Here is a 57,671-nt window from a genome sequence, read left to right on the forward strand (position 1 = left end):
AATAGTGGAGGGTGAACGAACCGAGACCCGGCGTCTTTATGCTGTACGTCCGGCTCTCCCCCTTGTGTCCGATGTTGGTGACCTGCACGGCAACCAGCAGGAACATCCGCCCCGGTTCTGCGGTGGCGATATCGTGGTCGCCTCCGAGAAGCTGATATGATCCGGTCCTCCGTGCCGACTCGATGATCAGAGAGACCATATTCGCACCGGTCCGGTCATCGAAGGTGTATCGCTGCCGGAGCGGCAGTGCGTTCCGGAACAGGGAGGCCGACGGTAAACGGGGGGCGAGTTCACCTATACCGGAGACCTCCTGCGGGATCTCAGGTGCCCGGTCGGAGATCCCGTCGATTGCTTCCCGGAGGTGATCCGTACCCACAGTAATATTTTCAAAGGCAGTATCCACCTCGGTCTTGTTCAGGAGCGACGCCTCCCGAAGAAGATTCCCGGCCGACGCATACGACTCGAGAGCAGCAACGAATGCGGATCGGGTACCTTCCCGTTCGGGCGAGATCTCGAGTGGCTTCACTCTCTCAAGAACGCCCGTGGCCATATCCGCAAGGCCACTACCGGCATCACTCACGCCCGCCTCATCCCAGTAGTACAGCGCATACACATTCTGCACCGAGAGCATCGTCAGGGGAATACTGGTGTTGGCGATGAGATCTACCAGAATATCATCGTCATATTCGGGCATCTCCACGGTGGCATTGCCCGTATCGACAGAGGTCGTATTCGCAGCTCCGCTCTCCACGGGTTCAGCGGGCGGCGGCACCGCCGGCAGGGGCTCTCCGGAGAGCGCACTTCCTTCAGCAAGCCGGACATACGTGTCGGAGAAAAGGGGAGCAGAATCGGCCTGGAAGACCCATCCCTCTGCTGCCGGGTGCGGCACCGACGCGTTGAGCAGCCCGTCCGGCTCCGAAGCGGCAAGGGAGAAGACCAGGATACCTGCAAAGATGATCAGGGCGACGACCATTGCGACAGAATCCCCACGCTCCATGAATGGGTACAGTGTTCCGTTCTGCCACATAAAACCTTGCAGATCCGGATTGCCGGTGTGGTGCCGGCAACCGGAAGAGAAAGGGCTCTGAAAAGAGAATCAGGCCTGAGCCTCTCTGAGGCTCCAGACCGCGATACCAGGTGATCCGAAATCTACCTGCAGGCGTGCCTCGGAGACGTTCAGCGTGGCAGGCACGTCGAAGAGAAGGAAGCTCTTCTTTGATTCGTACCGCTCCAGGCGGGCACCGGCATACGATTCGCCGAGAGAGGTCGTAGGCGGAAGCGCAACCGGCGAGTATACGTCGGTGCGATGGTGAAGCGTTACGGCGGCAAGGTCTGGAGTATCCGCTTCATACAGATCTCCATCTCCCTTATGCCCGACGTTCGTGGCTTTCACGACGACGAGGAGGAACTGGCGCCCGAGCCCTGCGGTGACGGCCACTTTCTCCTCGTCGCGGGTGTAGGTATACGAGCGAACTTTTCCGGTGGATTCGGCCATGAACGAGAGCATGTTCTCACCCTCCGGATCATCGTAGCTGAACCGCTCGAGAAGAGGGAGGGCGTCCCGTGACGCTGTAGAAACGTCCTGATACGGCATGCTGCCGGCCTGCAGGCGCGAACCGGAAGCTGCCGCCACGATCATCGCCTCCTGCCCGGGCCCCTGCAGCGCTGTCCGCAGGTAGCTGCAGCCTTCCGTGATCTGCACGAATGCCGCATCAGTCGCAGAGGCGTTCCCGATACCGGTCTCCTTCAGGACAGAACCTGCCTCGATAAAGTCTTCAAGTGCACGCATGAAATCTGCCCGGACAGGTTCCATACCGGTGGATACGGTGAGCAATGCTGCTTTATCGCGAGCATCGACGGCGAGGCTATACATTTCAGCACCCCCTTTGTTCAGGGAGACAGTATCGTTGCCGTGCTCCGCGTACATGCACTGCACGGCAGAGATCATCAGGGGCACCCCGGACTCGGCGATGAGACTGAGCAGCATCTCATCGGCGTATGCATCGTCGTACGAGGTCTCGCCCACGGACGGTGGAGTGGCGGCATCGAGATCCTGGTTCATCACCGACACGTTATTGTCTGAGGCGACCTCTGCAGAGTTATCCTCCACCGCACCGCCGCCAATCCCGCCCTCGACAGAGGCGTTTGCCGTCTGATTCGGTGTGAGGTATGACGATAGCGGACTCGAGGCGGGGAATGAACCCTGACCCGGAATCGTGACAGAACCGAACGCCCCCGGATGCCCGGTCGGGACGGCAGTTGCATAGACAGGTGTGTCCAGAGCCGATGCAGGAAGCAGGAACCCGGACAGTCCGATGATTCCGATGACAAACAGCGCAGATGAAAGATGAACGCGCATGCCTGAGTATTTTATGCGGCAACATATAATAATATCGCAATATAAAATAGCCCAATATAATTAATATGTCAATAAATAGGAAAAGTATGCGCATTTATTCCGGGAACCGGCCGCAGAAACAAATCCTATGACGTGGAAGACGGTGAAGCCGGGTGCATATGGTCGCAAGGCGTGAAATTTCGCACCCGTATCCGGCACCGGGATTCTCCTTCCGGCGACTGTAAACCGCAGGACAAACCTCCGGCCGGGCTCTCCTGCATGAAAGAGCGAAGAGAGTTCTGCTTTCCGGTTTATTCCTGGCCCGGAGGAGAAACGTCCGTAAAGCAGGTATAACGCGCAATAGAGAAACATTTAAATACGGTTTCGAGTAATCGACAGTGTGAGGAATGTAAATGGAAATTGTTAAAATTCCACGGATGGACAAAGCAGAATACGACAACCTCATCGAAGAGGGCTATGTCTCCAGGATCGCATTCCAGGGGAACAAGTATCCCTACATCGCTCCGTTTCTCTACGTCTTCGACGGGAGATTCCTCTACTTCCTGGCAACCAAATACGGCCGAAAGAACGACCTCTTCCGGCAGCACCCCTATGTCTCGGTGGAGGTCGAGCGCTACACCAAAGACCTCTCCTCATACACCTTCGTGACCATGCAGGGGTACCTCGTCCAGCTTGAGGATGCCATCGAGAAGAAGATCATCAGGCAGAAGTTCATCGAGATGATCAAGAAGAGGAACCTCTCCCAGAATATCCTCGCAGCACTCGGCCATAAACCGGAGGAGCCGCTCGAGGCGATAGCGTCCGAAGAGCGCTCGAACATCTGGAAACTGACGGGCGTCACGGATATCGTCGCCCTGAAAAACCTGTAATACCTTTCTTTTTGAGGTGCTGATCGGGCAGGCAGGGCACGTCCCGATATACCTATATACTATCCTGCCGGCGTTGCTCTGCTATGTCGGCACGGAGCACTATCTTCTGCATCATCATCGTATGCTGCGTCCTCCTCTCTATCGCCTCGGCGCATGTTCCCGTCATGGTCGAGGGCGAGCATAACCGGCCCGCTACCGCAGTCGTCATCGACGACCCGACCAAGTCGTGGGTGATCTATGCGGGGCTGCCCACGAACGATACCGTCGACTACTACCGGCTCCGCATGGAGGCGGGAGAGCAGATCCGGCTATCCGTCCAGACGCCCGAGGAAGGAGCGTTTGCTCCGGGGCTGGTGGTGATGGGGCCGGGGATCGAGTCCGCCGGAACACCGCCACCGTTCATCCGGCTGCCCGGCACCGGCGGTGCGGCGGTCATCCCCGGAGAAAGACCGGATAGCCCGTTCTTCGAGCCGTTCACCCCTTCAAAAACCTACGAAACCGCCGAGATCACCATCCCGGCACCGGAGACGGGTGACTATTACGTTGCGGTCTATGCCGATGAATACGCAGGACCGTATGCCCTCGCCGTCGGCACCCGGGAGAGTTACACGCTCACCGAGTGGCTGACGATACCCGTAGACGTCATCGGCATCCATCTCTGGGAAGGTCAGTCGCTCGCCGTCATTCTGGCACCCCTGATCGTTGTGGTCGCCGCCGGACTCCTTCTGATCGGCGGTCGGCAGAGAAGAACCCTATCCGCATTCGCGTGGGCAGCAGTGCTCGCCGGCCTGCTCTCTATCGGCAGCGGCGCCATGACGATCGTCCAGCTGATCATCGCTGCCATGGGTTCCCCCCTGACGGCTGCGATACTGGTGACGCTGATCGTCGCCCTCATCCCGATCGTGCTCGGCACCGCAATGTTGCTGATCGGACTCCGGCGGAGGAGCGGCATCACCGATCGTGCCGCCATGGTAGTGCTCGGCATCATCGGGCTATTCACCTGGGCAGGCATGATCGCAGGACCGGTAATCGCCATTCTCTCCGCAGTGCTGCCCGGGGACGGGAAGCGCTGAACGCCCCGGCCTACCTGAACTCCTCGAGTATCGTTCGTGCGGCATTCAGGAGCGAGTCGACCCCTTTGGGAGTTGTCGTTCCCTTCTCAGCCCACCGGATGGTGCCCTCCCCGTCCAAGAGGTAGAGGTAGGCGAGTGAGATGTCGCCAAAGCCGAGCTGCCGGGCGTAGTCGTCAAAATTGCCGGCGTAGGTGAGAACCCGATCGTGCTTTTCAGGGGGCAGGGCGCCCCGCAGGGTCTCATCGACCCGCGATGTGAGTGCCTCTCCCAGCCGTCCGGCGACAACCGTGACCAGATAGGCCTTCACGCGCGGATTTCCGGAAAAAGCGTACTCAAAAGGCCCAGTCCAGGTCTCCTGTACCTGCTGCACCCACCGGGGAAAGGCGATGACAATGAGCGAGAGATCCCCTGAAAGATCTTCCGGAAGCGCCATCGTCTTTCCGTCGAGTGTCGTTGCCGTCAGCGACGGGAACCTCCGCCCTTCAACCGCGAAGATCGGTTCGGTAGTGCCTGATCCTATGTCCATGCCCGTGCAGTGGAATGGAGATACTATAAAATCTCTGTCCAGGGATCGGATCGTGCATGGGAATGTGGGAAAGGAGAGCAGAGCTGCTAATACCCCTCAGGGAGAGAGACCATTCAAGCATCCCTGATCCATGAGAAGCGTGTGCCGGATGGAGGAGAAGAGCAGATGAGCGAGCACCAGATCCAGCGGGAAGATACCTGGGATGCGATCGCCGATGCACTCAGGGCGGGGGAAGAGCTGCAGTCGGTCTACGTCCTCGGGGGAACCGATAGCGGAAAGAGCACGCTCTGTCGGTACCTCATTGACGAGACGAAAGATCAGCGAATATGCGCATACCTCGACTGCGATACGGGACAGTCGGTCGTCGGCGTCCCGACGACCCTGGGCCTCCGGATGTACCACCCCCACACGGCAGAGAGCGGCACCAGACTTCGCTTCGTCGGTTCTACGTCGCCGCGCGGCCACCTGCTACAGACGGTGACCGGAGCGAAACGGCTGTTTGAGGCCGCAATTGCCGCGGATGCATCCGCCATCGTCATCGATTCTCCGGGGTATATCCACGGTGACGCGGCGTTTGAGTTCCAGTTCCAGATGATCGACCTCCTGCAGCCGTCCGGCATTGCCGTCCTCGGATACGGCCGGGAGTTCGACCGCCTCTGCGCACACTTCAGGCATCATCCGGGGATGACGATCCATCGTCTCCGCATCTCACCTGCCGTCGTGAGGCGATCGGCTGCGGAACGGCGAAAATACCGTGAACAGAAGTTCAGAAAGTACTTCCAGGATGCAGAACCGCGCGAGATCGCCTATTCCGGACTCGGCCTGCAGGGAAGAGTCCCCGATCTCTACGACGCACGCCAGGTACGGCACCGCCTGATTGCCGTATGCGATGCCGGAAACTTCGTTCTCACACTGGGCATCCTGAAAACCATCGACACAGAGAGAAAGGAGGCACGGTTCATATCTCCTCCCACCGATCTTATCCGGGCGGCATCTATCCGGTTCGGTTCGATCTTCCTCGATCCCCGGGCGGCCGCAGGCGAAATGGAATCCCATACGCCGTTCCCGCTACCAGGGAATGACCGCAAGGAACACCCAGTATAGTATCGCCTGCAGCACCGTCAGCGGCACACCGACCTCTGCAAACTCCCGGAACGTCAGTGTTGCCCCCTGTTTTTCTGCGTTCTGAATAATGATGACGTTGCTTGCCGCTCCCATGATCAGCATGTTGCCCGCAATCGTGCTTCCGGCTGCAAGCGCCATCATCTGTGCAGTGGAAGAACCGGCGTGAGTGAGAAGCGGGAGGTAGAGCGCGACAAACGGGACGTTCGAGACGAGCTGTGAGACGAGCACACCGCTTGCAAGGATGACCGGAATGCTGGTGAAATCGACCGGCGCCTCCGTGACAAGAGGCTCAAAGATTCCCGACTGCCAGACGCTTCCCATCAGGATGAAGAGAGCGGCGAAGAATACCAGCGTTGTCCAGTCGATCGACTTCACCACTTCAAGCCGCCTCTTGCTCCCGACAAGCACCGGAAGCGCCCCTATGAGCGCGATATACGTCAGCGGGAGGTCAGGTCCGGTGCCGAGCAGCACGGAGAGTACCTTGATACCTATCATCGCGCCGAGCAGGAGGAGTGAGATACGCGAGAGGAGGGCAAGCCGCGTATCCGAGATCTCTTCACGGACGAAGACGAGCGGCATATCCCGGAGCTCGCCACCGTAACGGACGATGAGAAGAAGATAGGCCATCATCAGGCAGAGCAGCGTCGGGACAGCAAGAGAGACGAAAAAGGTGATGAACGGGTTTGCAACATCACCGCCAAGCGCGATAAGGAGATTCTGCGGGTTCCCGGTAGGGCTTGCAACGCTCCCCGTCGTGATTCCGAACGCCAGTGCAAGCAGCAGCACCTTTTCGGAGATACCGAACCGCGTGCTATAGTAGAGCATGAGCGGCGTTGCAATGATCGCCAGGGTGTCGTTCATCAGCAGCGCGGAGAGAGCGCCGGAAGCAACGATCACCAGGAGAATCAGGCGCCGGGGGCTCCGTGCCCGCCGGAAGATACCATGGGCGAGGTGGAAGAGGTACCCGCTCCGCAGGAGCGCTTCCCCGATGACGAACATGCCGAAGAGAAAGAGCATGATCTCAATGTTGATGGAAGCCAGGGCAGCCGCCGGGGAGATCTGACCGAGAATAAGTACGGCAAGAGCTCCGGCGACCATAATCTGCCAGATCCGGAGATGAATGCCGCCAACCTTCCGGACGGCGATCAGGAGAAGTACGCAGACGAGGATGATGATAGGAATGAGTGAACCCATACGCTGCATCACCGGCAGGCGGGGAGGCGACTGCCGCAGACCTTCGCTATCAGGTTGACCGTGCGGCGTAAAAAGAGAGAGGGGCGATGCCGAAGATCAGAGTTCCTTTCCGATAAGGTGATTGATGATGTTCTCACAGATGTCGCCGGAGTACTCGCCGATCCTTCTGACACTATCCGCGACCGAACCGAGCGGGATCGCCGTGACTGCGTCGTACTGCAGCGACCGTCCGCTGATCTGCCGTGACTGCTCCTCAAGGTCGGGGACCATCTTCAGGATCTCGTTTGCTTTGACGATGTCGCTGCAGTAGAATGCCTCCATGCTCTTCTGGAAGATCTCGAGCGCGAGCGTGCTCGCAGTCCCGATCATGGCAAGAATCTCGCCGTCGACCTCCCGATCTTTCAGGATGAGGGCATTCCTTGCGACCCGGGTCGCGTGATCTCCCATCCGTTCGATGATCCTGCTGATCAGGAAGTAGTACATCGCCGTACCGGTAGGGATGCTCATCTTCCGCGACAGAGTCATATCGAGGAGGATGAGATGGTTCTGGCGCGCTATCAGCCAGTGCAGCCGGTCGACCTCGGTATCCCGCGCAACCACGTCCTCTGCCAGGACTGCATCCCGGGTCGCGAGCGCTGTGACCGCGTCCTCCTGCATGGATTTGACGATGACCGACATCCGCCGGAGGGTATTGCAGAAAGGCATCTCCGCAGGGTTCAAGAGGTCTTTGAGCGTTATCGAATCGTCAGTCTCGTTAATTACCTCCTGACCGACCGCCATCTGCGTAAAGTCCCTCACGAGTTTCCGAACAAACGCCGGGAGACGCCCCTTCGACCGGATCCTGATCGTCGTATATCCGGCAATATAGGCGCCGACGAGGTAACGGAGCAGATATGTCCGATCCGTGCTCCCACTCACTTCAAACTCTTTCACACGCTGCACTGCTTCGCCGCTGATCTTGGGAGTGATCAGCAGAGAGCCGTCAGGCTGGACGATCAGACCAACCGGATCGTTCTTCTGGATATTTGTAGATTTTATCCACTCTTTCGGCAGAGAGACGATGTACGACGACCCTCCGGTTATCTGCACTTTCCTGATCTCCATGAATGCAGTACCGTGGGGATTACAAAGATATATACATTCCGTACTGATATATATAGCAATAGCGTATATGGAGCTTACATATACACATATATTTTCTTTCGAGAACTAATTTACCTCCCCCCACCCCAGCGTTAAGAGGTGAAAAACCTCCCATGCACTCTGCCGCAGGACTGATCCGCGATCGAACCGGAAAACCCGTGCCGTCATTCAAAACCGGCGGGTTCCTGGCTCTGGAAGAGCCTGCCGATGAGCATGAGCAGGAGAGACATGATCGATCCTACGCATAAAAATCAGGCGGCAGCGCCAAGTGGAGACGGAGAGGCACGCACCGGAGGCTATCCGCCCGAACCTTCGCCTATAACCGAGAAGGTATCCTCCTCGCTGCATATATTTTTTACCGGCAATGCTGCACGGAAGTACCGGGAAAGCGGCATCCGAAGTCTCTGGTTTATCACAGCCATATTTGCGGTTCTTGCCATATTCTTCATCCTATTCTTCCTCGTCGCCGATGCCTATCCTATCTTTGAGACGAACGGTGTCGCAGACTTTCTTGCCGGGGAGACCTGGAACCCAAGCGGAGCGGTTCCCACCTACGGCATTTACCCGCTCATTGTCGGGACACTGCTCGTGACAATCGGTGCAATGGCTATCGCCATCCCGCTCGGGATCGGCAGCGCGATCTTCATCGCCGAGCTGGCTTCACCCCGGGTCAGGGCAGTTGCAAAGCCCGCGGTCGAACTGCTGGCCGGAATCCCCTCGGTTGTATACGGTTTCTTCGGCCTCGTGGTTTTGACAAACTGGCTACGGCTTTCCTTTAATGTTCCCTCCGGCGAGAGCTGGCTTGCAGGCTCTATCCTTCTCGGCATTATGGCTCTTCCTACGATCGTCAGCGTCTCGGAAGACGCCATCACCGCCGTCCCGCGCACGTTCAAAGAAGGCTCGCTTGCCATGGGGGCAACGCACTGGCAGACGATACAGCGTGTCATCCTTCCGGCAGCGCTCTCAGGAATTACTGCCGCGATCATCCTCGGGGTGGGGAGAGCCATCGGCGAGACGATGGCCGTCATCATGGTGACCGGAAACGCTGCCATCATTCCCGATCCGGCCTGGAATGTCCTCTCGCCGGTCAGGACACTCACCGGAACCCTGGGGATAGAGATGGGAGAGGTCGCCATAGGAAGCACACACTATCACGCCCTCTTCGGCGTCGCCGTCGTGCTCCTCGCGATAGCACTCATCGTTAACCTCGGTGCACGGGTCATCTTAAAGAAAGTCAGGGAAAGGCACACGGCAACCGGGAAACGGCGCCAGTGGCTCCCACCTGAGACGGCAGAGACCGTAAAGCCGTACTTCTTCGCGGGGCTCGGGATCGTGCTCGCAATCCTGCTGCTCTTTGCCGTAGGCCTCATCACCACCGGAGCCATCATCGCCACCGTCCTTGCTCTGGCCTTTATTAAGAACAGGATCTCCCCAAAGACCGGACAGAAAGTGGCATTCGGACTGGTGTATACTTCAATCGCGATGGTTCTTGTCTTCCTCGCCGTCATTCTCTTCGATATCATCATCAACGGCCTCCCGGCGCTGAGCTGGGAGTTCCTGACCGAACCTCCCCGCAACCTCGGGCGGGAGGGCGGTATCGGCCCGGCCATCGTCGGCACCCTCTACCTCGTCGCCGGAGCGATCCTGTTCGCACTCCCGATCGGCGTCGGCGCTGCGATCTATCTCAACGAGTATACCAGAGAGGGACGTGTAACCGAGATCATCCGCTCAGGCGCCGACCTTCTGAACGGTACGCCTTCCATCGTCTTCGGCCTCTTCGGGTTTGCGTTCCTCGTCCTCTACCTCAACTTCGGCGTCTCTCTCCTCGCCGGCATGATAACCCTCGGCCTGATGGTTCTGCCGACGATCATCCGGACGACAGAGGAGACACTCAAGAGCATCCCGGACTCCATTCGTGAAGGGAGTCTTGCCCTCGGAGCGACCAAATGGCAGACGATCTGGAGAGTCGTGCTTCCGCCGGCAGTGCCGGGAATCCTGACCGGGACTATTCTCAGTGTAGGGCGGGCAGCAGGAGAGACGGCGCCGATCCTCTTCACGGCGGTCATCTTCTCGAAGCGCTTCCTCCCGACCTCCCTCTCCGAACCGGTGATGGCACTCCCCTACCACCTCTTCATCCTCGCAACCAACGTCCCCGGTGCCGGTCGGAACCAGTACGGTACGGCGCTCGTGCTCCTGATGCTGGTGATGAGCATCTACCTCGTTGCGATCGTCCTTCGAAACCACTACCAGAAGACCATCAAGTGGTGAACCTATGCAGAATAACGGCAGCATTCTCACGGCAAACGGATTAAACCTCCACTACGGCGAGAGCCACGCGCTGATCGATATTACGATCAGTATCCCAAGGAACCGGGTTACCGCCCTGATAGGACCTTCCGGATGCGGCAAATCAACGCTTCTCCGGTGTTTCAACCGCATGAACGACCTCGTGGATATCGTCACAATCACGGGAGAGATCATCTTCGACGGGAGGTCGATCCTCGGATCGGGTACCGACGTCGTCGAACTCCGGAAGAAGATCGGCATGGTCTTCCAGAAGCCAAACCCCTTCCCTTCCTCGATCTACGACAACGTCGCCTACGGCCCGAGAGTACACGGGACGAAAGATCGCAGGAAACTCGATGAGATCGTGGAAAAGAGCCTTCGTAAAGCCGCACTCTGGGAGGAGGTGAAAGACCGTCTCCACGACTCCGCCATGGGGCTCTCGGGCGGGCAGCAGCAGCGCCTCTGTATCGCAAGGACACTCGCCGTCGAGCCTGAGATTATCCTCATGGACGAACCCTGCTCCGCACTCGACCCGATTGCAACCGCAAAGATCGAGGATCTCATCGACGAGCTGAAGCAGAACTACACCGTGATTATCGTGACACATAATATGCAGCAGGCCGCCCGCGTCAGCGACTATACCGGCTTTATGTACCTCGGAAAGCTCATCGAGTTTGACGAAACGACACAGATCTTCGAATCTCCCGCAGAAGAACTGACGAATAATTACATCACGGGACGCTTTGGATAGGTGAAAAGATGGCCGGCAAATTTCGTGATGAACTCACAGTCTTAAAGGTCTCCGTCCTCGATATGGGAACCTTCTCGACCGATATGCTCCACAACTCGATACTAGCCTTAAAGACTCAGGATCCCGACCTTGCGGAGCGGGTGCACGCAAAGAAGACCGAACTTGCGGAGAGGAACCACCAGATCGAGGAGCAGGCACTCCGGCTTATCGCTCTCTACCAGCCGATGGCACAGGACCTCCGCGCAATTACGTGCGCTCTCAGCATGAACTACTCCCTCTTTCGGATCGGCAGATACGGAAAAGACATCGCCAACCTGGTGGAAGGGTTCACCGCTGCACCGCACATCGCCAATATGATGAACCTTCCTCACATGGCAGATCTGGTCTTCGGGATGATCGACGACACCCTCAAAGCCTACCGGTATGGGGATATCGCACCGCTGAAGAACTTCACGGCACGCGACGATACGATCGATGCCATGCGCTACTCCATCTTCCGCGAGAGCGTCACCTACATGATGGAAGACCCCCGGAGCATCACGCGGTGTATCGACTACGTTATGATCGCACGATATCTGGAGCGCTGCGGCGATCACGGGTGCGATATGGCAGAGAAGATCTACTATATGATCACCGGGGAGCGCCTGGCAGTCAAATAGACGCACCTGCCCCGGATTCCCCCATCCATTGCATAGAACCTTTTTTACAGAAGTTCTCCGTTCGGTCCGAGCAGCAGGGATATGGCCACGAGAAGACCGAGGAGAAGAGCGAAGATCACCGCCGACCGGACAACGTACTTCTCGGCGGCGATCTGCTCGCGGGAATCCCGCGGCCCGATACGCAGCACCAGAACGGCAAGGAGACCCCCGGCCATGAGCCCGATGATCTGATCGAGCACAAGGACGCCGGATGAGATGGCGCTGATCGGCTGGAGCACGATGACGATACCGGTCACCACGACCGGCGGGAGCAGGGCGGCGGCTATTGCCACACCCGCAATAGTTTCCGGTGTTTCCCGGGTGAACGCGAGTACCGCGGCAAACCCGAGCAGCAGCGCCATGACGATATAGATGGGATTCGTGATGATACGCGCGACGATCTCATCCGTGATCGGGAGCGGGATGAAGAAGTTAATGATAAATGTCGCAATCGCCGAGAGCAGGAGTACGGCGCCGAGGAGCGCTAAAAGGACCCCCACGCTGCGGAGGGCATCCTCGAGCCTTCCGAGAGCGATGTTGATGGCAAAACTGTATACCGGCCCGATGATCGGCGAGAGGAGCATGGCGCCGATGATGATGACCGAGTTGTTCAGAAAGAGCCCGGAAAGAGCAACCAGTCCGGCGATAGATGTCAGAGCGACTTTGGTCAGGTCAAGTTCGGCGTACGGTTTCGCGGATCGCAGGAGCTTCTCGACGGGAGTGTTCTCCTCTTTCTCCTCGGCTTTCTTCTCGGCACGCTGCAGGTAGGTCGAGACCACGAACTCCGGCGACGTGACCTCGATCATATTCTCATGATACCGCAGGTCAATAGCCCCGCGAATCTTCTCGATGAGATCGTTAACCTCTTCGTCCGGGGTAAAGACGATGATCTCGTAGATATCGCCCACGTGATCGGTGACGTAATAGAGCCCTCCAAGAGCCGCCTTTACGCCCTCATAATCCTCATTTCTTACGTGAACCAGAATCTTCTTCATGCTGCCGTAGAGCCCATCATAAACTGAAATGCTATAATTTTTGCCGGAGATGCCCTCCAGACCAAACCCTTCAAAAAAGGGAGTCGGCAGGCCGCTCGAGATTCTTTCCGGGACTATCCATAGCCGGTGATCTCGTAATCGATGGCGGTGGAACTCCGGACGCACGCCTCACCATGCTCGAGGAGATCTTCGATCCGCCTTTCCAGCATCGCAGGATAAACCGCTCCCACCAGTTCCTCGATAGGGCGTCCCATGCAGAAGAACTTGAACGTCGGCGTCCCCCGAACACCGTACCGCTCGGCGGTCCACATACTCGATGCGATATTTAACCGGCCGAAGAGAATAACCTCGCCGTACTGCTCGGCTAAGCTCCTGAAGGAGGGCTCCATAGTCCGGCAGTGGACGCATCCAGGACTGTAGAACATGATAACAGCTGGTTTTTCTCCTTTTTCGACAGCCTTCTCCCAGGTCTGATCTGAAATCTCAACGATCTCCGCACTCACGCAGGCCACCCTCCGGTGCGGTATACTCAAGAGAAGTAATTGATACTTTCCCCGACCGCCGGGAGAGGGGCTTACCGCATCTCTGCTTCTTCGCTCACAAGATCATTGATCACGTTCTCGGAGATATCCTTGGAGTACTCACCGAGCCTGCGTATGCTCTCGGCTATATATCCGACAGAGACGGCAATGGCGGTCTTCTGCCGGAGCGCGGTATGGCTGATCTCCTCGCACTGCACAGCGAGCGTTTGAACGGCCAGGATACTCCCGTTTGCTTCCACAATATCCTTTTTAAAGAGCGACCGGATGCTTGCATCATAAATGGCAAGGGCAACCCTGCTCGCACTCTCGATGTCGACGATCAGGGACGCATCCGGTTCTTCGCAAAACAGCGGGATTGAGTTCTTCGCAATATTGACGGCATGATCCCCGATCCGCTCGATGATCCTGCTGATCATCAGGTAGTTCGTCGCCGTCCCGGTGGAGACACCCATCCGCTTTGCGAGGCTGCCGTCACTCATAATAAGGCGATATTGACGGGCGATAAGCCATTGCAACCTATCGACGTCGTTGTCCCGGGCAATGACATCTTCGGCGAGCACCCGGTTCCCGGCCTTGAGCCCGATTATCGCATCCTCGTGCATCCCCCTGACGATGATATACATCCGCTGCAAGGTGCTGTCAAAAGGCATCTCAACCGGATTGAGGAGATCTTTGATAGTGATGGAGGCGTCACTCTCCTCGCCGACCTCCTGCCCGATAGCAATCCGGGTGAAGTCCCGCACGGCAATACGCACGGCAGGCGGGATACGACCGGTCGACGCCACGGTGATGGTGGTGTACCCCGTAATATATGCAGCAATCAGGCAGCGGAAGAAGAGTTCGGGGTTGGTCGATCTACCGACACGGAACAGCTTCGTGCGATGAGCGGTCTCACCGGATAGCTTCGTCGTAATGAGCAGCGTCCCGTCATTCTGTGCAACGAGCCCCAGAGGATCGTTCTTCTTGATTCTCATCGATGTTGCCCACTCTTTCGGGAGCGAGACGACATACGAGGAACCGCCGGTGATCTGAACTTTCCGAATCTCCATACCTACCACATGACCCGACGAGGCGACATAGACAAAGGAGAGGTTTTCATGCCACGCTATATAAGTGTCTTCATTCTATAGAGAGTATCGGAGCGTGAATAGTGCACGCCCAAAAGCCCCGACACCCGGGAAAGCCGGGAACACCCGCCGAAGAAGTTCGTCTACGGCGTCTCGAGATCGCGGAAGAGGAACATAATCCGCCAGTCCTGCTGCTCCCGAAGCGTAATCTCATTGGCTTCTTTGAGGAGGTCGATCAGTTCATCCATATCTTCCGCCCGCTTAATCTGGCTGCTAAGGGTAGAAAGATGCCGCATCATGTGCGCGTAACGCTCCGAGTTCCTCAGATACTCGCGCTGAACCCGGATGCCTGCAAGGGCCGCACCGATCGCGGGAAGGATGATTGTTATCGCCGCAAGCGCACCCGGATAGTGCAGCAATGAGAGAAACTCGGAGTTATCAAACTCGGAAGCATGGATTGCGGCGGCAACGAGCGTAACGGCAAAAAGGATCTCTCCAATCTGCGAAATCAGGGTATACCGCTGCCGATTCCACTCACTGCTCTTCGTATACGAGGCGAGCCGATCGTCGATCCATGCAGCTGCCAGAAATGCCTTCAGCGGTTCAAAGGGGATAGCAAGATTGCAGTACTCGAGCGGGCGCCGGTCGAGGATCCCCTCGAATGCAAGCAGCATCCAGTCGTTCGACCGATGAGAGAGGCTCATATGGCCTGGCGCAGTCGGTTTTTCGCACCGCACGCAGATGATGCTCATGAAGAAACCTGCCCTGATCCGTTCGGTCAGAAATCGGTAATCGATCCATTTCCGATGCCATCCTCCCGTCCGTGATGCCATCAGCAGAAGCAGGATGATACCGATCTCGGCGACCTCAAGCCAGAGCAACTGGGGATATTCAGGGAAGAAGAGAGTCTGGATGGTGACCGTTGCGACGGCGAGGGCAGCGAGGGCATAGACCGCGCTCCCCGCGCGCATATACCGTCGCCGGTACCGGGCGGTCAGCAGGTGTGCGCGTGCGTAGTCCCGGAGCATGGTGCGGGAGAGCGGTTTGAGCAGATCCGCGGGAAGCCCCGAGGCCTGCATCTTCCGGGCGAGCCAGTCGCGCAGTTCCGCACAGGTTCTGCCGATCTCTTCAGCTCCGGCCTCTTCGCCGTTGTAGGCATTAAGATCCTCAAGCGACTCGAGAATGCCGTCCTCGTGCCGCTCCTCAACCACTCTGCCGGTCACGGAGTGAACCCAGAAGAGCGTTCTGCCGGCCACTCTGGCATACCGGACCAGCTGGGTGGTGCTGCCGGGGTCAGGGTCGCCGAGACCATCCCAGATAACGAGGAGGAGATCGCAGGTGTTCACGATATTCTGGCCGGTGATCTCGTGGGCAGTACCCCCGGCAGCTCCAGACTCACCGATCACCCTGACCGACGAAGCACGTCCGACGAGACGTCTGAAGGCATCCCGCTCCCGATCGGTCTCGAGGTTCAGAACGCACTCGGCAGGGGAGGAGAGAAGGACGGCTTCGTATTGTGAGGTCCCCCTCTCCGCCCCGCCGGATGTCGCCAGAATCTCCTCAATAACCGGCTCAAAAGCTTCATCGATGCATGACGAGACCACCGTGAACGAATGAGGGGTTTTTCGCAGGATCTCGTCCAGGCGGCGCAGCACTGTCCGTATCCCGTCGCGCACATGCTCTTCGCCAAAGACGGCAACGTGCCCGATAACACCGATGCGAAGGGAGAACGGTATTGCAAAGTCGCTCCGGGGGTCGTCCATCGTTTCACCCGCCACCAGTACTACGGAGAGAGCGTATGCTCATTGCGTTCCATATAGGTTTGGATACCCGGGCATGTGGGGGTCGCCAACACAATTACCGCGCCCGAACCGGATCTTCCGACCTTCCGAAGCACGGAGCAGGGGACGTCCCGGGAAAACCGACGGAAAAGAGCAAAGAACAATCGAAAGCAGCAATATAGAGAGAATAGGACTCACAAGAAGACGACGTCAAGGGGGGAAGTGTCTTGCATGGATCCGATATTCTCTCTATGCCGTACGTTGTACACATACCATATATATAAATTCCGGTTTTGGGAAAAATGAGAAATAAATGTTTTGTTTGCTTGCCGGGCTCAGAGTACCTTAGCTTGTCTGAGCAGCCGCAACCCGCTGTTTTCGCGGCTCCTTGCCTTCTACGGTCTCATTCTCCGGATGCGCGACCCATTCAGTATAGGATCCTTCGTAGAGCCTGACCTTCGGATACTCGAAGTACCATTTGAAGAGGATAAACTCATTCGTAGCCTCCCTGCCGGTGCCGCAGGAGCAGATGACCGTTTTGTTCCGGTCGATACCATGCTGCTCCAGGATAGCAACCACCTCGCTGTTCGGCTTGAGGAGCATGGGATTGTCGTCATCCATCAGGCTTCGCCACGGCAGACTTATCGCGCCGGGTATATGCCCGGGTTTCCGCCAGGGTCCCTGACCCTCATAGACCTTCGCGGGGCGTGCATCGAGAACCACGACATCGTCGCGATCTTTCATCTGTTTGAAGTCTTCATACCCGATCGGGTACTCGCCACGCACCTCTGCAGTAAACCCGGACGGCTCGACCGACGGGTAATCCAGGGAGAGGCTCCGCCCCTCGTTCTTCCATTTATCAAGGCCGCCGTCGAGAACATAGACAGTGTTGTGGCCGAATTTTGCAAGCGAGTATGCCATCATGGTCTGTGCAAGGCCGTCACCCCACCCCGAGAACACTCCCTTTCCCGTGTAGACGACGACCGGCGAGTCCGCCTCAAGCCCGACACGCCGGAACGACTCCTGCAGGCAGGCAATCGGCCCATATGATGTCGGGAACCCGTGGGCGGGTACGCGAAGAATCCCTTCGTTTAAGTAGATCGCTCCGGGGATGTGTTCCTTGATATAGTCGTGGACGTTCGGCTGGACATCGAGTATCCGGAGGTTGCTATCCTGCAGGTGATCCTCGACCCAGTCCGTCGTGACCAGTTTTACTTTGCCTTCCCCGGGAGGATACGGGGGGCTCTGCCTCGCGGACGTGGCTGAAAGCCGTTCCTCACCGCCGGGGGCTGTAAATTCTTTTCTCATACGCATAACCTCACAGTCGACGATCTCGACGGCGCTACTCATCGGTCACTGCATATATACATTATGCAGCACCGGAGATCGGTGTGGTACCGGGAGTGCGGATGGACTGGATTCCCGGATCCCTGCAGATCAGTTCGCGAATTACAAAGACCGGCGATTGGCGACGGAACTCATACCGGGTCAGCCCCCGGAGTGTCGTGCCGGCATCCCCGCGGGAACGTGCATTGCGCAACGCTACAACGTGAAAAATAGGACTGGACAGATAACCCGTCATAAGGTGAGGTTCATTCAGGCGCAGTGCGAATACCGGAGAGGGGTTCGGGAGCGGGACGACGCTTCCGGAAAAACGTCACCCCTTTCCCGGTAACTGTTGCAGAACCCGTTGCAGCATCGCCATTGTGTAGGGTTTCGGAAGCACACCCCGAAAGCCGTATGACTGGTACTCCGACATCACCGGATCGTGCGAATATCCGCTGGACACAATTGCCCTGACTCCGTTATCAAGAGAGAGGAGCTGTTGAACCGTTTCCTTCCCGCCAAGGCCGCCGGGGATGGTGAGATCCAGAATGACAGCATAAAACGGGCATCCCTCCTGCATGGCCTTCCGGTACTGCTCGATCGCGTCGGTACCGCTTTTCACCGGCACCGCCTCATAGCCCAGACGGCCGAGCATGATGGCGGTTACCTCGAGCAGCGCCTCTTCATCATCCATGAGAAGGACTCTGCCGGAACCGGACTCCGGATTGGCGTGGATCTGGTCGGCGCCTTCAGGCACCCTCACTCCTGCCGGCAGGTAGAGCGAGACCCTCGTCCCCCGACCCACCTTTGAGTCTATGTCGATATAGCCGTCGTGCTTCCGGACTATCGAATGAGTTGAAGTGAGACCGAGGCCGGTTCCCTGCTCTTTCGTGCTGAAGAAGGGATCGAAGACTTTCGGCAGGTACTCTGCCGGTATGCCGTCACCCGAATCCTCGATTGCAATACAGACGTACCGTCCAGGCTTCACTAACGGCAGATCGCCGTCCTCCACAACCCTGTTATCTGCACTGATCGTGATTGTTCCGCCATCCGTCATAGCCTCACACGCATTGACAAGGAGGTCTGCAAGTGCCTGGCTTATCTGACCTTCGTCGATCTCCACGTCCCAGAGACCCTCCATAATGTGGTACGAATACCGGATATCGGATTTCCGAAGAGTGCACTGGGCGGTATTCCGGATGATATCGGCGATCGGAAGAGTCTGTTTGACGGGCAGACCGCCCTGTGAAAACGTCAGGAGCCTTTGCGTTAGACGCTGTGCCCTGAAAAGACCCTTCTCCGCTTCACCGAGGCGATCGGAGGCGGTGCCCGGAGCAGCATCCATTCGAGCGAGGGTGAAATTCCCAAGAACCGACGTGAGAATATTGTTAAACTCGTGAGCGATACCGCCGGCAAGGGTGCCGATCGACTCGAGTTTCTGCGACGTGAGAACCTCCTCCTCATGCCTGCGCCTCTCGGTGATATCCTGCAGCGCCAGAAGAAGACCGAGCGGTTCGCTCTCACCTTTGCAGACTGTAGATACCGTAAGCGCGATTATTCTGCGGGAGCCCTCACTTGCGATGAGGACGAGACCTTCAGTTACGGTCTCCCGATCGGCGAGATCACTATAATCTGCAAACGTCATCGGCCCGTGCGCTCCCGTTACCGTCAGCACACGCTCAATCGATCTGCCGATGGCTCTGTCCAGACGGCATCCGGTCAGGGTTTCGGCACCGGGATTCATAAGGGTGATCCTGCCGTCAGGATCGATCACGATAATGCCGTCATTGATGGAACGGAGGATTACACTGAGGAAATCCTTCTCCGCGCAGAGGGCTGATTCGGCTCTTTTTCGATCGGCTATCTCACAGTGCAACTGCCTGTTGGCTGCGATAAGCTCGACGGTCCGTGTATGGATAACCTCCTCAAGACCGTTCCGGTACTCGTCCAGTTCACGCTCGATGCGCCTTCTTTCGGTGACATCCTGAAAAACAAAGACAGCGCCCTGTATGCTGCCCCGCCCGTCCCGCAGGGGCGCGCCGTTCACCGAGATATCCCGTTTTGTCCCGTCTCGTGAGATCAGCACGGTCCGGTTCGGGAATACGGTAGGTCCGCGGCTCTGCGCCACCGGAGAAAAGAGGTCGAAATCCCGCTCGCCGGTCTCTTCATCGGTAACCCGGAAGATCTGGTGGAGGGGCTTAGAAAGTGCCTCATCCTGCTGCCAGCCGGTCACCTCCTCGGCAGTGGGATTAATGACTATCACAAGTCCATCCCGGTCGGTAGCGATGACGCCGTCCCCGATGCTCCGGAGTGTCGTTGAATACCACTCTCTGCTCTCCCGGATGGTATTCTCGAGCCGGTGCCGGTACAGGGCCAGTTCGATGGTAAGGAGCAGATCCCGCTCTCCGAACGGTTTTATGAGGTAGCCAAACGGTTCGGTCTTTTTTGCCCGCTCAACCGTCTTCATGTCGGCAAAAGCGGTCAGGTACACGACAGGTATGTTATGCCGGTCTCTGATCTCCTGTGCCGTATCGATACCGTCCATGGCGCCCCGCAGCCGTATGTCCATCAGCACGAGATCTGGACGCGTGGCAGCGGCCACACCGAGAGCATCCTCGCCGGACAGGACGACGGCGGGGACGGTATACCCCGCCCGCGTCAGTTTCTTCTCAATTGACCTGGCCACAATGGCTTCATCCTCTACTACCAGAACCGACGATGTTGTCATTCCATACTCCTTCCTACTCGTTGATATTGTTCAGGAAACGTGATCTCAAACGATGTGCCAGCGTTCCGCTCGCACGTGAGCGTCCCCCCGAGTTGCCGTGAGAGGATGTTCACCAGTTCCAGCCCGAGCGATTCTGACCGGGGGACAAACGGGTCTAGTCCTTCCGGAAGCCCAATGCCGTCGTCACGGACGCAAAGAGATATCCGTGCATCTGCAGCACGGTGCATTTCAACCCCGAGCGTTCCCTTCTCCCTGCCACTGAATGCATATTTGAGAGCGTTCGAAACAAGTTCGTTGATAATGAGTCCGCATGGAATTGCGGCCTCCAGTTCAAGCGGCATGTCGTCGATCTCAACGTGAAGATCGATCTCCGCATTCACCGCATACGACGCGACCAGTTCGCCGACCAGCGTCTGAACATAGTCGGCGGCACGAATATGGGCAAAATCATCCGATTGATACAGGGTCTCATGAACAAGAGCCATCGACTTCACCCGCATCTCGCTCTCCCTGAAGATGCCGGCCATCTCCCCGTCGCCGATGGCGTATGCCTGCAGGCTCATCAGACTTGATATCACCTGCATGTTGTTCTTCACGCGGTGGTGAACCTCCTTCAGGAGAACGTCCTTCTCATGGAGAGAGCGCTCAAGCTGCTCACTATACTGTTTCAACTCGGTGACATCCCTGGCGATACCTTCCATGGCAACGAGTTTCCCGACATCATCGTAGATCGGCACGTTCCGCTGCTCCGTCCAGACAACCGATCCGTCTTTTTTCACCCAGCGAAGCACCAACGGCTCATCACATGACAATCTACCCTCCGCAAGTGCCGCAAACAGGTGACGATCATCGGGATGTACCAGTTTCAGCCCAAGATCCGGATCAGCGTAATGTTCTTCCGGCGAATAGCCGGTGAGAGCGGTTGCCGCAGGGCTCACATAGGTAAACCGGCGCTCCGGTACAAACTCGATCCGGTAAATGAGGTCGCGGGCGTTCTCCGCAAGGAGACGGAACCGCTCTTCGCTCTTATGCAGTTCCTCCTCGGCAAGTATACGGTGCAGTGCGTTTCCCATCTGCGCAACCAGTGTTTCAAGGTCGTCGCGCACGGACTGCGGGACCTCCTCAAGGGTGTGCGAAGCGATGAAGCAGCCTCCCACAATGTGGTTCCGGCTGAATATCGGAAGCAATGCAAACGAACAAATCCCTTCGCGCCGAGTTACATCCAGCATCGACCGGCTGACATCCTGTGAAGTGCCATAGATAGGTTTTCGGGTCTCAAATCTCTGCGCACACTCGCATCCCGGGGGGAGGGGGGAGACCATCCGAAGGTACTCATCAGAGAGGTTCACGTTCGCAACGAGCAGATAACTGCCGGTTTCCTCGTCCCTTCGGTATATCATACCGGAATCAACACCCAGCACCTGTATTGCCATTTTGAGGCAGAGCGTCATCGCCTCGCCCCAGGAGGAGACCGATGCCAGCTGCAGCCCGAAATCGCGCTGAATCCGTATCTTCTCCTCTACTGCTTTTCGTACTGTGATATCCCTGGCCACAGAGAGTACCGCAGGATTTGCGCGATACTGGATGATGCAACTGCTCAGCTCCATCGGGACGACGGAACCATCGCACCGGATATGGGCCGTTTCAAAGAAAGCATGCCCTTGCATCAGCAGATCATCTATCCGCTCACAGACAAGCGATGCAAACTCCGGCGCATCGATATCCGCAAGCGACATCCGGAGCAGCTCCTCGCGGGAGTAGCCCAGATGCTCAACAGCGGCGCCGTTCACCTCAAGGAACCGCCCCTCAAGGTCGTGAATAAAGATGGCGTCCGCCGCATGATCAAAGAGCGTCCGGTACCGCTCCTCACTCTCACGGAGAGCCGCCTCCGCCTGTTTCAGTCCGGTGATATCCGTTGCAATCTCCATCCGGACGAACCTTCCGTCCGTCCAGCGAATCGCCGAATCACGACACTGGTACCATCGCCCGGTGACGGTGTTCTGAAACTCCCAGAGGTGAACCCCGGCAGGATTCCCCTTACTATCGAGGAGCTGGCTGTTCGTGCAGAAGGGACAGGGGCCGGTCTGTTCGGCCCGGATCGTCTTCCAGCAGATCTGACCAACGACATCGCCCCAGAGCTCCATGCCATACCGGTTCAGGAAAAGAACCTCCCGGGTCTCCAGATCCGCCACATAGACCAGAGCGTCGAGACTATCCATGACTGCCCTGAACCGTTCAAAGGAGCGGTTCAACTCATCCTCGGCGTTCTTCTGCTTGGTGATGTTCTCCACCATGGCAACGGCGGCCAGGGGCACTCCGTCTTCGGCACGAACCAGGGAGATGGTCTGGCGCCCCCAGAGAAAAGAGCCGTCTTTACGGATATAGCGCTTGTCGACCTGGTAGCGGTCGCGCCTGCCTGTGACAAGCTCGGAGAAGAGCGCCAGGTCCGACCCGACATCGTCAGGGTGGACATACCAGGTAAAGCTCATTCCGGTGAGCTCGTCGGCGCTGTACCCGAGTATCTCGGAGACCATCCGATTGACCTCGACGATCCGTCCATTGAGATCGAGCCGTGCCATCCCAATCCCGGCATTGGAAAAGAGAGCCCGAAACTTTGCCTCACTCTCCCGGATCGCCTGCTGAGCTCGTATCCGCCCGGTGATGACGGTGAGATAAACGGTGAGACCATCCGGCCTAGGGTATATCCGAACCTCAAAGTGCTCACCGAGCGGCCTGTAGTATAACTCGAAAGAGAGAGACCTTTGATCCCGGAGTGCTTCCTTAAATCTATCCCACAGGATCGATTCACGCGCCCCGGGGAGCACCTCAAAGAGGCTTCGCCCGAGGATCTCTTCACGTTTCGTTCCGGTTACGCGCTCGGCCGCACGATTCCAGGAGGTCACGGTGAACCCCCTGTTCATGCTGAAGAAAACATCACTCAGGCTTTCGAGGATCTCGGTATTCCGCGTGTTCGAATGCCGCAGTTCTTCTTCCACCCGCTTCCGGTCGGTGATATCGACGGCAGTACAGACGGCAGTATCGCCATGCAGAACGGAGGCCGATAAGAGAACGGTATATTCAGAGCCATCGCTGCCGATGAGTACCGTTTCGAGATCAGATACGGCAGCATCGCTCGCCAGCCGATCGAGGAAGTTCTCAAGAGAGGGGGCATCACGCCAGATCTGCCGGAGCGTCAGGCCTTCGAGCACCCTGGGGGGGTAGCCGAGCATGAGTGAAAAGCGCCGGTTCACATCGATGAAGGCAAGCGACCCCGTCCGTATGAGGAAGGTGCCTGCCTCGGAGATCTCGAATATGTTCTGGTAGCGCTCCTGCTCTTTCTTGAGCGTCAGAGAGAGGAGGGTTACCGTTGCGCCGATGACAATGAAGAGCACCACTCGCAGACCGGCAGTAGCGAGTGCGCCCGGGTCGGGGATGAACACGGCGTGGAGTATCAGATACAGAACTCCCACCCCGGCGGCAAACGGGACGCCCCACCGGGGATACCGGTAGGCAGCAAGGATAATCGGGATATAAAAGAGGTGCGAATAGACGGTGGAAACGCCGGAGTACAGGAACACGGCGTTGACGGTGACGGTGGCAGCCAGGGCAAACGCGATCAGGTATACCCAGAAAAAGTGAGAGAGCGTTGTAACTCCCTCCCGCTGCTGGATTGGACGTCTCGATTCATTCATAATATGCCGTCACACTGCCGAAACCCACCCTGCAGGGCAAGCTGCAGTTACAGTTTCATCTGATCAACCAGTTGTTCCTCCAGAATCTTCTGAATATCTATCCATATGACAAGGTTGCTCTGGGACTTCTTATCCGCGTTCTGGTTCTCGCCACCGAGCTTGATGATGCCCTTGACATATGCCTCATCGGAGACGGCTTTGTCCATGCACTCGATATCGGTCTCCGGAACCTGGATGACGCTGCTCACATCGTCGACAATGATACCGACATTCGATCCGTTCGCGGCATCCGGGACAAGTACGATGATCTTCTGGGTCTCGGAACTTCCGTTGGATTTGAGCCCGAGAACATTGCCGAGATTGATGATATTGGTGATCTCTCCCCGAAGGTTGATGATCCCTGCAATGTAGGACGGGGTTCTCGGAACCGAGGTGATCGGCATCATCTCGACAATCTCGCGTGCGAGCTGAATGTCGAGTGCATACAGGGCACCCCCGATCTCGAACTCCACCACATCAATGGTCTTGGCCATGATCCACCCCGGTCAGACCTTGAATGCTTTCATGGTCTGCTTGAGCCGGCCGGCCATCGAGCTGAGTTCATGAGCGGCGCTCCCGATCTCCTCGGTCGAGGCACTTGCCTCCTCGGCAAGGGCGGCAAGGTTCTCCACCTGTCCCTGGTTCTCCTTCAGCAGGCGGGTGCCGGCACCCATGCCGTTGACAACGTTGTTAGTGACGTTCGCCTGGTCCTCGGTGGCCTTCGCAATCTCACCGATCCCCTGGGCGACGACCTCCGTCTCATCGATAATCTTGTTCAAAGCTTCAATCGCCTTGTTGACGCTGTTAACACCGGATCCGATCTCGCTGTGCGCTGATTTGATTGCAGCGGCAGTCTTCTCGCTGCTCGCCTGGATACCGTCGATCACCTTCTCAATATGCTGCGTCGCACCCTTCGCCTCACCGGCGAGGTTGCGCACTTCTCCGGCGACGACCGCGAATCCGCGACCGTGCTCCCCGGCCCGTGCAGCCTCGATAGCGGCGTTCAGCGCCAGCAGATTGACCTGATTTGCTATATCGGTGATCATCCGGACGATGTTGGTGATCTCCCGCATGTGGACGTTGAGGCCTTCTATCTCCTGAACGCTCTGCTGTGCAATCCTCTCGACGGCGACCATCTTCGTATTAGCCTCGTTCCCCAGCGTCTGGGCATTTTTGCCCTGCTGCGCCGCACTGAGCGACCGTTCGAGGACTTCCTGCGAAGTGCTCGCTATCTCCTCGTTCGACGCGGAGAGATCGGCTATCTGGCGGTCGATATCCTCGATCTGGTCGAGCACCTTCTTGGAGAGATCGGCGCACCGCTGGCTGGTCAGCGCCACCTCTTCGGCGGCTTTGGCGATCTCCTCAGAACCCTTGCTCGCGTCGTTGGTGCCGACCTCGACCTGTTCGATAGCCGCATTGATCTCAAGCACGGTCTCAGAGATCTGAATGCCGATGTTGTTTAGGGCCTGCTTAAACGCCGCGAAGTCACCGGCGACCTTCAGGTCCTCGCTCACCCTCGCGGTGAAGTTACCTTTTGCGTAGGCCTCCGATATCCGCATAGCCTCGTTGATTGGGCCGACAACCGCGTCCAGCGTGGCGTTGATGCCTCCGACAACCTGGATCCATGCGCCCTCGAACTTCTTGGTATCTCCACGAGTCTCGAGTTTGCCATTTACCGCTGCCTGAGTGAGCATGCCAATCTCGCCCAGCAGCCCATACAGGACTCCGTGGCATTTGTTGACGCTGTCCTTAATCCGCGCGTAATCACCGCGGTACTCACCAGTGATCTTCTCCAGGTTGCTCCCTGCTGCAACATCCCCAATGAAATCTGCAGCAACATTCAGCGGCCCGATGACCGCATCAAGTGTGGCGTTGACGCCCTCCACGATCTTCTTGAAGTCGCCCTGGTGGAGGGTGGCATCAGCCCGCGTGTTCAGGCGTCCTTCGACACCTGCTTTGGCGAGCATGTTCGCGTCGGCAACGAGCAGGTTGACGGCATCGATGCACTGGTTAAGGTTGTTCTTGATGACGTTGAAATCGCCGTGGTAGGTATCGGTGATCTTCTTCGGAATATCGCCCTTGCTGATCCGCTCAACGTAATCGGCGGCCACATTCAGAGGATCGATCACCGCATCGAGAATGGCGTTGATGCCCTTTGCCATAGCGAGGTAGTCACCCTCGTGGATGGCAAGCTCCGTCCGTGCAGCGAGGTTTCCCTTCCCGGCTTCGTCCGCCACGCGGAGAATGTCCTTGACGGCGCGCTTCTGACCGGTCACGTCAGGGAAGTACTCGATGGAGCCTATGATGGTGCCGTTCTTATCTTTCAGCGGGGCACCGGTGCAATCGATGATGAGATCGCCGCAGGTGTTGTCGCAACGGTTCACCCGGTCTTGGTTCATCGCGACACGGCAGGGGCATGCAGCGGTATTGCAGTTCCCGGTCTTGTAGAGGTCGGCGCATCGCTTTCCGATGGCGTCCTGCTTCGACATCCCGAGCAGATCTGCTGCTGCCTTGTTGATGTACGTGATGATGTAGTTTGTATCGATCAGGTGCATCGGAAGATCAACCGCATCAAGCCCCTGCAGAAGCAGATGGTATCTGTCGAGTTCCTCGCGAATTTCTTTACCTTCTTTCCAGCCCTCGGGCAGATTGCTCTCCGCCTCGAAGGTCCGCTCAAACGTGCTAGACATTGTTCACCAATCCTCACTGTTCTCTTGAAGTTGCTCTGAGGGCTTCCTGCTCGATTAGTGCCGGGATCTTCGGCTTATCGAAAAAAATCGTCATCTCCTCAAGGAGCCCTCGCGTCACCCTGGTGAGATTGAATACGTTCAGATCTTCTGCACACACCGGTTTTCCGGAGCCGTTCAGGTTTTGCCCGATCTGCACTTTCTGCATGGAAGAACACCACCAACAGCAAAGCACATTTGCAATGCAATGCTGATAACAGGTGATATGCAGACCGGGCAGTTAAAGCTTTTCTAATTGCATTGCAGAGCTGCAATGCATTCCGGGAAAAAATAAGTACTCAGCGAGCAAAAATGTATATTTACGATACATATGGACTCCAATGCGACCCGCCGGGAACTTGAGCGGATCAAGACGATCCTCCGGTCAAACCCCCGCGGCATGAGCATAAGCGAACTTGCAGGAGAACTCGGCCTGAACCGGAACTCGGTCGCCAAGTATCTCAATATGCTCCTCGTAGCAGGCCATGTCGAGATGCGATCCTATGCAGCGGCGAAGGTCTACTTCCTCTCCCAGCGAGTTCCCATCTCGGCCATGCTCGATTTTTCGTCGGATCTCATACTCGTTCTCGACCGCGACCAGCGGATCACACGGGTGAACGACCGGTTCATCGAGTTTGCAGATGTCGACAGGACAGAGATTATAGGCGAAACCCTCCCGACATCGGATCTCCCCATTGTAACCGATCCTACGCTCCTCCCCCTGATCACCGAAGCGATGCAGGGGCATGAACAAACCCATGTGCTGACCTGGCGGAAAGGGGAAGGAGAACACATATTTTATGCCCGACTGGTACCGACGGTCTTTGACGAGGGAGACCCGGGACTGACCATCCTTCTTGAGGATATCACCGAAGCAGTGGCCGCACGAAAAGCCCTGGAACGAGGCGAAGCGAGATACCGCGCCATCGTCGAGGATCAGACAGAATTTATCACCCGTTTTGCACCGGATATGACCCTGACGTTTGCCAATGAAGCCTACTGCAGATTCATGGGCAGAACCCTGAGCGACCTGCGAGGCCGAGAGTTCAACCCGCCCACGTTCGCCCCCGGAGGCGAAGAAGTCAATCTTCTGGAGCAGATCAGAAGGATAGCCCAGGATAAACCACTAGCAACCTGGGAGAGCCATGCCATCACACCGTCGGGAGAGGAGTGCTGGCATCAGTGGATCGCAAGAGGAATCTTCGATGCCGGCGGCAACCACATCGAAAACCAGGCCGTCGGGCGGGACATCACCAACCTAAAACAGGCAGAGAGAACACTTAAAGCATCGCTGCAGGAGAAAGAGATCCTCCTGCAGGAGATACACCTGCGCGTGAACAACAGCCTCCAGCTCATCTCAAGCCTCCTCAACCTCCAGGCCCTCTCGACCGGCAATGGCGATACATACAGGACGATCCAGGACATACAGAGCCGCATCCACTCCATCTCCCTCGTCTATGAAACGCTCTACCAATCCCGGAGCCTCGCGCGGATCAACCTTGGCGAATACCTCCAAAGATTAACGGAGGATCTCTTCCGGATGCACCGGGAATCAGAGGAGGGGACACATTGCACAGTAACGGCCGGCACAGTCACGCTTGAGACCGACCAGGCCATCCCGTGCGGCCTTATCGTCAACGAACTCATCCTGAACGCCCTCAAACACGCATTCCCCGGCGAACGATCCGGCGAGATCCGCATAACGGCGGAGCAGAGAGCAGGGCAGTATACCCTGAAAGTGGCCGACAACGGCACGGGGATTCCCGAAGATGTGGACATCCACACGACAGAGTCCCTCGGCCTCTCCCTGGTGCGGACGCTCGCGACACGGCAACTAAACGGGAGTGTCGCAGTAGAGCAGACCGGCGGAACAACAGTCATCATCACCTTCCCGCAGACCGCCCCGACAGGGAGCGCTGCATGACGGAACTTCGCATCGTTATCACCGAGGACGACGCAATCATCGCCCTTGACATCGAAAGACAGGTCGCTGCCATGGGTCACACCGTCGTCGGAGTTGCTGCAACGGCTGAAGAAGCGTTGCGCATCGTAGAAGAGAGACAACCCGATCTGGTCCTGCTCGATATCAGACTGAAGGGTGCCGTCGACGGGATAGCCGTGGCAGAAGAGATTCAAAGACGCTTTTCCACACCGATCATCTTCATCACCGCCTACTCGGATAAATCCGTGATCGAACGTGCCGAGGCCGTTCAACCACAGGGATACCTCGTCAAACCGATCCGGAAGGAAGATCTTGCCGAGGCAATCGGCCAGGTCCGCACCCGGTGAAAGAGCTACAGCCCCACCTGGCGACAGCCGCCATTACATTCTTTTTTCCCAGAAAAAAAGCCGGAGCAAAGTTTATCCAGTACCACTGGATATTTACAAGAGTACTGTAGAGAGAGCGGAACCGACATTAACTCCGGTGCCCGATTCAGGAATACCAAGTGCATGGCAGAAATGTATATCAGATCTGGCATGCAGATCAGAAGATGTTACAGGAGCGCGTCTTGTGAGATCGGAACAACAGGTTCTCAACCGGATTAAAGAGATCTTGAAGGACGAACCAAAAGGGATGAGTATCACCGAGATCTCCGCAAAGATAAACCTGAATAGGAACTCCGTCGCAAAATACATCAATATGCTGCAGATCTCCGGCCAGGTGGAGATGCAGACCCGTGCTGCCGCGAAGATATTCTATCTCGCACGACGGCTTCCGATTGCCGAGATCGTAAGCGTCTCCAGCGACGCGGTCATCCTCGTGGACGAAGCGCTTCATGTCGTGCAGACGAACGATGCGGTTCTGACCCTGCTGAACCTCACACACGAGGATAGCAAGAGCCAATCGGTTCTCGACCTCATAACGCCGATCGAAGGTCTTGAAGGAGCGCTCGCACACCTGAAGCAGGCACTCGCCGGCGAGAAGACTGAAACCGAGATCACGTTGCAGGCGGACAAAGAAGACTGTTGCTTCCGTGTACAGTTCATTCCAATACTCTTCGAGGACGGAGCAAATGGCGTCGCTCTCGTGTTCGCGGATATCAGCGGGCAGCAGAAGATGGAAAAAGCCCTTGAAGAGAGCGACGAGCGATACCGCGATCTCTATGAGAACTCTCCGATCGCAAACTTCTCCATCAGCACAGACGGTCGTATCCGCCGGTGCAACCGGCATGCGGCCGAGATGCTCGGGTACACGGTGGAGGAACTGGTCGGTCGCCCGGTCTTCGAGCTCTATGCGGATGCACCTGAAGGAAAAACGAGAGCGCGTGAGGTCTTTGAACGGTTTCTTCAGAGCAGGGCGATTCACGACGAAGAACTGCTCATGCGGAAAGCGGACGGTAGCCCGCTCTGGGTCTACCTGACCATGAATGCAGTGCGGGATGCGCAGGGGAACCTGGTAGAGAGCCGTTCGACGGTGGTGGATATCACCGAACGCAAGAATGCCGAAAGAGAACTCGAGAAGTACCGGGCTCACCTTGAAGAGCTGGTAGCGGAACGGACGGCAGACCTGCAGAGAAGTGAAGAGCGCCTGCGGATGGCACTCGAAGGTGCGAACGACGGGTTGTGGGACTGGGAGGTAGATACCGGAAAGGCCTATTTGAGCCCCCGGTACTACACGATGCTCGGCTATGAGCCGGGGGAGTTCCCTCCGAGCTACGAAGCATGGGAGAGCCGCGTGCACCCCGATGACCTCGCCGCCGCCCTGCAAAACCTGAACGACCACACCGCCGGAAAGAACCCACAGTACGAAACAACATTCCGTATGCGCGCCAGATCCGGCGAGTACCGCTGGATTCTCAGCCGGGGCAGAGTGACGGAGAGGGATGATGAAGGAAGAGCGCAGCGGATCGTCGGCACTCATACGGATATCACCGACCAGAAGCAGGCCGAGGAAGAACTCCGGCGCGCCGAGGAGGAGAAGCAGCAGATCCTTGATTCGGCCGTCGAGTTGTTCGGATACTACGACACCGACCTCCGGGTGCTCTGGTGCAACCAGGCAACGGCCGATTCGGTTGGACTCGCGAAGGACGAACTCATAGGGCGGCACTGTTACGAAGTACGGCATCAGCGAGGCGAACCCTGTGAAGGCTGCCCTCTGATGAGGGTGCTCGAGACCGGGGAGGCACACGATGCTGAGATCGAAACACCCGACGGTCGCACCATGTTCATCCGGGGACAACCGATCTTCGATGAAGAGGGAAACATCACCAGCCTGATGAAATTCAGTTATGATATCACCAAGCGGAAGCAGACGGAGGAAGCGCTCCAGGCAGCGAATGCCTACAACCGCAGCCTTATCGAGGCCAGTCTCGACCCGCTTGTCACCATCAACCCCGAGGGCAGGATCACTGATGTGAACACGGCCACCGAAGCCGTGACCGGCTATTCCCGCGATGCGCTGATCGGGACAGACTTCTCCGACTACTACACCGATCCGGCGATGGCACGCGCAGGTTACCTGCAGGTCTTCGAGGACGGCCAGGTCAGGGACTATCCGCTTGAGATCAAGCACCGGGATGGAACGGCGACACCGGTGCTCTACAATGCCACTGTATACCGGGACGAACAGGGCAATATCGCCGGAGTCTTTGCAGCGGCACGGGATGTCACCGAACAGCAGCGGATGCAGCAGAAGCTGCAGGAGAACGAGGCGCAGCTGGCCGAGCGGGAGCATCTCCTCAATAAGATCTTTGAGATTCTGCCGATAGGGGTCTGGCTGGCAGACAGGGAGGGCAGACTCATTATGGGCAACCCGGCGGGCAAGAGGATCTGGGGTGCCGAACCCCTGGTTCCTCCGGAGGAGTATGGCGTCTTCAGGGCGCGGCGGCTACCGTCCGGGGAAGCTGTTGCTGCCGACGACTGGGCGCTCGTCCACACGATCAAGCAGGGTGTAACGGTTGCCGACGAGATCCTGGAGATCGATGCCTTCGACGGCAAAAAGCGGATCATCGTAAACTATACCACTCCCATCATCGGCGAGGACGGCGGGATTGAGGGCGCGGTCATCGTCAACCACGATATCACCGATCGCTGGCTCGCGGAGAGGGCGCTGCAGGAGAGCGAGGAGAGCTACCGTACTATCATAGAGACCGCCAGTGAAGGAATATGGGAGCAGGACAGCCAGCACATCACCCTGCGGGTCAATCCGACGATGGCAGCGATGCTCGGCTACCATGTCGATGAGATGATCGGGAGGCCCGTGCAGGAGTTCCTTTTCGAAGAGGATATCAGGGAGCTCCGTACCGCCCTCCAGGCACAGCGGCAGGAAGGTCTTCGTGGAATGTATGAGTGCCGCTTAAAACACAAGGACGGCACCGCCCGGTGGGTACTGGTATCGGCAACGCCGAAGCGGGATAAAGACGGTACCCTTGCCGGTTCCTTCGCCATGTTCACGGATATCACCGAGCGCAAGCGGGCAGAAGATGCACTCCGGCAGCACACCGAAGACCTCGCTAGACTCAACCGGCAGCTCGCGGAGAGCAGAAAGCAGTACCGGTGTCTCGTGGAGCATGCTCCCGACATGATCGCCATTCACGACGGCGATCAGTACATCTACGTAAACCCGGCGGGAATGCAGTTACTGCACGTTGAAGATCCCGCAGATATTATCGGAAAATCGGTCATGATCTTCCTGCACCACGATTACCGGGATGTGGTGAGGACACGCATCGAGCAGATGAAGCAGATGGCCGTCAAAGTTCCTGTGATCGAAGAGAAACTGCTGACGCTCGACGGGAAGATCGTTGATGTGGAAGTTGCCGCCCACCCCTTCTCAAGCCAGGGAAAACGTCTGATCCATCTCATCGCACGGGACATCAGCCAGCGAAAGCGTGCCGAAGATGCGCTGCGCGAGAGCGAAGAGCGGTTCAGGTACATCACAGAACACAGCCCGGACATCATCTATATGCTGGATCGCGAGGGGCGGTTTACCTACGTATCGCCATCCACCGAGCGGATCACCGGATATACCCAGGAAGAGATGCTCGAACAGAGCTTCATGGATTATATCCCCGAGTCCGAGGTTCCAAAAGCATACCGGGCACAGAAGAAAGTGCTCGAGGGTGAAGAACTGCTGCAGCTCCAGCTGCACTTCATAAGAAAGAACGGTGAGGCAGTGCCGCTGGAATGCAATGTATCCCCGGCATACAAAAACGGCATTGTTGTCGGTTCGCAGGGGATAGCCCGCGACATCACGCGCCGGGAGTGATCGGGACACTCATCACTGGAAGTACTCCGTCGGAAACCGAATGATACCAACGGCGATCAGCGCCCCGATGATCGCGGTGTAAATCAGCGAGAAGAGGAGATCTTTTAAGAAATCCTTCCGGGAATATTTTTCTTCTTTATTGGTCGCGATATCGACGACGCCTTTGTGCAGGAGAATGAACCCGAGGATATTCGTGATCCAGTAGCCGACGATCATGGCAGGCAGGAAGAGATCCTCGGAGATCAGTCCGAACGGAATGGCGAAGAGATAGGCAAGCGGTATATTGATGAAGAGATCGTTCCACCACGACAAAGGAGAGAGGAGGTAGCCTACGGTCGCGAGGATTCCCCCTCGTACCTTCCGTTTCGGTAATCTGATGATACGCCTCAGATCCATGCCTACCGCCCTGAAGTTTGATCTCCCTCACAACAAGGAGGCAAATACCTTTCCGGCACCTATCGGATCGTACCGGCAGGAGAGAAACCTATCTTCCGAGATCGTCCGGCTTGATCTCGAGCGAATCGCCCGGCGCGAGGATCTCAACCCGGATAGCCGTCGTCCGTTCGAGAGCGTGCTTGAACGGCTGCACATCCTGCTCAATGGCCGGGAATGTTCCGTAGTGTATCGGGATCACCACCTTCGCGCCGATGTACTGCGCCGCGATCATCGCCTCATCCGGGCCCATCGTGTACCGTCCACCGATGGGAAGCAGTGCAATGTCGGGCCGGTACAAATCCCGGATAAGCTGCATATCCGAAAAAAGGCCGGTATCCCCGGCATGATACACCCGTAGATCGTCCATCACAATGACATAGCCAGCGGCGACACCGCCGTAAAACCCGGGCCCCGCATCCTCGAGCCAGGAGGAGTGAAGCGCCGGCGTCATGGTGAAGCGGACACCATCGACGGTGATGGTGCCGCCGATGTTCATCGGTTCGGTCGGGACATCCTGCCGGGCAAGGTATCTGGCGACTTCATTCACGGCCACGGTCGTTGCCCGGAGCTCTGCCGCCATCCCGAGGTGGTCGGCGTGGGCATGCGTGACCGCGACAATATCCGGCTCAACATCGAGAGTTCCCGACGGTACGAAGGGATCGATGAGAATCTTCTTCGATCCTTCAAGGAGGAAACAGGAGTGTCCGAACCAGGTCAGCTTCATGGAAAGAGCTATACTGCAGGGAATACATAAAATGTTTGATCCCGCAGCCATACACCGACATCTACACCCGGCCGTCGGAGATTTCGCCGGAAAAAGCGCTGCACCGCGGTTTACAACCACGGAGGAACCCAGCATCAGGTTCCATGCTGATTGCGACCGGTACGCCGGTCACGACGCTAGCGGGGTCATCCGTGCAGTTCTTCTGCAGCGGAAAAAGTATGTTAAAAGTGGAGTGAGGAGCCGAAGCATCAGAGTTCGGACATATCGATTGCTTCGGCGATATCGATGGCCTCACTCAGACCATCGTTCGCGACACCGCGTGTCATCTGCTCGGAGAGATCGCGGTCTTCCATGACATCCCTGATCCGCTCAAGATACGGATCCAGCGTGGTGTCGGCTTCCTGTTCGATCACATGGCGGTACTCACGAAGCGTGGAAGGGCTCACATCGAGCTCTTCACTGACCTCCTTCATGGTCTTCCCTGACTCGAGGAGCGCCTCCATCCCATACCGGTCAAACGGCATCTTAAAGTCAAGATCCCTGAAGAGTTTGAGACGAACCCGGGCACGTGCCACCGTCTTACTCAGCTTCTCGTCGCCAAGTGCCCTCGCTATCTCGGTATCGTTCTTGCCGTCGTAGTACGCGGCGACCAGTTTCGCAAGTTGTCTCGGGGAGAGCTTCGTCTTGAAGTGACCCTGATCCAGGATCTCCCGCATAATCAGGGCGATCTCGCGCTCAATGGCTTCCCGATCGCGCAGCGTACCGTGAATCTTCTTCATCGGCTCAACGATCTTCGTCTTGCTCGTGATGGTTGTGAACAGCTCGAGGAGCTGTTTCTTGCGAGTATCTTCTGGCATGGCCGTTCTCTCTTCTCTTAATCGGTTTCCTCTCACAGGACAGTTCAAGTGGCATCCACTGCTGTCCATAGTATATAACTTTATTCCCCACAGGGGACGTAACGTTCCCTACATTACAACTCATCACATATATAACTTCCCATATATTTTACCGGGATTGAAATCCGGTTTCGCCGGATGAGGCGAATCTGATCCGGTTCAAGACGGATTTCGGGAGTTTTTCGGGAAAATACTTCCATTTGCGGAAAGAACACAGAGGCAGGAAGAGTGGAACTATCCTTATAATCATCCAAAGTCAAATATACTGCAGGACTATGACCGCGATGAACGATATCTACGAAAAAGTCATGGAAGTTGCGAAACGCCGTGGCTTTGTATGGCCCTCCTCGGAGATCTATGGATCAGTTGCCGGGTTCATCGACTACGGCCCTCTCGGGGCTATGACGAAGAGAAACGTCGAGAACGTCTGGCGCAGTTTCTACATCATCCAGGAGGGTTACTACGAGATCGAGTGCCCCACTGTCGGGACGGAGGATATCTACGTTGCATCGGGTCATGTAAAAGAGTTCGCCGACAAGATGTGCCAGTGCCCCCACTGCAGAGAGTACCTGCGTGCCGACCATATCGTCGAGGAGCACGGGGTCGAAGGAGCAGGCGCCCTCTCTGCCGAGGTGCTCAAGGCGAAGATCTACGAGCTGCCCTGCCCCTCGTGCGGCGAAGTGATGGGAGAGACCGATGTCTTTAACTTCAACCTGATGTTTGAAACCACCATCGGCCCGGGCTCGCAGCGGACGGGATACCTGAGGCCTGAGACCGCACAGGGCATATTCACCGATTTCGCACGCCTGCTGCGTTTTTACCGTGACAAACTCCCGTTCGGGGCGGTTCAGATCGGCAAATCATACAGAAACGAGATCTCGCCGAGGCAGGGTATGATCCGCCTTCGTGAGTTCTCGCAGGCGGAGGCCGAGATCTTCGTTCACCCCGACGAAAAGCAGCACCCTTCCTTCCACCGCTATGCAGAGTACGAGGTCCCGCTGCTCACCTACGGCCTGCAGGAGACGGGGCAGCCCCCGGTCCGCAAGACGATGCGAAACGCCGTGGACGAAGGAGTTGTAGCAAACGAATACGTCGCCTACTATATCGCCCTCACCCACGAGCTGCTGGTGACGATCGGCGTCGACCCGGAGAAACTGCGGTTCCGCCAGCATATGCCCGACGAACGCGCTCACTATGCGATGGACTGCTGGGACGCCGAGGTATTCTCGGGACGCTTCGGCTGGGTGGAGATAGTCGGCATCGCTGATCGGACCGATTACGATCTCCGGGCGCACTCCACAACCAGCGGTTCGTCCTTCACGGTCTTTGTGCCATTTGAAGAGGCCAGGAGGGCTCTTGTAAAGCGTATCGTTCCCGACATGGGCGTGCTCGGGCCGAAGTATCGAGGTAAGGCCAAAGCCATCGCCGATGCCATGGCAGAGGCGACACCAGGCCCTGAGGGTGTAACGGTAACGGTCGAAGGCGAGGAGATCTTCGTCCCCGCCGATCTCTACCAGATCCGGGAAGAAGAGACGGAGGTTCGGGGCGAGGAGATCATGCCGCACGTCATCGAACCCTCGTACGGGATCGACCGGATGATGTACGTCGTCCTCGAGCATGCCTACGCCGAGGAAGAGGTCGAAGACGAACTGCGCCGGGTTCTCCGGCTGCCTCCGGCCGTCGCTCCGGTGAAGGTAGCGGTCTTCCCGCTGATGAACCGTGACGGGCTCGACGTCATCGCCCGAAAGATAACGGATACGCTCGGACAGCGGGGAATCGTCGCCCAGTATGACGACTCGGGAGCTATCGGAAGGCGATATCGCCGCCAGGACGAGATCGGCACCCCCTTTGCGATCACCGTCGATTACGACACCAGAGAGGACGACACCGTTACCATTCGCGACCGCGACAGCATGGATCAGGTACGTATTCCGCTCGGCCAGGTGCCGGAAGTTGTCTGTTCGCTCGTTGCAGGCACCATGACATTCCGTGACCTTTCTGCATGAAGTGCATCTCTCATCCGCTGATCAGGCCGGAGAGTCTCGAGGAGCGCCGCTATCAGCTCTCGATCGCTCTCCGGGCACTTGACGGCAACACGATGGTCGTCCTCCCGACGGGTCTTGGGAAGACGGCCGTCGCGCTTCTGGTTGCAGCGTCCCGCCTGTACTCACATAGCGGCCGGGTGCTGATGCTTGCACCCACAAAACCACTCGTTGAGCAGCACTACCGTTTCTTTCGGAAATTTCTGCTCACGAACGATCGCGGAGAGCCTGAAGATTCGGATTTTGCCATGTTCACCGGCGAGACGCCGCCGGCCGAACGCGCAGCTGCATGGGAGCGATGCCGCATCTGCTTCGCCACCCCGCAGGTGATCAAGAACGACTGCATTGCAGGCAGATACTCCCTCGGCGAGGTCTCGCTTCTGGTGGTCGACGAGTGCCACCGGGCTGTGGGGCACTACGCCTACGTCTTTCTCGCGAATCACTACGCTACCACCGCCACCGATCCGCTTCTTCTGGCGATGACCGCCTCACCCGGTGGGGATACCGCAAAAGTCCAGGAAGTCTGTGGAAACCTCGGCATCGACGCCGTGGAGTCGCGCACCGAGAGCGACGAAGACGTACGACCCTACATTCACGAACGGGACGTTCAGTATATCGACGTCCACCTACCGGACGAACTCAAAGAGGCGATCGCAGACCTTCGGACGCTCGTCGAATCGCGCCTCAAGAAACTTGCCGAGGTCGGCTTTCACGTCCCGAAACCCCAGAATCTCTCCATGCGGGCGCTCAACCAGCTGAACGCAGCGATTCAGGAGCGGATCCGCTCCCGCGACCAGGCGGCATTCATGGCTGCCTCGCTCCACGCAGAGTGCATGAAATTACGCCATGCGATATCGCTCACCGAGACACAGGGAAGCGTCGCTCTCCGGCTCTACCTCGACCGGCTCGGGGCGGAAGGCCGTTCCACGACAGGAAGCAAGGCGGCGAAGAGGCTCGTGAACGATGCAACCTTCCTCAGCCTTGTCAAACGGTCGCGGGAATGGACGGAGGAACTCCACCCGAAAGTCGCCATCACCCGTGAACTCGTACGCACACAGCTCGAGGCATACCCCGAGAGCCGGATAATCGTCTTTGCAACCTACCGTGATACCGTCCAGAACCTCGTTAATACCATCACTGCCGGCGGCATCGACTGCGAACGATTCGTCGGGCAGGCAACGAAGGACGCAGAGAAGGGGCTTTCCCAGAAGAAACAGATAGAAGCACTCGCACGATTCCGTGCCGGCGAGTTCAAAGTGCTGATCGCAACCTCCGTCGGCGAAGAGGGGCTTGACGTTCCCTCGACGGACATGGTCATCTTTTACGAGGCAGTGCCGTCCGAGATCCGGAGTATCCAGCGGAAGGGCAGAACCGGCCGGAGCGGTGCCGGGAAGATCGTCGTGCTGGTGGCGAAAGGGACGAGCGACGAAGCATTCCGGTATGTCAGCCAGAGCAGGGAGAAGGCAATGGTATCGGGCATTCGGAACATGAGCGCATCTCCCCTGCCGTCCCTCCCGACACAAGATCAGGCAGAACCCCTTCCCCCGCCATCCGCGACGAAGCAGACGAGTTTTACCGAATTTATTGCAACAGGCCCTGCAATAACTGTCGATGACCGGGAGATGTCCTCAAGGGTCGTCGAGCGACTGCACGAACTCGGTGCCTCGATCGATCTCTCCCGCCTGGAGCAGGGCGACTACGCGATAGGAGACCGGATTCTCGTCGAGCGGAAGACCGACCGGGACTTTGTCGATACCCTGGTGGAGAGAGACCTCTTCGGCCAGATCAAAGCGCTCGCCGAGGCGGTGCCCCGCCCCATTCTGATCGTTGAAGGAGGCGACATCTATACCGTGCGGAACATTCATCCGAACGCTATCCGGGGCACGCTCGTTGCGATAACCGTGGGTCTCGGGGTGACACTGCTCTTCTCACGGGATGCGGACGATACGGCGAATCTGCTCTACGTCCTCGCGCAGCGTGAAGAAGGAGAGCGGGGAGAGAGGAAGATGCATCCCCGGAAATCGTACCGCTCCCGGCGGGAGGAGCAGGAATACGTGCTCGCGTCATTCCCGAACATCGGCCTTAAGCATGCCCGCCTGCTCCTTGAGCACTTCGGATCACTAAAAGCGGTTATCGAGGCGGATATCGCCGAGCTTGTTGCCGTGCAGGGGATCGGAGAGAAGACTGCGGAAGCACTCTGGGATCTCTCCCGGCGTCCCTATCAGTGACGAAGGAGCGAAAGTGCCTCGGCGCCGGCTCTGACGGCCTTCATCAGGCGAAGGCATTCCCCTGACCGCGATTCCGTCCGTATGCGCTCGCAAAGGCTTACCAGGGTACGCTCGAGCTCCGACGCACAAGGGTCCTGCGATGCTGCGGTGCACCCATACGAAACCTCTTTTACGGCCTCTGCCGGGGCAGGGATCGGTTCTTCCGGAGTCTTTTCGGCAGCAGTCTCCTCTGCCCGGCATACGACACAGATCGTTTCTCCCTTATATTCAAAGAGAGGAAATCCACACATTTTGCAGCTCTTTGAGAGCATTTTCCCTCCCTTAAGGAGGTATTCAGCCATAATCTCGTCGGCCTTCTCTGCGGTCATGCTTCCAAACTTCCTTTATCAACTTATTTATGTCGGGATGGAATTAATAATAAAGGGGTGATAATATGCCAAGTCCCGATGAGACAATACGAGTTTGTATCCAAATGTTACAGAATATCACCGAAGATAGTACCATCCCGAGAAATATCCGACGTGTTGCAGATGAAACGAAATCCGTCCTCCAGGACGATTCAAAGAGCATCGGCCTTCGCGCTGCGACGGCCATATCCATGATCGACGAGATCAGCAACGATCCCAATATGCCTGTCCACGCCCGGACGCGCATCTGGGAGCTGGTGTCGCAACTCGAGACCGTCCCCCTCGACTGAACCGGTTACCATTTTACACAGGAACCGTCGGGTGGGAGCAGTCATGTGCGAGAAGGGGAGGTGCGGGTACGCACTTCCGGAGTACAACAGCATTGTCGTACCCTCGCTCGAGAACAACCACCCCCATACATCCGTTTTTTGTCAGGCAGCCGCCATGTCATGCGGTACTAATCAGTAACCGTGACGATGATCGTCCGGTTCCTGACAGGCCGGACATCGAGTTCCAGAAGGACGATCTGCTGCCAGGTTCCGCACCCGAGATCGCCCTCGATCACCGGAACCGTGACCGAAGGCCCGACAATGGCCGCCTTCACGTGAGAACGCCCGTTTCCGTCGCCCCACGCCCGGTCGTGAGCGTAAGGGATATCGTCAGGAGCAATCACCGAGAGCGCCCGCGCAAGGTCCGCGAGGACACCTGCCTCGTACTCAATGGTCGTCACCGCTGCGGTGGAACCGGGGACAAAGATATTCACGAGGCCGTCCGGAACGCCGCTCTCGCGCACGATACGCTCAACGTGCGGTGTGATATCGACGATATCTCCTTCACCGTGGGTTTCAAGACGGATCGTTCTTCGTAGCACCGGACACCACCTTCATCCTGAGTTCCATGACCTCTCCTTCTCTCCCATCCTACTAAAAGCCCCCGCATACCCCATACCCTCTCCGAAGTGCGGGAGCGCCCCTGACCCGGAAGGCGTCAGATGTCCGGGATGGGAGAGCCCGGTTCCCCGGTAGGAACTCCCCAAATGTTTTATAACCGAACCGGATACATACACCCCGTAGAGGTGGAAAAACCATGCCTTATCGTTGGAAAGATAAAACCGATGTGGACGAAGCTGTCGTCGTCGTCATGAACACGATGGATCAGAATCAGGAGATAAAAGGGTGGCTCACACGGACGCTGCAGCAGGCGATCAACGACTCCGATCCGGAACTGTCACGATACTTCTTCGCAGAGGTCGAAAGACACAGACCTGCAGCGCTGAAGTACTTCCTGAAACCAACTTACTAAACTCACTTTTTGGGTGCACTCACGAAAAAGAAGGATTTATTCTTCCTCCACCTCATCGGAATGCAGGATGGCGACGCCGACGACCCGATCGCCGTCATCGAGTTTCATGACCCGGACACCGCGGGTGCTCCGCTTCTGGATGGAGATCTCCGAGACCTTCGTCCGGATGACGATACCGGACGCACTCATTACGATGATCTCAGCATCATCCGAGACTGCCGTCGAGGAGACGACAACCCCTCCCCGCCGGTCGGTGAGGATGTTCCGGACACCCATCGTCCCCCTGCCGTGGCCGCGGAACTCATCAAAGTCGGTCCGTTTGCCATACCCCTTCTCGGTGATGGTCAGCAGGTGGTCCTTCTCGACGACCGAGGCGGACTGAAGGGTGTCGTCGTACTTCAGTTTTATGCCGCGAACACCCATCGCATTCCGGTGGAGCGACCTGACCGCCTCTTCATGGAACCGGAGGCTCTGCCCGTACTTCGTCGTCAGGATCAACTCCTTATCCCCGTCCGTGAGCATGACGTCCACCAGTTCGTCGCCCTCGCGGAGGGTGATGGCGTTGATACCGGACTGGCGCGGGCGGGAGAACTCGTCGAGGGGGATCTTCGCCACCGTCCCCGCCCTCGTCGCGAAGAAGAGGAACTTGTCGGGGACGAACTCCCGTACCGGTATCACCGTCGTGACCCGCTCGTCGTTCAGGTTCAGGAGGTTGACGAGCGCCTTGCCCTTGCCCGTCCGCTGGCTCTCGGGAATGTCATACACCTTCACCCAGAAGGCGCGTCCCTTGTTGGTGAAGCAGAGGAGATAATCGTGCATATTGGCGACGAAGACCGTCTCCACCCCGTCGTTCTCCTTAGTGGCCATACCGATCACGCCCCGGCCACCGCGGCGCTGCATCCGGTAGGTATCGAGATCGATCCTCTTGATATAGTTCGAGGAGGTCAGCGAGACCAGCATGGGCTTGTCCTCGATGAGATCCTCCCGCTCGATACTCTCGGTTGCATGGCCAAGGGTCGTGCGCCGGTCGTCTCCATACTGTTCGGCGATATCGACGAGTTCTGCGCGGATCTCAGCGAGGATGTTCGCCTCACTTGCAAGGATCGCGTTCAGCCGTTCGATCTCTTTCTGGATAGTATTCCGCTCGTCCACGATCTTCTGGTGCTCAAGAGCAGCGAGGCGGCGGAGCTGCATCTTTAAAATCGCATCTGCCTGCACCTCGTCGAGGCCGAACCGGCTGATAAGCCCGTCCTTCGCCTCGTCGGTCGTCTGCGATCCGCGGATCGTCGCGATCACGGCATCGATGTTGTCGAGAGCAATCAAAAGGCCGCGCAGGATGTGGATCCGATCTTCCGCTTTGCGGAGGTCGAACTCGGTTCGCCGCCTGACGACGTCGATGCGGTGCTTGAGGAACTCGGAGACGATCTCTTTGAGGTTCAGAACATGCGGCTGCTTGTTGACGATAGTGTAGTTGATGATGCCGAAGGTGGACTCGAGCGCCGTGTGCTTATACAGGAAGTTTAAAATGACCTGCGGCATGGCACCTTTCTTGAGATCTATCACGACACGAAGGCCGTCCCGGTCGGACTCGTCCCTGATATCCGAGATCCCCTCGACCCTCTTCTCGCGGACAAGATTTGCAATATGCTCAATGAGCCGTGCCTTGTTCACCTGGAATGGGATCTCGGAGATGATGATCTGCGGGTTCCTGCCTTCTTCCACGATCTCGGCGACACCGCGAACGACACACTTGCCGCGTCCCGTGAGATATGCATCCCGGATACCCGCAGTGCCCATGATAACACCGCCGGTAGGGAAGTCGGGACCCGGCATGATCTGCATCAGATCGTCGACCGATGCGGTGGGTTCATCGATGATCCGGCAGACTGCATTGCAGACCTCGCGGAGATTATGGGGCGGCATGTTCGTCGCCATACCGACGGCGATACCGCTCGAACCATTGATGAGCAGGTTCGGCAGCCGTGCGGGAAGCACCTCTGGTTCCTGAAGGGACTCGTCGAAGTTCGGGACAAAGTTGACCGTCTCCTTGTCGATATCCTCCAGGAGCTCCTCGGCGACACGGGTGAGCCTCGCCTCGGTGTAACGCATCGCCGCCGCCGCATCGCCGTCGATGGAACCGAAGTTGCCCTGTCCGTCCACCAGCATCTTCCGATAACTGAACGGCTGAGCCATCTTCACCAGCGTGTCGTAGATCGCGGAGTCTCCATGCGGATGGAACTTACCCATGACGTCTCCGACGATACGGGCACTCTTCTTGTAGGGTTTGTCGCTGGTGTTGCCCATCTCCCACATGGCGTACAGCGTCCGGCGATGAACCGGCTTTAAGCCGTCCCGGGCGTCAGGAATCGCCCTGCCGATGATCACGCTCATCGCATAGTCGATATAGCATGATTTCATCTCCTCTTCGATGTTGATCGGGATAACCTGGTCAGATATCAAGGTTCGTCACCTCCTTTGCATGCCTGCGGATGAAATCACGCCTGGCTACCACATCCTCGCCCATCAGTTTCTCGAAGATCTCGTTTGCATAGATAGCATCCTCGATCTTCACGAGCTTGAGAATCCGGTGCCCCGGATCCATCGTCGTCGACCAGAGCTGACCCGCGTTCATCTCACCAAGACCCTTGTAACGCTGGAGAGAGACACCCTTCTCACCCCATTCCTTGATGATTGCCCGCATCTCCTCCTCGCGGTAGGCGTACTGTTCCTGCTTGCCCTTGGCAATCCGGTAGAGCGGAGGCTGGGCGATGTAAACGTACCCGAGTTCAATCAGGGTGGTCATATAGCGGTAGAAGAACGTCAGGAGCAGCGTCCGGATATGCGCTCCGTCGACATCGGCATCGGTCATCAGGATGATACGGTGATAACGTGAACGTTCCGGGTCGAAAGTCTCCCCGACACCGGTCCCTATCGCCGATATCAGAGCCTGAATCTCGGCGTTCTTCAGGATCTTGTGCTGAGCCGCCTTCTCGACGTTGAGGATCTTGCCTTTCAGGGGGAGAATCGCCTGGAATTTCCGGTCACGCCCCTGTTTTGCCGAACCGCCTGCCGAATCTCCCTCGACGATATAGAGCTCCGACTTCGCAGGATCGCGCTCCTGGCAGTCGGCAAGCTTGCCGGGAAGCCCGGAGCTTTCGAGCGTGCTCTTCCGGCGAGCGAGTTCCCGTGCGTTCCGGGCGGCCTCGCGAGCCCGTGCCGCAGTCATCGCTTTTTCGAAGATGACCTGGATCACCTTCGGGTGCTCGTCGAAGTACTCGGTGAGCGACTGGTAGACCAGTGAGTCGACGATCCCGCGGACGTTGCTGTTGCCGAGGCGCATCTTGGTCTGCCCCTCGAACTGGGGGTTTGCTATCTTGGTGCTGATGACCGCTGCAAGCCCTTCACGGACATCCTCTCCTTTGACCTGCGCATCCGCACTCTTCAGGAGATTGTTCCGCCGGGCGGCAGCGTTGATCGCACGAGTGATGGCGCTCCGGAACCCCTCGAGATGCGTTCCGCCTTCACGGGTATTGACGCTGTTGACGTAGGTGTAGAGCGTCTCGCCATACGACGAATTGTACTGGAGGGCGACCTCCACCTCGACCATGCTCTCGGGATCGCTTTTGCGGAAGGCGATCACATCGTCGTGCAGTTTCTCTTTCCCCTCACTGATGTGGACGACGAACTCCCGGATACCGCCTTCGTACATGTAGGTGACGGTATCTCCGGCCCGTTCGTCCTGCAGGGAGATAGTGATGCCGCTGTTTAAGAATGCGAGTTCCCGCAGGCGGTGATCGAGCACGTCGAAGTCAAATTTGACCGTCTCGAAGATGGTCGGATCGGGCATGAAGGTGATGCGGGTACCCCGGAGCTTCTCGTACGGGACATCCGGCTCCGGTGTCGTGCCGTACCGCTGGAAGTATCGCTGCCGGCGTTCGTGCTCGGTCTCCTCCCGCTCCGTCAGCGGCGAGGCGACCTGCCCCCGTTCGAACGCCATATCGTATACCTTCCCGTCCCGGTAGACGCTTACCCGAAGCCAGCTGGCGAGGGCATTGACGACGGATACGCCGACACCGTGCAGACCGCCGGAAACCTGATAGGTATTCTTATCAAACTTTCCACCCGCATGGAGCACGGTAAGAACGATCTCAAGAGCGCTCTTATCGTACCGCGGCATCATATCCACGGGTATACCGCGCCCGTTGTCGTCGACCGTAACCGAACCGTCTCTATTGATGATCACCACGATGTGGTCGCAGATACCTGCAAGCGCTTCGTCGATCGAGTTGTCGACGACCTCATAGACGAGGTGGTGAAGACCGCGGGTATCCGTGCTCCCGATATACATCGCGGGACGCTCACGTACGGGCTTTAAGCCTTCGAGTACTGTAATATGGGATGCGTCGTACGTATCAGTCATCTGTGACCTCCGCTAGAAGAGCAGCGTCCTGAATCGTAACAAAATTCACAGTAAATATTGGTTTTATAAGCACTTATAGGTGTCCGCTGATCGAAAGCGGACGCTCAGTCGTACTTTCCGGCATCCGGGTCAGGTATGCCGAGGTGCTTGTCGATCGCGATCGCCAGCCGGTTGATGAGCCTTCGGACGTCGGCAGCATCCTCTCTGTCCATCGTGCCGGGCTGATGCCAGATCACCTGTTTGCGGAGCCGTTCAACAAGTTCCTCGATCTCAGTCCCCCGAAACTCTTCAGGGAGTATCAGATCGTCGAGATGATCCGAAGCGCCGTAGAATGCTTTCTCGGGCGGCAGCCCGAAATGCTTTGCAAGGAGCATCAGATTGACCACAAATCCTCGTCCGAACTCGCTCTTCATATGCAGGAATAGACCGATGAGAGAGAAAAAGATACTGATCGGGAAGCCTTACCCACGGAGGCAGACAACAAGCGTGCTCGCGGCGATAAAGAAGAGCGAGGCGGCGAAGAGAGAGACCTCCCCCCGGGTGAGCGGCTTTGCCCTTGTATGCAGTGTGCAGTCGCTGCCGTATCCCCGACAGAGCATGGCCGTATAGGTTCGCTCTCCCTGTTCGTACGATCTGATGAAGATCGTCCCGATGGTGTACCCGAGCTGCCGGAGACGATACCGGTAGGGGAGACGGCGATCGAGGGGGTCGAAACACCGTGTCTCCATCGCAGCCCGGATCTTTCCAAACATCTCCGCAAAGACGAAGAGATACCGGATCATCATGCCGAGCGGCAGAGTAAACTCCCGTGGAAGCCCGAGCCGGGCGGATGCGTCGACGAGATCCTGCATGCGGGTGGTCGACGAGAGCAGGATGATGAACGATACGCTGACGATGAACTTGGCAAAGAGGATCGACGCGAACTCGACCGACTCGGCATACACCTCTATCCCGAACGGAAGGGACAGAACCGGATGGAACACCTCGTAGTACCTGTTTTTAAAGAATATCTGGAAGATGATGAGGAATATACCGAACGGAAGGATCAGCACCAGCCTGCGGAGATAGACACCAGGAGAGAGGCGGGATACTGCCCAGAGCACCGAAAAGAAGAGAATAAAGATAATGCCGAGCTCGATGACCTTCGGCGAGTACGGGACGGCGACGATGGCAACGATCACGGCAAGGGTCAACAGCAGTTTGATCCGGGCGTCGAGCCGGTGGATGGGGCTTATGCAATAGGCGTGTTTCTCGATGTAGTAGAGATCGTCGATCATGCCCGCCTCGCGTATGCATCCAGGAGCGACCGCTTCGCCCCGTCGAAGGTGTATGCCATATCGACGTCGATTCCGTTATCCCGAAGCGTTGCGATCAGCCTCGGTATGGTCGGAACCTCAAGACGGGTGCGGACGAGGAGCTCCTGCCTCGCGAAGATATCATCGATACTGCCCTTTGCCGCGATCTTCCCCTGATCCATGACGTAGATGTAGTCAGCGACCTCAGGCACGAGCTCGACGTGGTGCGTCGAGAAGATCACGGTCATGCCGTATTTCTGCGGAAGCGTATTGACAAACTCGACGAGGCTCGCGACGCCCTGCGGGTCAAGCCCGGCAGTGGGTTCGTCGAGAACCAGCACCTGCGGCTCCATGGCTATCACACCGGCTATGGCGACGCGCTTCTTTTCACCCCCGGAGAGGTGGTGCGGCACCCGTTCGCGCAGGTGCTCGATATCGAGCAGGGCAAGAGCGGCATCCACCCGGTGCGCTACCGTCTCGTCGTCGAGACCGAGGTTCATCGGCCCGAAAGCCACGTCCTGTTCCACCGTCGGCGAGAAGATCTGGTCGTCCGGATTCTGAAAGACGATACCCACTATCTTTCGGATCTCCCGGAGGTTCTCCTTCGTGATCGGTTCACCACGGATCAGCACCTCTCCTGAGGCCGGCTTTAAGAGTCCGTTGAAATGCTTGAAGAGCGTACTCTTCCCCGCTCCATTCGCACCGATGACGGCGATGCGGGACGCTCTCTCCGCGACAAAATTGACGCCCGAGAGTGCGGCCACATTACCACGGTAGACGTGGGAGAGGTTCCGGGTCTCGATCAGATGCATGATTCAAAAAATGAATCGAGATAGGTATTCTAATTATCGGGACGTGCAGAGATCCGGGCAACGCCGTAGGCGATCCCGAAGAGAACCAGAGTCCCGAGGACGACGGCCAGAACTTCGCCGGGTTTGTCCATGCCCGGGACAGTGTAATCAGGGAGAGGCGAGTCGTAGGCGAAGGAGTTCCCCGTCACTTCCACGATCTGCCCTTCCGCATGCTCCGCCGCTTCTTCATCGATCGCATCGCCGGTAAGGGACTTTGCCCCATAAATCCCGTAAAACGCACTCTCAAGGCCGTCAGGGCTTCCGGAGGCGAGAAACGGAGCTGCAACCGCGATGATCAGGGCGACGGCGATGCCGCCGAGGATGATCATTCTCCGATCCATCAGCTGCTCACCCCCAGAGGCTGCTCCATGATGTCCGGCCGCGCCGACGCAATAAGGTAGAGAGCTATCGCGGTAATACCTCCCTCAATGCCTCCTATGACGGCATGGTAGAGGCCCATTGAGATGAGACCAAGCTCAAGCGGGAACGTGCCGGCAATAGCAAGTTCGAAAGCGCAGGCGATGGCGGAGACGAAGAGCGACGCCCACCCCGCAATAAATGCGGCGGCATAAGCGTTCCGCGTGAGCCCACGGAGAGCCGTGTACGTGTAGTACCCGACGAAACCGCCGATGACTCCCATATTGACGATATTCGCACCCATCACGGTGATACCGCCGTCACCGAAGATGACACCCTGGACCAGCAGAACCAGCGTCAGGACGAATACAGCGGCAAACGGGGAACCGAGGACGATGGCAGCAAGAGCCGCACCGACCATATGCCCGCTGGTACCCCACGGGATAGGGATATTCAGTGCCTGGATGGCAAAGATGCCTGCCGCAAGTACCGCCACGAGCGGCACCTTCTCTTCACCCATAGACTGCCGCGCCCACCGGAGGGAGAGTGCAATGAATATCAGAGCAACAATCCAGTAAACAGCGGCCTGTGTCAGGGGTATGAACGCATCAGGAATATGCATAGACGCACCAGCGAGATAGTAGCACACCCATGTATAAAAGTATTACGAAGAGTTATTTCAATTTCAATTTTTCAGAATATGGCGGAGACCCGAAGCAAAAATAACGCCTGCCGCTTTGAGGAACGAAGGTTTTACCGCCAGGCGGCGCACCAGCGCACTTGGACGATCCATATCCCCGAACCGCACAATCGTCTCAAGGATCTCCGGGTCGTCCATCACTCTGCAGAGGCGATCGATCTCTTCCGGGGTCATTGCCTGCCGCATTTTTAAAAGTTTTAATCCAACGGAGAGCTCCTTTCCGAAATCCTGCCACCACCGGGTTTCATACTCCCGCAGGGCGCCGTCGTTGAACATTCCCTTTTCACAGCATGCCGATGCCACGCAAGCTGCGTGCTCTGCGGAGCGGACACCGGTGTAGACACCTCCACCGGACGTGGGTTTTGCGAACCCGGCCGCATCTCCGACAAAGAGCGTCTTATGCCCGTACGTCCGGGGCATCACCCCGAGCGGTATGGTGCCCGATACCAGGTGAACGCACCCTGCCGGATACTGCCGGGCGAACGCAGCGAAACGCTCTTTCGTGAAAGCACCGCTGCAGAGGCCGACCCTGGCACGCCGATTATTCACCGGGATCACCCATCCGAAGAAATCAGGCGAAGCGTTCGGGTGCACCTCGACGTAACGCGGGTCTATCTCGCACGGCAGATCGGCCTGGACACCGGAGAGATAGATCGATGAACGCTCCATACCGAGCATCCGGGCAATGGAACTTCGCGGCCCGTCTGCAGCGATCAGGAGACGGAACGGGATCTCCTCGCGGCCACCGAGCCCCCGCGTCAGAAGGTTTCCGTCGCGGATCCCGGCAACATAGGTTTTGAGCCGAAGCTCGGCACCAGCACGGGCAGCCTCTTCCGCCATCTCCCGGTCGAGGACGGCACGGTCGACGACATACGCCTTCGTCTTTCCGGCGTCGAAACAGACCTCGCCCCCGAGACCGGATACCATCCGGGCACCACGGACTTCGTTTAAGATCGACCGAACAGAGACACGACAGACTTCGAATGCCGAAACGCTCAGAAGGCCGGCACACTGGACGGGATACCCGACGGCGGCGTGCTCCTCGACAAGGAGCGTCTTTAACCCGTGCTCGGCACAGAACCTGGCAGCAGCACTTCCCGCAGGGCCGGCTCCCACCACTACAACATCGTAGACCAGAATCAGCACCTCGCCCTGTCACGCCCGGCATAGGCCGTGGCATGACGATCCGTACACTACTAATGGATCTTAAGGGGCATAAACTGACGGTTACGGCGAACGCAACGAGAGCGGATGAGGAGAGACTCCGGGATCACCATCCGTATGCCAGCAGGATACAGAAAACCGCCAGTGCATCGGCGAGAGGCGCCTGCATGCCATACGGATAGCTGCATTCAGCACGTCCGAAAATGCAGCGGAGGCCGCGCTCCTCACAGAGCAGAAGGTTCGTCATGCCGCTCTAGACCACCCCGCCCCGGATAAGCGGCGACGGCTTTCACATACCGCGGCCGTAATACCGCTTTTCCGACAGGAGCATATTTGATGGATAACCTCAACAGATACATACGAGATGCCGGACATACCCGATTTTAAGTGGAAACAGTGTCTGATCGTGCGCAATGACATTAAGATGAGTTGCGGGAAGAAATGCGCCCAGATAGCCCACGCAGCCATCGGAGCTTACGAAAAAGCCGATAAAATTGCGAGGAAGAACTGGTTTGACGAAGGGCAGAAGAAGGTGGTGCTCAAGGCAAACTCCGAGCGGCAACTCTTCGAGATCAAAACGATAGCCGAACAGGCAGGGATAGCAGCTTCGATCATTCAGGACGCCGGCCTCACCGAGATCCCTCCCGGCACCGTGACTGCGCTCGGCCTCGGGCCGGCGAGGAGCGAAACGCTCGACCGGATCACCGGCGATCTCTCACTCCTATGATGCAGTCACCATTTCCCCTGGAACTCGAGCTCGGCATGCGCTACTATAGCAGCAATACGCCGGGCATCGGCGGGCAGCTCCGAACGGAGCCTGAGGATTTTCTCGTCGAGGAGGTACCCCTCCCCTACGGCGACGAGGGATCGCATCTCCTCGTCAGACTGACGAAAAGAAACTGGGAGCTGCAGCGTGCGGTCAAAGAGATAGCAAAACGTCTCGGAGTCAGCCACCGGCGGATCGGCTGGGCGGGAACGAAAGACAAGAACGCTGTAACAAGCCAGATAATCTCCATCTACGGCGTCACCCCCGAAGCGGTTGAAGCGGTGCATCTCTCCGAGATCGAACTTGCAGTCGTCGGGCGCGCAAAAGAGTCTCTTGCGCTCGGAGCACTGGAAGGAAACCGTTTCGAGATCGTCATCAGGGAGTGCGACCAGGACGAACTTGCGGAGAGGGTGCAGGCGGTCTCATCGACCGTGGCAGAGGGAATCCCGAACTACTTCGGCCTTCAGCGGTTCGGCGTCACCCGTCCGGTGACACACCTCGTCGGGGAACAGATCCTGCAGGAGGACTATGAGGGGGCGGTGATGACGTATGTCGGGAACGCATATCCGTATGAATCCGAGAACGCACGCCAGGCGCGCAGCAGGTTTACCGAAACCCGTGACGTGCGCGAGGCGCTTGCCGCCTACCCCGTCCAGATGACCTACGAACGCGCCATGCTCCACCACCTCGCCGTACATCCCGGAGACTATCAGGGGGCGCTGCAGGTGCTCCCCCCGAAACTGCTCTCGATGATGGTAAGCGCATTCCAGTCGTTCCTCTTCAACAGCGTCCTCTCGAGAAGACTCGACGAAGGTTTCACGCTCCACGAACCGATTCCGGGAGACCGCCTGCTCTTTCCGAACGGGCGGGAGGATACGGTAACGGAGCGGAATCGCAGCACTGCGGCGCAGCACGTCAGACGGGGGCGCTGCCGGATAGCCCTCTTCATCCCCGGTTCAGAACCGGCGGCATTGCACGGACGGATGGACGAGATGATGCAGGAGATACTGAAGGAGCGGGAGATCGATGCCGCCCGTTTCGAGCGTGCGGCGGGGTTCGTCCGGACACGCTATGCGGGCGCTCTTCGTGCAATCGCACTCTCCGCAGACGTCATCGCCGAGGTGCAGGATGCCAGCACCCGTCTGCGGTTCACGCTGCCGCCCGGACACTACGCCACAACAGTCTGCCGGGAGTATATGAAGGCCGACCCGTACCGAATGATCTGATCAGACCGTCCGGGTCGGTGTCTCTCCATAGAGGACGTCCCACTCGGTGACCATGTTCGTCCCACACATATAGTGCTGCTTTAAGGAGAGCCGGATCATCTCATCTTCCGACTCGATATGCATGCCGCCCACGAGTGAAGGGGTATCGGCTCCGCCCACAATAAACGGCAGATGAATGAGACGGATCTCATCGACCAGGCGGTGCCGGAGCATTGCCCAGTTCAGCGTCGGGCCGCCCTCGACCATCAGGCGGCGGATGCCGTACTGCTGGCGTAAGATCCGCATGAGCAGCGTCAGGTCGACCGTATCTGCTCCGGCGACGACGACATCTACCCCCTTCTCTTTCAGAGCGGCGATGCGTTCTTCCGGAGCCTCCCTGCCGACGGCGATGACCGTCGGTGCATCCCCTTTGAGTATATTGGCATCAAGCGGGATGCTGCCGCGGCTGCTCGGGATAACACGAAGCGGGCTTTTTCCTTCGACGAGCCGGACGGTAAGAAAAGAGTTGTCGATGCTGATAGTATTTGGCCCGACCATGATGGCATCGTACTCCGCACGCGTCTTGTGGAGCAGAATTTCGGTTTCATGGGCCATGTATTTCATGAGGATCTTGCTTGAAGCGCCTTTCTTCAAGGTGAGTTTACCATCGACGGTAATCTCCGACATCATGAGCACATGGGGCCTGCAGCTTTCTGGCATGGAAAATCCTTCACTGTATATGTGGAGGTGAGCGCATTAAAATAGCTGGTGAAGGTGCAGCCGTACCCCTTCCCCGGGTTCCCCCGGGAAAAATACACCCGGAGTAATAGCAGTATCGGCATTTTCAGACATTTCCGGCATTTAAGGGCAGAGCAAAAGTTAAACTCCTTCCATACCGATGATCTATGAGACATGAATATAACTTCACTGCGGCCTCAGTTCGTTAAGTATACCGAGCCGCTCGCAGCTCTTTTCATCAGACTGGGAGTCACGCCGAATCAGGTCTCGCTACTCTCCCTCCTCTTCGGCCTCTTCTCCGCTTTCACTTTTGCAGGCGGCTACTTCCTTGCCGGAAGCCTGCTGCTCTTCATCTCCGCAGTGCTCGATCTGGTGGACGGCAACGTCGCCCGCAAGAACCACTCCGAGAGCGACTTTGGTGCCGTATTTGACTGGATAGCCGACAAATATGTCGATGCCGCAGTAATTCTCGGCGTCGGATTCTCACAGGTTCCCATTATCAGCCACCTGATCGCAGTCCCTCCGCTTGCGGACTTCGGCGTAGTAGCTCTCGCGCTCTTCGGCTCCATGATAAACACCTTCATCAAACCGGTTGTCTACGCGGAGATCGGATACAGCGAACGGGTCGCAGGAAAGATCGAGGATCCCCTCGAAGGGATCGGGTTCTTCGGAAGACCCGAGACCGTGCTCTTCCTGGTGCTTGGCGGTGTTACAGGGTACATCTGGGTGGCCGTCCTGGTTATCGCGGTCTGCACGAACCTCTCCGCCATCCAGCGCATCGTGTATCTCTACCGCAGATACGCGTAAGGGACGTATCCCTCACAAGATCTTTTTTCTCATCCGGTACCGGAGAAACGCCATGCCGGAGAGGAAGACCCATTCTTCCCCGAGGCACTCGTATCCACGGCGGGCAAAGAAAGGCCGTGCCGTAATGCTCGCATCCGTCCGGATACAGCGGCACCCGGAAGTGCGGGCATTCTCCTCGAGCGTCGCGAGGAGGCCTGAACCGATCCCGCATCCCTGGTATTCCGCATGCGTGTAGAGCATGTGCAGGTAGCAGCCAGCGGTACAATCGGCGAACCCGACGACCACATCCCCGATCACGGCGACATAGGCGTTGTTCTCTGCGAGGAAAGATTCCCACCGCATCCGGTCGCACCGTTCAGCAGGCGCCCAGCGATCGACCTGATCTTTCGTATAATCCCGGCTGTTGACGATGTGAACGGTATCAAAGAAGAGAAGCAGAATCTGATCGAGATCGGACGGCCTGTAGGGGCGGATCGTCAGAGACCCGGCCTGAACTTCCTTGCACCGCCTGCCGCAGACAGGATCATCGTGGAGGTTCATCCTTCACTCGCCGCACCAGAACGGTGAGTTCCTCCCGATAGAGCTTGAAGAGATCATCGGCAAATGCTCCAAGCCCCGGGATGATGATAAACAGGCCGTACGCGATGGCGACGAGCAGCAGGAGTGCGCCGAGTTCGCACATGACATTGTGCGCCCAGAAGAAACTCTCGTAGCCGAACTCACCGTTCCCCGCTATCTCCGGGAGGTAGGGGAACCACTGTCCGGTATAGGCCGATATCACAAAGGTATTCCGGAAGATATTCAGGATGTAAATCGTCGGAAATACAAGGAGGAATGCAAGCACCTTCTGGCGCAGGGTGGTCTTCACGGCGCCGGCGACACCGAGCATGATGGCGATACTCTGGATGCCGGTACAGGCAAGGATGATCTCGGTCTGAAATCCGTTCCGGGTAAGAATATTCCAGGAGACATGCGAGACGGGGTAACCGGCAAGGCTGAGCATCCATGACGTCTGCGCCACAACAGCGGCGATGAGCCAGTCGCCGAGCGGTGTAATGTATGCGAAAGGAGCATAGATCAGAAAGGCAACCGCAGCGGCCATGGAGAGCTGCAGTATCCGGCGGTCTTCCCGCAGGAGGGCACGTATCGTGACATACAGGAAGGGTATCGAGAGGAGGGCGATTATGGGGTACATGAAGTTATTGATGGAAAAGTAGTATGGCAGCTCGGAGAAGAGATATCCTGCAATGCTCACCCAGCCGACGATGGCAAAATATTTGCGGAAGGTGGTATTGGGTATGAGGAAGGCCAGAAACGCGATGCAGGAGATCAGCACCAGATACTCAATCATTGCCGTACTTTTCTCCATAGAAGGAGATAAAGGATTGCGGGATTCTCACTCGATCGGCCATCCTGCCGCCCGAACACCATCCTATCCAAGGGTTAATCAGGGCTGCTCACGCATCTGTATGAATGATGTTTTGTCCACAGTGCAAGGGCCTGATGATCTCGTCCGGGGGGCAGATGAAGTGCAGAAAGTGTGGCTGCATCCGAGAAATCACCGCTGATCATAAGCTCAAGAAGACGGACAAAAGGCTTGAGAAGGAGATCACCATCGTCGACGATCAGGATCAGGTCTCGACAATGCCGACCGCCACGGTGCAATGTCCGGAGTGTGGCAATATGACGGCTATCTGGTGGCTGCGACAGCTCCGCTCCGCCGATGAGAGCGAGGTCAGATTCTTCCGGTGCACCGCCTGCAGTAAGACCTGGCGTGAATACGACTAAGAGCGAAAATCTGCCGGTAGACTAAAAAATCGACCCCCACTTTCCTTTTCGCCCGGCATCAGGAGCTCATTACCCCGAATGCCGTATCCGGAAATCTCCGCCGGAACCTGTTCTCTCATGATGCCTCTCGATAGTCGGGCAGGTCGCGAACCGATAAATAATAGTCAGCAGTATATACTTGGTTAAATACACAAAAAGGCCATCGAATAACACCAGAATGTTGATATATAATCATCATTATTAATAATGTAGAATGGGGGTTACGATGGCTGAAGATTTTAATGTAAAACTCGACACGGCAATGTATTACACACCGAGCGAGGAGTGCACGAAAGACTCCTGGGCCGGAGACTACAACCAGCGCTACCAGGAATTTGTGGCAGACCCCGCCGCGTACTGGGAAAAGATTGCCCGGGAACTCGAGTGGTACGAGGAGTGGGATCAGGTCAGAGAATGGAACTATCCGCACGCGAAGTGGTTCACGAACGGGAAGCTCAATATCACGCACAACTGCCTCGACCGCCACGTCTTCAACCAGCGCCGGAATAAAGTCGCCATTATGTGGCGGGGTGAGACGGCCGACGAGGAGCGGATCTTCACCTATAAGCAGCTCTACCAGGCCGTCTGCAGGTTCGCAAACGGCCTCAAAAGCCTCGGGGTAGAGAAAGGAGATCGCGTCTGCATCTACATGCCGGTCGTGCCCGAACAGATCATCGCCATGCTCGCCTGCGCCCGTATCGGGGCAATCCATACGGTTGTCTTCGGCGGTTTCGGAGTGGCTGCGCTCAACCAGCGTATCCGCGGAGTCGGAGCGAAAGTGGTCATCGCCGCAGATGTCACCTTCAGGCGCGGGAAAGCAATTCCCCTCAAGACGATCGTTGAAGAGGCGGTCGTAAACGCCCCGAGCGTCGAGCGTATCGTTGTACTGCGCCGGGACGAGACGAAGCCGGTCGAACTGCATCCCGAGATGGAAGTCGACTTTAACGACCTCATGGAGAACCAGCCCCGGGAGTGCGCAGCCGAGACGATGGATGCCGAAGACCCCCTGTTCATCCTCTTTACCAGCGGTACGACCGGTGAGCCCAAGGGCATCGTCCATACCTGCGGCGGGTACATGGTCGGCACCTACTACACGACGAAATACGTCTTTGATGTCAGGGACAACGACGTCTACTGGTGCACCGCCGATCCGGGCTGGATCACCGGCCATAGTTATGGCGTCTACGGCCCGCTCCTGAACGGCGCCACCTGCCTTATCGCCGAGGCAACGCCCGACTTCCCGGATAACGGCGTCTGGTGGAACCTGATCGAGGAGTACGGTGTCACCATCTTCTACACCGCTCCGACCGCCATCCGGATGTTCATGCGGGTCGGTGCCGAGTGGCCGCAGAAGTACAATCTCTCATCACTCCGTGTCCTCGGTTCAGTCGGGGAACCGTTAAACCCCGAGGCATTCGAGTGGTACTACCAGCATATCGGCAACAGGGAGTGCCCGATCGTCGATACCTGGTGGCAGACCGAGACCGGGATGCATATGATCACCACGATGATCGGCGAGCCGATGCGCCCGGGGTTTGCGGGTAAACCAATCCCCGGCATCATTGCCGACGTCGTCGACAAAGATGGCAACCCCGTCCCGCCGGGTACCGGCGGACTGCTTGTCATCAGAGAACCCTGGCCGTCGATGATGCGCACGATCTGGGGGAACGACGAGCGCTATCAGAAGTACTGGAACACCATTCCCGGCTGCTACACCGCTGCGGACCTCGCGGTGAAGGACGAGAACGGCTATATCATGGTCATCGGCCGCTCCGACGACCTGATCGTCGTCGCCGGGCATAACATCGGTACTGCGGAGGTCGAGAGTGCTCTCGTCTCTCATGAGGCCGTTGCCGAGGCAGCAGTCATCGGCAAGCCCGACGCAATGAAAGGGAATGTCATAAAGGCCTTTGTCATCCTCATCGAGGGGTACCAGGCAAGCGAGAAGCTGATAAACGAACTCACGTATCATGTCAGGATGACGCTCGGCCCCATCGCCATCCCGTCCGAGATCGAGGTCGTCGATGCTCTCCCGAAGACCCGGAGCGGAAAAATTATGCGTCGTGTCCTGAAAGCAAGAGAGATGGGCATGGATCCCGGAGATATCTCCACCCTTGAGGATTGAACACCCAACCCTTTATATACTGTTTTAAGCATTTTATAAATATGAATGAACGTAGACCGGAAGAGTCTCTCAAGATAGAAAATATCGTTGCTTCCGCCAAAGTGACGGATTTCCTTGATCTGCCCTCCCTTGCATCTCAGCTCAAGGACGCCGAATACAATAAGAAGCGGTTCCCCGGGGTCGTCCTCCGGATGCAGGATCCAAAGATCGCAGCGCTTGTCTTCGGGTCAGGCAAAGTCGTGCTTACCGGTGCG

The 57,671-nt window shown here is 57.5% G+C and carries 50 protein-coding genes (2 of these 50 only partly in view); 19 read left to right on the forward strand and 31 right to left on the reverse strand.

The window, feature by feature from the left end:
* Both ABH15_RS12325 and ABH15_RS12330 read right to left on the reverse strand, forming a co-directional pair.
* Positions 1-997: the 5' portion of a hypothetical protein gene (locus tag ABH15_RS12325; protein ID WP_128694682.1), read on the reverse strand. It extends 209 nt beyond the left edge of the window; 997 of the gene's 1,206 nt are visible here — the first part of the coding sequence; its start codon is at positions 995-997; the stop codon falls past the left edge of the window.
* 99 nt (positions 998-1,096) lie between these two features.
* The gene (locus tag ABH15_RS12330) at positions 1,097-2,359 is read right to left on the reverse strand and encodes a hypothetical protein (RefSeq protein ID WP_128694683.1); all 1,263 of its coding nucleotides are present in this window, start codon (positions 2,357-2,359) and stop codon (positions 1,097-1,099) included.
* Between the two features lie 392 nt (positions 2,360-2,751).
* Here ABH15_RS12330 and ABH15_RS12335 point away from each other — a divergent pair, with 392 nt between their 5' ends.
* Both ABH15_RS12335 and ABH15_RS12340 read left to right on the forward strand, forming a co-directional pair.
* A complete protein-coding gene (locus ABH15_RS12335; RefSeq protein WP_128694684.1) occupies positions 2,752-3,228 on the forward strand; it encodes a pyridoxamine 5'-phosphate oxidase family protein in 477 nt (158 codons plus the stop codon).
* 83 nt (positions 3,229-3,311) lie between these two features.
* Positions 3,312-4,301: a hypothetical protein gene (locus tag ABH15_RS12340; protein ID WP_128694685.1), complete on the forward strand. Its 990-nt coding sequence runs from the start codon at positions 3,312-3,314 to the stop codon at positions 4,299-4,301.
* Positions 4,302-4,311: 10 nt separating this feature from the next.
* Here ABH15_RS12340 and ABH15_RS12345 read toward each other — a convergent pair whose 3' ends face one another.
* Positions 4,312-4,827 (reverse strand): hypothetical protein, encoded by a 516-nt coding sequence (locus ABH15_RS12345; protein WP_128694686.1) that lies wholly within the window; start codon positions 4,825-4,827, stop codon positions 4,312-4,314.
* Positions 4,828-4,992: 165 nt separating this feature from the next.
* Between ABH15_RS12345 and ABH15_RS12350 the strand changes: the two genes are divergently transcribed.
* Complete coding sequence (locus tag ABH15_RS12350; protein ID WP_128694687.1) at positions 4,993-5,931, forward strand: Clp1/GlmU family protein; 939 nt, start codon at positions 4,993-4,995, stop codon at positions 5,929-5,931.
* Here the strand turns inward: ABH15_RS12350 and ABH15_RS12355 are convergent.
* Positions 5,896-7,146, reverse strand: a complete 1,251-nt coding sequence (locus ABH15_RS12355) for an SLC13 family permease (protein ID WP_128694688.1) — start codon at positions 7,144-7,146, stop codon at positions 5,896-5,898. The genes ABH15_RS12350 and ABH15_RS12355 overlap by 36 nt on opposite strands.
* Before the next feature lie 96 nt (positions 7,147-7,242).
* Positions 7,243-8,250, reverse strand: a complete 1,008-nt coding sequence (locus ABH15_RS12360; RefSeq protein ID WP_128694689.1) for a phosphate signaling complex PhoU family protein — start codon at positions 8,248-8,250, stop codon at positions 7,243-7,245.
* A gap of 267 nt (positions 8,251-8,517) precedes the next feature.
* On the opposite strand from ABH15_RS12360, the gene pstA reads away from it, so the two are divergent.
* The 3 genes from pstA to phoU are packed head-to-tail and all read left to right on the forward strand — an operon-like array spanning position 8,518 to position 11,985.
* On the forward strand, positions 8,518-10,557 hold the full coding sequence (gene pstA, locus ABH15_RS12365; protein WP_128694690.1) for a phosphate ABC transporter permease PstA: 2,040 nt from the start codon (positions 8,518-8,520) through the stop codon (positions 10,555-10,557).
* 4 nt (positions 10,558-10,561) lie between these two features.
* The gene (gene pstB, locus ABH15_RS12370) at positions 10,562-11,326 is read left to right on the forward strand and encodes a phosphate ABC transporter ATP-binding protein PstB (protein WP_128694691.1); all 765 of its coding nucleotides are present in this window, start codon (positions 10,562-10,564) and stop codon (positions 11,324-11,326) included.
* 8 nt (positions 11,327-11,334) lie between these two features.
* Entirely contained in the window at positions 11,335-11,985 is a 651-nt protein-coding gene (gene phoU / locus ABH15_RS12375; RefSeq protein WP_128694692.1) for a phosphate signaling complex protein PhoU, read from the forward strand.
* Positions 11,986-12,029: 44 nt separating this feature from the next.
* Here phoU and ABH15_RS12380 read toward each other — a convergent pair whose 3' ends face one another.
* The 10 genes from ABH15_RS12380 to ABH15_RS12425 form a co-directional block, all read right to left on the reverse strand.
* Positions 12,030-13,019 (reverse strand): TIGR00341 family protein, encoded by a 990-nt coding sequence (locus ABH15_RS12380; RefSeq protein ID WP_128694693.1) that lies wholly within the window; start codon positions 13,017-13,019, stop codon positions 12,030-12,032.
* Between the two features lie 113 nt (positions 13,020-13,132).
* The gene (locus ABH15_RS12385; protein ID WP_128694694.1) at positions 13,133-13,522 is read right to left on the reverse strand and encodes a thioredoxin family protein; all 390 of its coding nucleotides are present in this window, start codon (positions 13,520-13,522) and stop codon (positions 13,133-13,135) included.
* 71 nt (positions 13,523-13,593) lie between these two features.
* The gene (locus tag ABH15_RS12390; protein ID WP_128694695.1) at positions 13,594-14,610 is read right to left on the reverse strand and encodes a phosphate uptake regulator PhoU; all 1,017 of its coding nucleotides are present in this window, start codon (positions 14,608-14,610) and stop codon (positions 13,594-13,596) included.
* Between the two features lie 161 nt (positions 14,611-14,771).
* Positions 14,772-16,391: a hypothetical protein gene (locus ABH15_RS12395; protein WP_128694696.1), complete on the reverse strand. Its 1,620-nt coding sequence runs from the start codon at positions 16,389-16,391 to the stop codon at positions 14,772-14,774.
* Between the two features lie 363 nt (positions 16,392-16,754).
* Positions 16,755-17,759 (reverse strand): sulfurtransferase, encoded by a 1,005-nt coding sequence (locus tag ABH15_RS12400; protein ID WP_241648113.1) that lies wholly within the window; start codon positions 17,757-17,759, stop codon positions 16,755-16,757.
* 307 nt (positions 17,760-18,066) lie between these two features.
* On the reverse strand, positions 18,067-20,463 hold the full coding sequence (locus ABH15_RS12405) for a hybrid sensor histidine kinase/response regulator (RefSeq protein WP_128694697.1): 2,397 nt from the start codon (positions 20,461-20,463) through the stop codon (positions 18,067-18,069).
* Positions 20,460-24,155 (reverse strand): PAS domain S-box protein, encoded by a 3,696-nt coding sequence (locus tag ABH15_RS12410; RefSeq protein ID WP_128694698.1) that lies wholly within the window; start codon positions 24,153-24,155, stop codon positions 20,460-20,462. The genes ABH15_RS12405 and ABH15_RS12410 overlap by 4 nt, the downstream gene beginning before the upstream one ends.
* A 47-nt stretch (positions 24,156-24,202) precedes the next feature.
* Positions 24,203-24,688, reverse strand: coding sequence for a chemotaxis protein CheW (locus ABH15_RS12415; RefSeq protein ID WP_128694699.1), 486 nt, complete (start codon positions 24,686-24,688; stop codon positions 24,203-24,205).
* 12 nt (positions 24,689-24,700) lie between these two features.
* Positions 24,701-26,884, reverse strand: a complete 2,184-nt coding sequence (locus ABH15_RS12420) for a methyl-accepting chemotaxis protein (RefSeq protein ID WP_128694700.1) — start codon at positions 26,882-26,884, stop codon at positions 24,701-24,703.
* Between the two features lie 13 nt (positions 26,885-26,897).
* Positions 26,898-27,089: a hypothetical protein gene (locus ABH15_RS12425; RefSeq protein ID WP_128694701.1), complete on the reverse strand. Its 192-nt coding sequence runs from the start codon at positions 27,087-27,089 to the stop codon at positions 26,898-26,900.
* 162 nt (positions 27,090-27,251) lie between these two features.
* On the opposite strand from ABH15_RS12425, the gene ABH15_RS12430 reads away from it, so the two are divergent.
* From ABH15_RS12430 to ABH15_RS12440, 3 genes are all read left to right on the forward strand, one after another.
* Entirely contained in the window at positions 27,252-28,844 is a 1,593-nt protein-coding gene (locus ABH15_RS12430) for a sensor histidine kinase (RefSeq protein ID WP_128694702.1), read from the forward strand.
* Entirely contained in the window at positions 28,841-29,209 is a 369-nt protein-coding gene (locus ABH15_RS12435) for a response regulator (RefSeq protein ID WP_128694703.1), read from the forward strand. Before ABH15_RS12430 ends, ABH15_RS12435 begins: the two co-directional genes overlap by 4 nt.
* 223 nt (positions 29,210-29,432) lie before the next feature.
* Positions 29,433-33,128, forward strand: coding sequence for a PAS domain S-box protein (locus tag ABH15_RS12440; RefSeq protein WP_128694704.1), 3,696 nt, complete (start codon positions 29,433-29,435; stop codon positions 33,126-33,128).
* Between the two features lie 12 nt (positions 33,129-33,140).
* On the opposite strand, the gene ABH15_RS12445 is transcribed toward ABH15_RS12440, so the two are convergent.
* The 3 genes from ABH15_RS12445 to ABH15_RS12455 form a co-directional block, all read right to left on the reverse strand.
* Positions 33,141-33,524: a hypothetical protein gene (locus ABH15_RS12445; protein WP_128694705.1), complete on the reverse strand. Its 384-nt coding sequence runs from the start codon at positions 33,522-33,524 to the stop codon at positions 33,141-33,143.
* 88 nt (positions 33,525-33,612) lie between these two features.
* A complete protein-coding gene (locus ABH15_RS12450; RefSeq protein WP_128694706.1) occupies positions 33,613-34,287 on the reverse strand; it encodes a metal-dependent hydrolase in 675 nt (224 codons plus the stop codon).
* A 248-nt stretch (positions 34,288-34,535) separates the two neighbouring features.
* A complete protein-coding gene (locus ABH15_RS12455; protein ID WP_128694707.1) occupies positions 34,536-35,144 on the reverse strand; it encodes a response regulator receiver protein in 609 nt (202 codons plus the stop codon).
* 323 nt (positions 35,145-35,467) lie between these two features.
* Here ABH15_RS12455 and glyS point away from each other — a divergent pair, with 323 nt between their 5' ends.
* Together glyS and ABH15_RS12465 are read left to right on the forward strand one after the other, a co-directional pair.
* Positions 35,468-37,189, forward strand: coding sequence for a glycine--tRNA ligase (gene glyS / locus ABH15_RS12460; protein WP_128694708.1), 1,722 nt, complete (start codon positions 35,468-35,470; stop codon positions 37,187-37,189).
* Complete coding sequence (locus tag ABH15_RS12465) at positions 37,186-39,453, forward strand: DEAD/DEAH box helicase (RefSeq protein WP_128694709.1); 2,268 nt, start codon at positions 37,186-37,188, stop codon at positions 39,451-39,453. The genes glyS and ABH15_RS12465 overlap by 4 nt, the downstream gene beginning before the upstream one ends.
* On the opposite strand, the gene ABH15_RS12470 is transcribed toward ABH15_RS12465, so the two are convergent.
* Complete coding sequence (locus tag ABH15_RS12470; RefSeq protein WP_128694710.1) at positions 39,447-39,821, reverse strand: Sjogren's syndrome/scleroderma autoantigen 1 family protein; 375 nt, start codon at positions 39,819-39,821, stop codon at positions 39,447-39,449. The two genes, ABH15_RS12465 and ABH15_RS12470, sit on opposite strands and share 7 nt — an antisense overlap.
* A gap of 65 nt (positions 39,822-39,886) precedes the next feature.
* Here ABH15_RS12470 and ABH15_RS12475 point away from each other — a divergent pair, with 65 nt between their 5' ends.
* Positions 39,887-40,150: a UPF0147 family protein gene (locus ABH15_RS12475; protein WP_128694711.1), complete on the forward strand. Its 264-nt coding sequence runs from the start codon at positions 39,887-39,889 to the stop codon at positions 40,148-40,150.
* A gap of 167 nt (positions 40,151-40,317) precedes the next feature.
* Here ABH15_RS12475 and ABH15_RS12480 read toward each other — a convergent pair whose 3' ends face one another.
* The gene (locus ABH15_RS12480) at positions 40,318-40,731 is read right to left on the reverse strand and encodes a secondary thiamine-phosphate synthase enzyme YjbQ (protein ID WP_128694713.1); all 414 of its coding nucleotides are present in this window, start codon (positions 40,729-40,731) and stop codon (positions 40,318-40,320) included.
* 245 nt (positions 40,732-40,976) lie between these two features.
* On the opposite strand from ABH15_RS12480, the gene ABH15_RS12485 reads away from it, so the two are divergent.
* A complete protein-coding gene (locus tag ABH15_RS12485) occupies positions 40,977-41,162 on the forward strand; it encodes a hypothetical protein (RefSeq protein WP_338323539.1) in 186 nt (61 codons plus the stop codon).
* A 36-nt stretch (positions 41,163-41,198) separates the two neighbouring features.
* Here ABH15_RS12485 and gyrA read toward each other — a convergent pair whose 3' ends face one another.
* The 8 genes from gyrA to ABH15_RS12525 all read right to left on the reverse strand — a co-directional run bounded on the left by gyrA (position 41,199) and on the right by ABH15_RS12525 (position 49,922).
* The gene (gene gyrA, locus ABH15_RS12490; RefSeq protein ID WP_128694717.1) at positions 41,199-43,622 is read right to left on the reverse strand and encodes a DNA gyrase subunit A; all 2,424 of its coding nucleotides are present in this window, start codon (positions 43,620-43,622) and stop codon (positions 41,199-41,201) included.
* On the reverse strand, positions 43,612-45,582 hold the full coding sequence (gene gyrB, locus ABH15_RS12495; protein ID WP_128694719.1) for a DNA topoisomerase (ATP-hydrolyzing) subunit B: 1,971 nt from the start codon (positions 45,580-45,582) through the stop codon (positions 43,612-43,614). The genes gyrA and gyrB overlap by 11 nt, the downstream gene beginning before the upstream one ends.
* A gap of 104 nt (positions 45,583-45,686) precedes the next feature.
* Positions 45,687-45,995, reverse strand: a complete 309-nt coding sequence (locus ABH15_RS12500) for a hypothetical protein (protein WP_164913753.1) — start codon at positions 45,993-45,995, stop codon at positions 45,687-45,689.
* Positions 45,996-46,043: 48 nt separating this feature from the next.
* Positions 46,044-46,859 carry a cobalt ECF transporter T component CbiQ gene (gene cbiQ, locus ABH15_RS12505; protein ID WP_128694723.1) on the reverse strand — a complete coding sequence of 272 codons (816 nt, stop codon included), beginning with the start codon at positions 46,857-46,859 and terminating at the stop codon, positions 46,044-46,046.
* Positions 46,856-47,689 carry an ATP-binding cassette domain-containing protein gene (locus ABH15_RS12510; RefSeq protein ID WP_128694724.1) on the reverse strand — a complete coding sequence of 278 codons (834 nt, stop codon included), beginning with the start codon at positions 47,687-47,689 and terminating at the stop codon, positions 46,856-46,858. The genes cbiQ and ABH15_RS12510 overlap by 4 nt, the downstream gene beginning before the upstream one ends.
* A 29-nt stretch (positions 47,690-47,718) precedes the next feature.
* A complete protein-coding gene (locus ABH15_RS12515; protein WP_128694726.1) occupies positions 47,719-48,069 on the reverse strand; it encodes a PDGLE domain-containing protein in 351 nt (116 codons plus the stop codon).
* Complete coding sequence (gene cbiM, locus ABH15_RS12520; protein ID WP_128694728.1) at positions 48,069-48,707, reverse strand: cobalt transporter CbiM; 639 nt, start codon at positions 48,705-48,707, stop codon at positions 48,069-48,071. Before cbiM ends, ABH15_RS12515 begins: the two co-directional genes overlap by 1 nt.
* 63 nt (positions 48,708-48,770) lie before the next feature.
* Positions 48,771-49,922 (reverse strand): geranylgeranyl reductase family protein, encoded by a 1,152-nt coding sequence (locus ABH15_RS12525; RefSeq protein WP_128694823.1) that lies wholly within the window; start codon positions 49,920-49,922, stop codon positions 48,771-48,773.
* 391 nt (positions 49,923-50,313) lie between these two features.
* Here ABH15_RS12525 and pth2 point away from each other — a divergent pair, with 391 nt between their 5' ends.
* Together pth2 and truD are read left to right on the forward strand one after the other, a co-directional pair.
* The gene (gene pth2, locus ABH15_RS12530; protein ID WP_128694730.1) at positions 50,314-50,676 is read left to right on the forward strand and encodes a peptidyl-tRNA hydrolase Pth2; all 363 of its coding nucleotides are present in this window, start codon (positions 50,314-50,316) and stop codon (positions 50,674-50,676) included.
* Positions 50,673-51,941, forward strand: coding sequence for a tRNA pseudouridine(13) synthase TruD (gene truD, locus ABH15_RS12535; RefSeq protein ID WP_128694732.1), 1,269 nt, complete (start codon positions 50,673-50,675; stop codon positions 51,939-51,941). The genes pth2 and truD overlap by 4 nt, the downstream gene beginning before the upstream one ends.
* On the opposite strand, the gene ABH15_RS12540 is transcribed toward truD, so the two are convergent.
* Positions 51,942-52,640 (reverse strand): dihydrofolate reductase family protein, encoded by a 699-nt coding sequence (locus ABH15_RS12540; RefSeq protein ID WP_128694734.1) that lies wholly within the window; start codon positions 52,638-52,640, stop codon positions 51,942-51,944.
* A 192-nt stretch (positions 52,641-52,832) separates the two neighbouring features.
* On the opposite strand from ABH15_RS12540, the gene ABH15_RS12545 reads away from it, so the two are divergent.
* The gene (locus tag ABH15_RS12545) at positions 52,833-53,465 is read left to right on the forward strand and encodes a CDP-alcohol phosphatidyltransferase family protein (protein WP_128694736.1); all 633 of its coding nucleotides are present in this window, start codon (positions 52,833-52,835) and stop codon (positions 53,463-53,465) included.
* Positions 53,466-53,477: 12 nt separating this feature from the next.
* Here ABH15_RS12545 and ABH15_RS12550 read toward each other — a convergent pair whose 3' ends face one another.
* Together ABH15_RS12550 and artA are read right to left on the reverse strand one after the other, a co-directional pair.
* The gene (locus tag ABH15_RS12550; RefSeq protein ID WP_128694738.1) at positions 53,478-54,005 is read right to left on the reverse strand and encodes a GNAT family N-acetyltransferase; all 528 of its coding nucleotides are present in this window, start codon (positions 54,003-54,005) and stop codon (positions 53,478-53,480) included.
* Positions 53,989-54,816, reverse strand: a complete 828-nt coding sequence (gene artA / locus ABH15_RS12555) for an archaeosortase A (RefSeq protein ID WP_128694740.1) — start codon at positions 54,814-54,816, stop codon at positions 53,989-53,991. Before artA ends, ABH15_RS12550 begins: the two co-directional genes overlap by 17 nt.
* 122 nt (positions 54,817-54,938) lie before the next feature.
* Here artA and ABH15_RS12560 point away from each other — a divergent pair, with 122 nt between their 5' ends.
* The 3 genes from ABH15_RS12560 to ABH15_RS12570 all read left to right on the forward strand — a co-directional run.
* Positions 54,939-55,253: a transcription factor S gene (locus ABH15_RS12560; RefSeq protein WP_128694742.1), complete on the forward strand. Its 315-nt coding sequence runs from the start codon at positions 54,939-54,941 to the stop codon at positions 55,251-55,253.
* A 265-nt stretch (positions 55,254-55,518) separates the two neighbouring features.
* A complete protein-coding gene (gene acs, locus ABH15_RS12565; protein ID WP_128694744.1) occupies positions 55,519-57,417 on the forward strand; it encodes an acetate--CoA ligase in 1,899 nt (632 codons plus the stop codon).
* A 41-nt stretch (positions 57,418-57,458) separates the two neighbouring features.
* Positions 57,459-57,671 carry the beginning of a TATA-box-binding protein gene (locus tag ABH15_RS12570; RefSeq protein WP_128694746.1) on the forward strand. It continues 351 nt past the right edge of the window, so the window shows 213 of its 564 coding nt (coding positions 1-213); its start codon is at positions 57,459-57,461; its stop codon lies beyond the right edge, outside the window.

This window comes from Methanoculleus taiwanensis (genome assembly GCF_004102725.1).
Classification (GTDB): domain Archaea; phylum Halobacteriota; class Methanomicrobia; order Methanomicrobiales; family Methanoculleaceae; genus Methanoculleus_A; species Methanoculleus_A taiwanensis.

What these genes read in the sequence shown, in the direction of transcription:
- ABH15_RS12400 (WP_241648113.1), bottom strand. Translation starts at nt 17,759, where the DNA reads ATGAGTAGCGCCGTCGAGATCGTCGACTGTGAGGTTATGCGTATGAGA.
- ABH15_RS12355 (WP_128694688.1), bottom strand. Translation starts at nt 7,146, where the DNA reads ATGGGTTCACTCATTCCTATCATCATCCTCGTCTGCGTACTTCTCCTG.
- ABH15_RS12335 (WP_128694684.1), top strand. Translation starts at nt 2,752, where the DNA reads ATGGAAATTGTTAAAATTCCACGGATGGACAAAGCAGAATACGACAAC.
- ABH15_RS12420 (WP_128694700.1), bottom strand. Translation starts at nt 26,884, where the DNA reads ATGTCTAGCACGTTTGAGCGGACCTTCGAGGCGGAGAGCAATCTGCCC.
- ABH15_RS12445 (WP_128694705.1), bottom strand. Translation starts at nt 33,524, where the DNA reads ATGGATCTGAGGCGTATCATCAGATTACCGAAACGGAAGGTACGAGGG.
- ABH15_RS12350 (WP_128694687.1), top strand. Translation starts at nt 4,993, where the DNA reads ATGAGCGAGCACCAGATCCAGCGGGAAGATACCTGGGATGCGATCGCC.
- phoU (WP_128694692.1), top strand. Translation starts at nt 11,335, where the DNA reads ATGGCCGGCAAATTTCGTGATGAACTCACAGTCTTAAAGGTCTCCGTC.
- ABH15_RS12515 (WP_128694726.1), bottom strand. Translation starts at nt 48,069, where the DNA reads ATGGATCGGAGAATGATCATCCTCGGCGGCATCGCCGTCGCCCTGATC.
- ABH15_RS12475 (WP_128694711.1), top strand. Translation starts at nt 39,887, where the DNA reads ATGCCAAGTCCCGATGAGACAATACGAGTTTGTATCCAAATGTTACAG.
- cbiM (WP_128694728.1), bottom strand. Translation starts at nt 48,707, where the DNA reads ATGCATATTCCTGATGCGTTCATACCCCTGACACAGGCCGCTGTTTAC.
- ABH15_RS12500 (WP_164913753.1), bottom strand. Translation starts at nt 45,995, where the DNA reads ATGAAGAGCGAGTTCGGACGAGGATTTGTGGTCAATCTGATGCTCCTT.
- ABH15_RS12470 (WP_128694710.1), bottom strand. Translation starts at nt 39,821, where the DNA reads ATGACCGCAGAGAAGGCCGACGAGATTATGGCTGAATACCTCCTTAAG.
- truD (WP_128694732.1), top strand. Translation starts at nt 50,673, where the DNA reads ATGATGCAGTCACCATTTCCCCTGGAACTCGAGCTCGGCATGCGCTAC.
- ABH15_RS12430 (WP_128694702.1), top strand. Translation starts at nt 27,252, where the DNA reads ATGGACTCCAATGCGACCCGCCGGGAACTTGAGCGGATCAAGACGATC.
- ABH15_RS12435 (WP_128694703.1), top strand. Translation starts at nt 28,841, where the DNA reads ATGACGGAACTTCGCATCGTTATCACCGAGGACGACGCAATCATCGCC.
- ABH15_RS12540 (WP_128694734.1), bottom strand. Translation starts at nt 52,640, where the DNA reads ATGCCAGAAAGCTGCAGGCCCCATGTGCTCATGATGTCGGAGATTACC.
- cbiQ (WP_128694723.1), bottom strand. Translation starts at nt 46,859, where the DNA reads ATGATCGACGATCTCTACTACATCGAGAAACACGCCTATTGCATAAGC.
- ABH15_RS12560 (WP_128694742.1), top strand. Translation starts at nt 54,939, where the DNA reads ATGATGTTTTGTCCACAGTGCAAGGGCCTGATGATCTCGTCCGGGGGG.
- ABH15_RS12395 (WP_128694696.1), bottom strand. Translation starts at nt 16,391, where the DNA reads ATGGACGACCCCCGGAGCGACTTTGCAATACCGTTCTCCCTTCGCATC.
- ABH15_RS12330 (WP_128694683.1), bottom strand. Translation starts at nt 2,359, where the DNA reads ATGCGCGTTCATCTTTCATCTGCGCTGTTTGTCATCGGAATCATCGGA.
- ABH15_RS12415 (WP_128694699.1), bottom strand. Translation starts at nt 24,688, where the DNA reads ATGGCCAAGACCATTGATGTGGTGGAGTTCGAGATCGGGGGTGCCCTG.
- ABH15_RS12410 (WP_128694698.1), bottom strand. Translation starts at nt 24,155, where the DNA reads ATGAATGAATCGAGACGTCCAATCCAGCAGCGGGAGGGAGTTACAACG.
- pstA (WP_128694690.1), top strand. Translation starts at nt 8,518, where the DNA reads ATGATCGATCCTACGCATAAAAATCAGGCGGCAGCGCCAAGTGGAGAC.
- ABH15_RS12450 (WP_128694706.1), bottom strand. Translation starts at nt 34,287, where the DNA reads ATGAAGCTGACCTGGTTCGGACACTCCTGTTTCCTCCTTGAAGGATCG.
- ABH15_RS12550 (WP_128694738.1), bottom strand. Translation starts at nt 54,005, where the DNA reads ATGAACCTCCACGATGATCCTGTCTGCGGCAGGCGGTGCAAGGAAGTT.
- glyS (WP_128694708.1), top strand. Translation starts at nt 35,468, where the DNA reads ATGAACGATATCTACGAAAAAGTCATGGAAGTTGCGAAACGCCGTGGC.
- ABH15_RS12380 (WP_128694693.1), bottom strand. Translation starts at nt 13,019, where the DNA reads ATGAAGAAGATTCTGGTTCACGTAAGAAATGAGGATTATGAGGGCGTA.
- artA (WP_128694740.1), bottom strand. Translation starts at nt 54,816, where the DNA reads ATGATTGAGTATCTGGTGCTGATCTCCTGCATCGCGTTTCTGGCCTTC.
- pth2 (WP_128694730.1), top strand. Translation starts at nt 50,314, where the DNA reads ATGCCGGACATACCCGATTTTAAGTGGAAACAGTGTCTGATCGTGCGC.
- ABH15_RS12390 (WP_128694695.1), bottom strand. Translation starts at nt 14,610, where the DNA reads ATGGAGATTCGGAAAGTTCAGATCACCGGCGGTTCCTCGTATGTCGTC.
- gyrB (WP_128694719.1), bottom strand. Translation starts at nt 45,582, where the DNA reads ATGACTGATACGTACGACGCATCCCATATTACAGTACTCGAAGGCTTA.
- ABH15_RS12405 (WP_128694697.1), bottom strand. Translation starts at nt 20,463, where the DNA reads ATGACAACATCGTCGGTTCTGGTAGTAGAGGATGAAGCCATTGTGGCC.
- ABH15_RS12545 (WP_128694736.1), top strand. Translation starts at nt 52,833, where the DNA reads ATGAATATAACTTCACTGCGGCCTCAGTTCGTTAAGTATACCGAGCCG.
- ABH15_RS12455 (WP_128694707.1), bottom strand. Translation starts at nt 35,144, where the DNA reads ATGCCAGAAGATACTCGCAAGAAACAGCTCCTCGAGCTGTTCACAACC.
- ABH15_RS12510 (WP_128694724.1), bottom strand. Translation starts at nt 47,689, where the DNA reads ATGCATCTGATCGAGACCCGGAACCTCTCCCACGTCTACCGTGGTAAT.
- acs (WP_128694744.1), top strand. Translation starts at nt 55,519, where the DNA reads ATGGCTGAAGATTTTAATGTAAAACTCGACACGGCAATGTATTACACA.
- pstB (WP_128694691.1), top strand. Translation starts at nt 10,562, where the DNA reads ATGCAGAATAACGGCAGCATTCTCACGGCAAACGGATTAAACCTCCAC.
- ABH15_RS12425 (WP_128694701.1), bottom strand. Translation starts at nt 27,089, where the DNA reads ATGCAGAAAGTGCAGATCGGGCAAAACCTGAACGGCTCCGGAAAACCG.
- ABH15_RS12340 (WP_128694685.1), top strand. Translation starts at nt 3,312, where the DNA reads ATGTCGGCACGGAGCACTATCTTCTGCATCATCATCGTATGCTGCGTC.
- ABH15_RS12360 (WP_128694689.1), bottom strand. Translation starts at nt 8,250, where the DNA reads ATGGAGATCAGGAAAGTGCAGATAACCGGAGGGTCGTCGTACATCGTC.
- ABH15_RS12465 (WP_128694709.1), top strand. Translation starts at nt 37,186, where the DNA reads ATGAAGTGCATCTCTCATCCGCTGATCAGGCCGGAGAGTCTCGAGGAG.
- ABH15_RS12345 (WP_128694686.1), bottom strand. Translation starts at nt 4,827, where the DNA reads ATGGACATAGGATCAGGCACTACCGAACCGATCTTCGCGGTTGAAGGG.